Origin of the sequence: Variovorax sp. 38R (assembly GCF_014843395.1) — a bacterium.
Classification (GTDB): Bacteria; Pseudomonadota; Gammaproteobacteria; order Burkholderiales; family Burkholderiaceae_C; genus Variovorax; species Variovorax paradoxus_H.
Genome location: NZ_CP062121.1, coordinates 3566753 through 3622705, shown reverse-complemented (window position 1 = coordinate 3622705; position 55953 = coordinate 3566753). Strand labels below are relative to the sequence as shown.

Annotated in this window: 51 protein-coding genes, 2 tRNA genes and 1 other RNA gene (2 of these 54 only partly in view); 27 read left to right on the top strand and 27 right to left on the bottom strand. The window is 67.2% G+C overall.

Annotation, left to right across the window (positions count from 1 at the left end):
* On the top strand, positions 1 to 318 hold the 3' portion of the coding sequence (locus tag IG196_RS16675) for a DUF4238 domain-containing protein (RefSeq protein WP_192191999.1). It extends 540 nt beyond the left edge of the window; the window shows 318 of its 858 coding nt (coding positions 541–858); the start codon falls outside the window, past its left edge; the stop codon is at positions 316 to 318.
* 152 nt (positions 319 to 470) lie between these two features.
* Here IG196_RS16675 and IG196_RS16670 read toward each other — a convergent pair whose 3' ends face one another.
* The 10 genes from IG196_RS16670 to IG196_RS16625 all read right to left on the bottom strand — a co-directional run bounded on the left by IG196_RS16670 (position 471) and on the right by IG196_RS16625 (position 8352).
* Positions 471 to 1352: a DUF3037 domain-containing protein gene (locus IG196_RS16670; RefSeq protein ID WP_192191998.1), complete on the bottom strand. Its 882-nt coding sequence runs from the start codon at positions 1350 to 1352 to the stop codon at positions 471 to 473.
* The gene (locus IG196_RS16665) at positions 1349 to 2077 is read right to left on the bottom strand and encodes a hypothetical protein (RefSeq protein WP_192191997.1); all 729 of its coding nucleotides are present in this window, start codon (positions 2075 to 2077) and stop codon (positions 1349 to 1351) included. Before IG196_RS16665 ends, IG196_RS16670 begins: the two co-directional genes overlap by 4 nt.
* Positions 2078 to 2116: 39 nt before the next feature.
* On the bottom strand, positions 2117 to 2599 hold the full coding sequence (locus IG196_RS16660; RefSeq protein ID WP_192191996.1) for a hypothetical protein: 483 nt from the start codon (positions 2597 to 2599) through the stop codon (positions 2117 to 2119).
* A gap of 303 nt (positions 2600 to 2902) precedes the next feature.
* Entirely contained in the window at positions 2903 to 4141 is a 1239-nt protein-coding gene (locus tag IG196_RS16655) for a tyrosine-type recombinase/integrase (RefSeq protein WP_192191995.1), read from the bottom strand.
* A 174-nt stretch (positions 4142 to 4315) separates the two neighbouring features.
* Positions 4316 to 4392, bottom strand: a tRNA-Arg gene (locus IG196_RS16650).
* A gap of 560 nt (positions 4393 to 4952) precedes the next feature.
* Positions 4953 to 5138, bottom strand: a complete 186-nt coding sequence (locus tag IG196_RS16645; protein WP_143605924.1) for a hypothetical protein — start codon at positions 5136 to 5138, stop codon at positions 4953 to 4955.
* Positions 5139 to 5467: 329 nt separating this feature from the next.
* Positions 5468 to 5544 (bottom strand) — tRNA-Pro (locus IG196_RS16640).
* Positions 5545 to 5579: 35 nt separating this feature from the next.
* Positions 5580 to 6284 (bottom strand): glutathione binding-like protein, encoded by a 705-nt coding sequence (locus IG196_RS16635; protein WP_192191994.1) that lies wholly within the window; start codon positions 6282 to 6284, stop codon positions 5580 to 5582.
* Between the two features lie 107 nt (positions 6285 to 6391).
* Positions 6392 to 6655: a UBP-type zinc finger domain-containing protein gene (locus tag IG196_RS16630; RefSeq protein ID WP_192191993.1), complete on the bottom strand. Its 264-nt coding sequence runs from the start codon at positions 6653 to 6655 to the stop codon at positions 6392 to 6394.
* A gap of 20 nt (positions 6656 to 6675) precedes the next feature.
* Positions 6676 to 8352, bottom strand: coding sequence for an FAD-dependent oxidoreductase (locus IG196_RS16625; protein WP_192191992.1), 1677 nt, complete (start codon positions 8350 to 8352; stop codon positions 6676 to 6678).
* Between the two features lie 158 nt (positions 8353 to 8510).
* Here IG196_RS16625 and IG196_RS16620 point away from each other — a divergent pair, with 158 nt between their 5' ends.
* From IG196_RS16620 to IG196_RS16605, 4 genes are all read left to right on the top strand, one after another.
* The gene (locus IG196_RS16620; RefSeq protein ID WP_192191991.1) at positions 8511 to 9422 is read left to right on the top strand and encodes a GNAT family N-acetyltransferase; all 912 of its coding nucleotides are present in this window, start codon (positions 8511 to 8513) and stop codon (positions 9420 to 9422) included.
* Positions 9419 to 11746, top strand: a complete 2328-nt coding sequence (gene ppk1 / locus IG196_RS16615; RefSeq protein ID WP_192191990.1) for a polyphosphate kinase 1 — start codon at positions 9419 to 9421, stop codon at positions 11744 to 11746. Before IG196_RS16620 ends, ppk1 begins: the two co-directional genes overlap by 4 nt.
* Before the next feature lie 31 nt (positions 11747 to 11777).
* Positions 11778 to 12239, top strand: a complete 462-nt coding sequence (locus tag IG196_RS16610; RefSeq protein ID WP_180838933.1) for a SixA phosphatase family protein — start codon at positions 11778 to 11780, stop codon at positions 12237 to 12239.
* A gap of 232 nt (positions 12240 to 12471) precedes the next feature.
* Positions 12472 to 13323 carry a hypothetical protein gene (locus tag IG196_RS16605; RefSeq protein WP_192191989.1) on the top strand — a complete coding sequence of 284 codons (852 nt, stop codon included), beginning with the start codon at positions 12472 to 12474 and terminating at the stop codon, positions 13321 to 13323.
* Positions 13324 to 13329: 6 nt separating this feature from the next.
* Here the strand turns inward: IG196_RS16605 and IG196_RS16600 are convergent, their stop codons facing one another.
* Positions 13330 to 14850, bottom strand: coding sequence for a Ppx/GppA phosphatase family protein (locus tag IG196_RS16600; RefSeq protein ID WP_192191988.1), 1521 nt, complete (start codon positions 14848 to 14850; stop codon positions 13330 to 13332).
* A gap of 251 nt (positions 14851 to 15101) precedes the next feature.
* Between IG196_RS16600 and pstS the strand changes: the two genes are divergently transcribed.
* The 7 genes from pstS to phoR are packed head-to-tail and all read left to right on the top strand — an operon-like array spanning position 15102 to position 21773.
* The gene (gene pstS / locus IG196_RS16595; RefSeq protein ID WP_192191987.1) at positions 15102 to 16136 is read left to right on the top strand and encodes a phosphate ABC transporter substrate-binding protein PstS; all 1035 of its coding nucleotides are present in this window, start codon (positions 15102 to 15104) and stop codon (positions 16134 to 16136) included.
* A gap of 38 nt (positions 16137 to 16174) precedes the next feature.
* The gene (gene pstC / locus IG196_RS16590; RefSeq protein WP_192191986.1) at positions 16175 to 17257 is read left to right on the top strand and encodes a phosphate ABC transporter permease subunit PstC; all 1083 of its coding nucleotides are present in this window, start codon (positions 16175 to 16177) and stop codon (positions 17255 to 17257) included.
* The gene (gene pstA, locus IG196_RS16585; RefSeq protein WP_101490130.1) at positions 17254 to 18141 is read left to right on the top strand and encodes a phosphate ABC transporter permease PstA; all 888 of its coding nucleotides are present in this window, start codon (positions 17254 to 17256) and stop codon (positions 18139 to 18141) included. The genes pstC and pstA overlap by 4 nt, the downstream gene beginning before the upstream one ends.
* 17 nt (positions 18142 to 18158) lie before the next feature.
* A complete protein-coding gene (pstB, locus tag IG196_RS16580; protein ID WP_101490131.1) occupies positions 18159 to 18944 on the top strand; it encodes a phosphate ABC transporter ATP-binding protein PstB in 786 nt (261 codons plus the stop codon).
* Positions 18945 to 18965: 21 nt separating this feature from the next.
* Positions 18966 to 19667: a phosphate signaling complex protein PhoU gene (phoU, locus tag IG196_RS16575; RefSeq protein WP_099797075.1), complete on the top strand. Its 702-nt coding sequence runs from the start codon at positions 18966 to 18968 to the stop codon at positions 19665 to 19667.
* 31 nt (positions 19668 to 19698) lie between these two features.
* Positions 19699 to 20391 carry a phosphate regulon transcriptional regulator PhoB gene (gene phoB, locus IG196_RS16570; protein ID WP_007836652.1) on the top strand — a complete coding sequence of 231 codons (693 nt, stop codon included), beginning with the start codon at positions 19699 to 19701 and terminating at the stop codon, positions 20389 to 20391.
* 44 nt (positions 20392 to 20435) lie between these two features.
* Entirely contained in the window at positions 20436 to 21773 is a 1338-nt protein-coding gene (gene phoR / locus IG196_RS16565; RefSeq protein ID WP_192191985.1) for a phosphate regulon sensor histidine kinase PhoR, read from the top strand.
* A gap of 19 nt (positions 21774 to 21792) precedes the next feature.
* Here the strand turns inward: phoR and IG196_RS16560 are convergent, their stop codons facing one another.
* The 3 genes from IG196_RS16560 to IG196_RS16550 all read right to left on the bottom strand — a co-directional run bounded on the left by IG196_RS16560 (position 21793) and on the right by IG196_RS16550 (position 25230).
* Positions 21793 to 23148: an MATE family efflux transporter gene (locus IG196_RS16560; RefSeq protein WP_225616682.1), complete on the bottom strand. Its 1356-nt coding sequence runs from the start codon at positions 23146 to 23148 to the stop codon at positions 21793 to 21795.
* Positions 23149 to 23151: 3 nt separating this feature from the next.
* Complete coding sequence (locus tag IG196_RS16555) at positions 23152 to 24879, bottom strand: hypothetical protein (RefSeq protein ID WP_192191984.1); 1728 nt, start codon at positions 24877 to 24879, stop codon at positions 23152 to 23154.
* A gap of 90 nt (positions 24880 to 24969) precedes the next feature.
* The gene (locus IG196_RS16550) at positions 24970 to 25230 is read right to left on the bottom strand and encodes a type B 50S ribosomal protein L31 (protein ID WP_099789946.1); all 261 of its coding nucleotides are present in this window, start codon (positions 25228 to 25230) and stop codon (positions 24970 to 24972) included.
* A 200-nt stretch (positions 25231 to 25430) separates the two neighbouring features.
* Here IG196_RS16550 and IG196_RS16545 point away from each other — a divergent pair, with 200 nt between their 5' ends.
* Positions 25431 to 26498: an oxidoreductase gene (locus IG196_RS16545; RefSeq protein ID WP_192191983.1), complete on the top strand. Its 1068-nt coding sequence runs from the start codon at positions 25431 to 25433 to the stop codon at positions 26496 to 26498.
* Positions 26499 to 26552: 54 nt separating this feature from the next.
* Here IG196_RS16545 and rho read toward each other — a convergent pair whose 3' ends face one another.
* Together rho and trxA are read right to left on the bottom strand one after the other, a co-directional pair.
* On the bottom strand, positions 26553 to 27818 hold the full coding sequence (gene rho, locus IG196_RS16540) for a transcription termination factor Rho (RefSeq protein WP_056580151.1): 1266 nt from the start codon (positions 27816 to 27818) through the stop codon (positions 26553 to 26555).
* A gap of 182 nt (positions 27819 to 28000) precedes the next feature.
* Positions 28001 to 28333 (bottom strand): thioredoxin TrxA, encoded by a 333-nt coding sequence (trxA, locus tag IG196_RS16535; protein ID WP_042578306.1) that lies wholly within the window; start codon positions 28331 to 28333, stop codon positions 28001 to 28003.
* Between the two features lie 160 nt (positions 28334 to 28493).
* Here trxA and IG196_RS16530 point away from each other — a divergent pair, with 160 nt between their 5' ends.
* Genes IG196_RS16530 through IG196_RS16520 form a run of 3 tightly spaced genes read left to right on the top strand, consistent with a single transcriptional unit; the run spans position 28494 to position 35553 of the window.
* Positions 28494 to 31049: a PD-(D/E)XK nuclease family protein gene (locus IG196_RS16530; RefSeq protein ID WP_192191982.1), complete on the top strand. Its 2556-nt coding sequence runs from the start codon at positions 28494 to 28496 to the stop codon at positions 31047 to 31049.
* Positions 31046 to 34318, top strand: a complete 3273-nt coding sequence (locus IG196_RS16525; RefSeq protein ID WP_192191981.1) for a UvrD-helicase domain-containing protein — start codon at positions 31046 to 31048, stop codon at positions 34316 to 34318. Before IG196_RS16530 ends, IG196_RS16525 begins: the two co-directional genes overlap by 4 nt.
* Positions 34315 to 35553 carry a TIGR03862 family flavoprotein gene (locus tag IG196_RS16520; RefSeq protein WP_192191980.1) on the top strand — a complete coding sequence of 413 codons (1239 nt, stop codon included), beginning with the start codon at positions 34315 to 34317 and terminating at the stop codon, positions 35551 to 35553. Before IG196_RS16525 ends, IG196_RS16520 begins: the two co-directional genes overlap by 4 nt.
* Before the next feature lie 13 nt (positions 35554 to 35566).
* On the opposite strand, the gene IG196_RS16515 is transcribed toward IG196_RS16520, so the two are convergent.
* Together IG196_RS16515 and ffs are read right to left on the bottom strand one after the other, a co-directional pair.
* The gene (locus tag IG196_RS16515) at positions 35567 to 35995 is read right to left on the bottom strand and encodes a GNAT family N-acetyltransferase (protein ID WP_225616681.1); all 429 of its coding nucleotides are present in this window, start codon (positions 35993 to 35995) and stop codon (positions 35567 to 35569) included.
* 105 nt (positions 35996 to 36100) lie between these two features.
* Positions 36101 to 36197, bottom strand: an RNA gene (gene ffs / locus IG196_RS16510) — signal recognition particle sRNA small type.
* A 113-nt stretch (positions 36198 to 36310) separates the two neighbouring features.
* Between ffs and dnaX the strand changes: the two genes are divergently transcribed.
* The 7 genes from dnaX (at position 36311) to IG196_RS16475 (ending at position 42499) form a co-directional block, all read left to right on the top strand.
* Positions 36311 to 38176 carry a DNA polymerase III subunit gamma/tau gene (dnaX, locus tag IG196_RS16505; RefSeq protein WP_192191979.1) on the top strand — a complete coding sequence of 622 codons (1866 nt, stop codon included), beginning with the start codon at positions 36311 to 36313 and terminating at the stop codon, positions 38174 to 38176.
* Between the two features lie 73 nt (positions 38177 to 38249).
* Positions 38250 to 38582 carry a YbaB/EbfC family nucleoid-associated protein gene (locus IG196_RS16500; RefSeq protein ID WP_007836669.1) on the top strand — a complete coding sequence of 111 codons (333 nt, stop codon included), beginning with the start codon at positions 38250 to 38252 and terminating at the stop codon, positions 38580 to 38582.
* Positions 38583 to 38589: 7 nt separating this feature from the next.
* Positions 38590 to 39180 (top strand): recombination mediator RecR, encoded by a 591-nt coding sequence (gene recR, locus IG196_RS16495; RefSeq protein ID WP_101491888.1) that lies wholly within the window; start codon positions 38590 to 38592, stop codon positions 39178 to 39180.
* Between the two features lie 51 nt (positions 39181 to 39231).
* A complete protein-coding gene (locus IG196_RS16490) occupies positions 39232 to 39624 on the top strand; it encodes an MAPEG family protein (protein ID WP_192191978.1) in 393 nt (130 codons plus the stop codon).
* Between the two features lie 139 nt (positions 39625 to 39763).
* Entirely contained in the window at positions 39764 to 40801 is a 1038-nt protein-coding gene (locus IG196_RS16485) for an ABC transporter substrate-binding protein (RefSeq protein ID WP_192191977.1), read from the top strand.
* A gap of 52 nt (positions 40802 to 40853) precedes the next feature.
* Complete coding sequence (locus IG196_RS16480; protein WP_192191976.1) at positions 40854 to 41669, top strand: ABC transporter ATP-binding protein; 816 nt, start codon at positions 40854 to 40856, stop codon at positions 41667 to 41669.
* The gene (locus tag IG196_RS16475; RefSeq protein WP_056580161.1) at positions 41666 to 42499 is read left to right on the top strand and encodes an ABC transporter permease; all 834 of its coding nucleotides are present in this window, start codon (positions 41666 to 41668) and stop codon (positions 42497 to 42499) included. The genes IG196_RS16480 and IG196_RS16475 overlap by 4 nt, the downstream gene beginning before the upstream one ends.
* A gap of 13 nt (positions 42500 to 42512) precedes the next feature.
* Here IG196_RS16475 and IG196_RS16470 read toward each other — a convergent pair whose 3' ends face one another.
* From IG196_RS16470 to gloB, 3 genes are all read right to left on the bottom strand, one after another.
* Positions 42513 to 44273, bottom strand: coding sequence for a monovalent cation:proton antiporter-2 (CPA2) family protein (locus IG196_RS16470; RefSeq protein ID WP_192191975.1), 1761 nt, complete (start codon positions 44271 to 44273; stop codon positions 42513 to 42515).
* A gap of 65 nt (positions 44274 to 44338) precedes the next feature.
* Positions 44339 to 45931, bottom strand: coding sequence for a transglycosylase SLT domain-containing protein (locus IG196_RS16465; RefSeq protein WP_192191974.1), 1593 nt, complete (start codon positions 45929 to 45931; stop codon positions 44339 to 44341).
* Positions 45928 to 46707: a hydroxyacylglutathione hydrolase gene (gene gloB / locus IG196_RS16460; RefSeq protein WP_101491882.1), complete on the bottom strand. Its 780-nt coding sequence runs from the start codon at positions 46705 to 46707 to the stop codon at positions 45928 to 45930. Before gloB ends, IG196_RS16465 begins: the two co-directional genes overlap by 4 nt.
* Here gloB and IG196_RS16455 point away from each other — a divergent pair.
* Positions 46706 to 47476 (top strand): class I SAM-dependent methyltransferase, encoded by a 771-nt coding sequence (locus tag IG196_RS16455; RefSeq protein ID WP_225616680.1) that lies wholly within the window; start codon positions 46706 to 46708, stop codon positions 47474 to 47476. The two genes, gloB and IG196_RS16455, sit on opposite strands and share 2 nt — an antisense overlap.
* Before the next feature lie 73 nt (positions 47477 to 47549).
* Positions 47550 to 47999: a ribonuclease HI gene (rnhA, locus tag IG196_RS16450; protein WP_101491881.1), complete on the top strand. Its 450-nt coding sequence runs from the start codon at positions 47550 to 47552 to the stop codon at positions 47997 to 47999.
* 25 nt (positions 48000 to 48024) lie between these two features.
* Here rnhA and glp read toward each other — a convergent pair whose 3' ends face one another.
* The 4 genes from glp to IG196_RS16430 are packed head-to-tail and all read right to left on the bottom strand — an operon-like array spanning position 48025 to position 52466.
* Complete coding sequence (gene glp, locus IG196_RS16445; RefSeq protein WP_192191973.1) at positions 48025 to 49335, bottom strand: gephyrin-like molybdotransferase Glp; 1311 nt, start codon at positions 49333 to 49335, stop codon at positions 48025 to 48027.
* Positions 49332 to 49976, bottom strand: a complete 645-nt coding sequence (mobA, locus tag IG196_RS16440) for a molybdenum cofactor guanylyltransferase MobA (RefSeq protein WP_192191972.1) — start codon at positions 49974 to 49976, stop codon at positions 49332 to 49334. The genes glp and mobA overlap by 4 nt, the downstream gene beginning before the upstream one ends.
* An 11-nt stretch (positions 49977 to 49987) precedes the next feature.
* Positions 49988 to 51127 (bottom strand): GTP 3',8-cyclase MoaA, encoded by a 1140-nt coding sequence (moaA, locus tag IG196_RS16435; protein WP_101491878.1) that lies wholly within the window; start codon positions 51125 to 51127, stop codon positions 49988 to 49990.
* 49 nt (positions 51128 to 51176) lie between these two features.
* Entirely contained in the window at positions 51177 to 52466 is a 1290-nt protein-coding gene (locus tag IG196_RS16430) for a serine hydrolase domain-containing protein (protein ID WP_192191971.1), read from the bottom strand.
* A 239-nt stretch (positions 52467 to 52705) separates the two neighbouring features.
* Here IG196_RS16430 and IG196_RS16425 point away from each other — a divergent pair, with 239 nt between their 5' ends.
* Both IG196_RS16425 and IG196_RS16420 read left to right on the top strand, forming a co-directional pair.
* Complete coding sequence (locus IG196_RS16425) at positions 52706 to 53341, top strand: superoxide dismutase (RefSeq protein WP_192191970.1); 636 nt, start codon at positions 52706 to 52708, stop codon at positions 53339 to 53341.
* A gap of 46 nt (positions 53342 to 53387) precedes the next feature.
* Positions 53388 to 54287 carry a ZIP family metal transporter gene (locus IG196_RS16420; RefSeq protein ID WP_192197038.1) on the top strand — a complete coding sequence of 300 codons (900 nt, stop codon included), beginning with the start codon at positions 53388 to 53390 and terminating at the stop codon, positions 54285 to 54287.
* 24 nt (positions 54288 to 54311) lie between these two features.
* On the opposite strand, the gene IG196_RS16415 is transcribed toward IG196_RS16420, so the two are convergent.
* Complete coding sequence (locus IG196_RS16415; protein ID WP_192191969.1) at positions 54312 to 55745, bottom strand: aldehyde dehydrogenase family protein; 1434 nt, start codon at positions 55743 to 55745, stop codon at positions 54312 to 54314.
* 55 nt (positions 55746 to 55800) lie between these two features.
* A protein-coding gene (locus IG196_RS16410) for a peroxiredoxin (protein WP_192191968.1) crosses the window boundary here: on the bottom strand, positions 55801 to 55953 show its 3' end. It continues 405 nt past the right edge of the window; the window shows 153 of its 558 coding nt (coding positions 406–558); its start codon lies beyond the right edge, outside the window; it ends in the stop codon at positions 55801 to 55803.

Sequence of the window (55953 nt, the reverse complement as noted above, 5' to 3'; positions counted from 1 at the left end):
TTGCCGGAGCAGGAGGCATTGAAGGCCCAGCCTATGGTCCAGACTCAGCTTGAAGCGTTGTCGATGGTTGTCCTAGATGCGCCAGCTGGGAACTCGTTTGTGATTGGGGATACACCGATTCCACAAGACAGGCTCGGTGCGGGGTTCTCAGTGCCCTTGTCGAACTCGGTGGCCGTTCAGCTACTGCCAGCGAGCGCGCCTCAGGTAACCAGGCGCAATGCCTCAAATTCTGAGGTCGATGCAGTCAATCAAGAACAATGGGATCGGTCGCTGCATACGATCGTGGGATCAAACCAAGCACAGCTCCAGGCATTTTGAGTTTGACAGTGTGTCGGATGCGTTCGATGCATTCGGCAGCCTTTGCAGGAACATGACTTCGGAGTTTGCTTCGACGAGATGGAGGTGGTTGTCAGGTGATCACGGGCATGAAAAAGCCCGCATGAAGCGGGCTGGTCTCAAAGGTTGTTCTGCTACTTTGCCGCTTGAGGTCGAGTGAGTACAAAGTCAGGTAGCGCGTCGTTGTGAAGGGCTCGGTGCATAAAATCAACGAAGGCCTGCTTGTCCTTGGGGCTCTCCATCACATACAAGTTGGTCGCGTTCCGCTCAATCATTTTAATTGCGGGCCGCGCTACGTCGTAGTTTGATGCGCTTACAACGGCAATTCGATCACCATCGACTGCGGTCTTAGCTTCATCAAGTGTGAAGCCCTTCACAGCTGCGTCACCCCGAATAGATGGCGTGAGGTGGTCAATGCCTCGTAGGTCCAGTGTTTCTAAGACATGTAGGCGACCATTCTTCACTGCGAAGTCTGCGTATAGATCATCGCGCGCATCGACCGGGAAATTTGCAATTACACGGCCCTTGCTGAGATCTTCCGGATTGGTGCTGAAGACCTTTGCCGAGCGAAACCACGCGCGCATCTGCGACGTAAGTTTCGATTGTCTCTTGGTGCTATCCCGTTTGGCACGAACTGTTGCTGGGCGCGCTAGGACCTGCCATGTCATCAGTGCATCAAGAGTCTGTTGAGGGTCGTCAGCGTTCAAAAGGGTCGTGCCTGGTTCGGTGTCTGCAACGAACGGCTGACAGAGGAGGGGCAGCATCGCAATCTGTTGTGCGATCTCCGGCAGGGTCTTTGCGAACTTGTTGAGTGATTCTTGAAGTCGCTCAGCCCATGTTGCCGTCGAGACGACACCGAAGTCCGGGTGCAGTGCCTTTATGCGCGATGAGTCTGGTGCAGCGCCCACAAGGGCGCCATTCGGGGTGAACAAAACGACGCCCGCGTTGAGGCTCTCCCCGCGTACCTGATCAACAGCGCGAAGGAGAACGAAAGGGGTAAAAGTGTCCGCTTTCATGGCTGGCAATACTGCACGCATTTTGACACGCGCGCATGGAAATCCTCGCCTCCCCACCACGTAACAAAGGCTTCACTCTTGGCTGTTTCGAGCCACGATGGAGGCATATCAAGTAGCCACTGAGCAACGCTCTCTTTCTTAATCTGCGAGAGCGTGCCCAGGGCCATGAGTGCTTGTGGCGAACGCCACAACCCCATTCCACGGATGATCGTCATGTGGAGTGTGGTGGGATTGTTCTTGCCAATGATGTCCCGCAGAGGCCAGCCTCCAACAAGGAGTGCATGCGAGTAGTCGATCGGCATCGCAGTGCGCTGGTTTAGGCTGTTGATGCCAAAGAGGAAATTGCCAAAGTGCCTGTCAATGTTGGCAATGAAGACATCGAGTGCGTAGGCTACGCTCAAGCGATCTGCGCAGTCAGCTAGGAAGACTTCAGGTGAGATTCCATTTCGGACCACCTCTTCCATGCGCGTCAAGCCCGGTTGAATGCGACTGCCGAAGGCTCGTGCACCATCGGGCATGACCAAAGTGGCGCAGGCTGGGCAACTCAGTGCCACTGACTGGGCGAATTGATAACTCAGCCACTCTGAGCATGGCAACATCGGATGGTCAGTGATCGCTTTGACGGCATAGTCAAAGCCATCCTCGGCGATCGCATTGGTTTTCAGCGTTTTCCCGTTTCCAAGCGCAGGGACTAGCGAGGTCACGCGGAGTTCGAAGAGACTCATTTCTTTGTGTCGGCTGGTGGCATTACGAGGGGGCGTGCGCTACTTCCTCGGCCAGTCCAACGGCTGCGGAGTGCTGAACTCAAGCACTGGTGAGCCGTTCTGATACGCATTGAACTGAACCAGGATCTTTTTCGCCTTCTTGGCAGAGGCGATGAACTTCGCTGCGCCTTGAATGAAGATGGTCTGGCTGCTGTGGTCGGCGGGGCCGTTGCCACTGAACTTGACTGGAGCCGCATCGTCAAACTTGATGGAGACCCTGCAGTCGTAGCTGCTGCAAAGCATCTGTCCTTTGTCGATCGAGATCAGAATATCCAGTCCATATTGAGGATGTTGGCGAACGGTTAGATAGCCTCTGTTCGTCCCTTTGTACGGGAAGTCGAAACTGAGAGAGTTGTCCGAGACCGTCTGGGCCTCCGCCGACTTCTTTCCCGTCATCTTGTCGGTGGACGCTTCATAGTTCCAGCCCACGGCGTGCGCAATCGAGCACGCGGTTGCCAACAGGGCAATGCCGAGTCTTTTCATTCCCTCGCTCCTTTGGTTCGAGCCACCATCCTAACCTTTGGTTACCAAGATTTCATGGGCGAGAACCCTGCGAACTTGGGCCTTCTGAGGGAAGGTCTCGACCTGGTGCGCTCCTTTCCCTGAGGACTCGATTGCTCACCTCTGTCGAGGCGCGCGAGATGCTCTACCTGTGGTGGACCGGATCGACGCTGAGCCAGTGTCCGATGGCAGAGGGGCGAGCAGGAAGTCGCGGAGGCTTGAACTACCGCCCTGGCCGGCGGCAACTCCTGCGTCGGATGTATCGTGGCACGGCCAATGCGTGCGTTAAGCAGCCCTGAATGCCAAGACTTTCGCCCCTTGGCGCAGTTCGTCGAGATGGTCGGCCCACAGCTGCATCATCTTGCGGCGCTTGACCACGAACTCCGCGCGATCGTAGGCGGCGCCAAGCGGGCCGCTCTTTCCGTGCGCGAGCTGCGCCTCGATGACCTCGGGCTCGACGTCCATCTGCTCGACCATGATCGTGCGCGCCATCGCTCGGAAGCCGTGTGCCGTCATCTCGGTGTTGTCGAAACCCATGCGGCGCAGCGCTGTGTTCACGGTGTTGTCGCTCATCGGCCGTTCGCCGGTCAGCAGGCTCGGGAAAACGTATTGGCCGTGGCCCGTGAGTGGCTTGAGGTCGACAAGGACCTCGACGGCCTGCATTGGCAGCGGCACCAGGTGCGGGCGCCCGTTGATCTTTGCGGTCTTCGTACGCTTCATGTCCGCTGCCGGGATGGTCCATAGCGCCTTCTCGAGGTCGAGGTCCGACCAGCGCATTTGCCGGATGTTGCCGGGCCGCTGAAAGAGCAGGGCAGAGAGGTGCAGCGCTGCGCGCGTCGCAGGCTGGCCAGCGTATGCGGCGATAGCGCGCATGAGCTCGCCCGCCTTCACTGGCTCCAGCACCGCGGCCATGTGCTTGACCTGCACCGGCACCAGCGCGCCTTGCAGGTCGGGCGCTGGGTTGCTGGTGCACCGGCCGGTGGCGATGCCGTGGCGGAACACCTGGCCGGACCATTGGCGCAAGGTGTGCGCAGTTTCGTGCGCGCCGCGGGCCTCGATGCGACGGAGGACCTGCAACAGCATCGGCGCCGTGATGCTGGATAGGGGCAGGCTGCCGAGCCAGGGGAACGCATCCTTCTCCATGATGGAGAGCCAGCGCTCCGCGTACCGCGGGCTCCACGCCGAACTCTTGGTCTTGTGATACTCGCGCGCCACTGCCTCGAAGCTGGCGTCGGTGTCGACCTTGCGCTCGAGCTTCTCGAGTTGCCTGCGCTGCGCGGGGTCGATGCCTTGCTGTTGAATCTTGCGGGCGTCGTCGCGGCCGGTGCGCGCGGCCTTGAGCGTCACCTCGGGATAGCTGCCCAGGGCCAGGCGCTTTTCCTTGCCGTCGAAGCGGTACTTCCAGAACCACCGCCTTGAGCCGCTGGGCTCGATCTGCAGATAAAGGCCGCCGGAGTCGGCGAGGCGCAGCCGCAGCTTGTCGGCAGGGCAGAGGGTCTTCTTGCAGGCGGTGTCGGTGAGCATGGGGGAACAATTTCGGCTGCTGGGGCTAAAACTGTACCCGTTCCCCCGTTTGTTCCCCCAAATTGGAGGAATCTCAGCGGTTTCTCGTGATTGCTCGTGGAGCGAAATCACCCGCTTCTACAGAGGAAAAATGGCTGTTCGCGGCTCTTTGTGGGGGAAGATGGCGCCACTAAATGGCCTGCCCGGAGGGGATCGAACCCCCGACAACCTGCTTAGAAGGCAGGTGCTCTATCCAACTGAGCTACGGGCAGATTCCGGTTGAGAAGCGAGGGCCTGAGCCTTCGGCCCTCGGGCCGCACGCAGTGCGACTACAGACCCGAAAAATCAACGGTCTGGACGCTTCTGCCTCTGACCGGGGAAGCGCGGATTCTACCTACATCCCTCCATGCACGACGCCTTCGCGGGCGCTCGTTGAGAGGGCGAATGGGCGTGGCTGGCGCGAGACGACACCCTGGCGGTCTCGGCGGCCTGCTTCGACACGAGCTGCTTCTGGCCGCAGGTGCTGCACCGGTAGAACCTGAGGGCCGGCAGCATCCTCATCCAGGCTCGCCGCTCGAGGCGACGAAGGCCGGCCAGGCCGCAGGAACATCGGAGAAACAGATTCAGCAGCATCACAGAAGAGTTCAAACCGGGAAGGTGTCGACACTCTTTCCCCGACGCTGCTTCGCGGTCTATGCAACCGTGAAGCACCCGTGTTCGATTCTGTGGGTGCGCAGGGCATGCAGCGAAAGGGCTGCACGCGCAACAGATTGCTAAGGGCGGGCGTTTCGACCGTCCGATGCCTCCCTGGATCGCTGTGGCCGAGGGGGTGTCAGACGTTCTCCGAGCGGTACTTGAAGACCGCTTCGTTCACCGCGCGTTCGGACGCCAGTTGCTTTTTTCCGCAGGCGCTGCATTGGTAGAAGCGTTGGCTCGAGAAGAGCCGCATCCATGGCCGGCGCTCGATGCGTGCGAGATGCCTGAGGCCGCAAGAACAGCGGGAAAAGTAATTCAGCATCGGAAAAGGGTCCAGGGGTGAGGGTCTGCTTCAATTTCCATCCCTGACTCAGCTCTTTGGCTTTGTAAACGCGATTCAGCTTACTTTGTAAACATGATCACGATTGACTCGATTCTGCGTGAGCGCCGAGTGCCACACGGGTAGTCCCGTAAGAAAAAGGTTGCCATTGCGGTGTAACAACAATGCAGTGACGTTGCCTGATGTACGGAAACCGGTGGGTCGTGCTACGAAACGTCTAAAGGGGCGCGAGATTCGCGGTGATCGCGAGCGGCCCGGAAAAGAAAAAAGCCTGCAACGACTTTCATCGTTGCAGGCTTTCACTTTTCTTTTGGTCGGGGCGAAAGGATTCGAACCTTCGACCCTCTGGTCCCAAACCAGATGCGCTACCAGGCTGCGCTACGCCCCGCCAAGCCTTCGATTCTAGCCCGAATAAAGGCCCGCTCAGCGCTTCTCGTACTGCGTCTTGCCAAAAAGGATCTCGCGCGCCTTGTCATCGGTGATCGGGCGGCGCAGATCGGCCAGCACTTTCACGCCGCGCTGCACGGCCGGACGCGCGGCGATGCCGTCGAACCAGGCCTTCAGGTGCGGGTAGTCGGTGAGGGTGATGCCCTGGTTTTCCCAGCTGCGCAGCCACGGGAAGATGGCGATGTCGGCAATCGAATAGCTGTTGCCGGCGATGAACTTGTGCTTCGCCAGCTGCCGGTCGATCACGCCGTACAGGCGCTTGGCTTCGTTGGTGTAGCGGTCGACGGCATAGGCGATCTTCTCGGGCGCGTAGATGCGGAAGTGATGTGCCTGGCCGAGCATCGGGCCGACGCCGCCCATCTGGAACATGAGCCACTGCAATACGTCGTAGCGCTCGCGGTCGCCCGTGGGCAGGAACTTGCCGGTCTTGCCCGCGAGGTACACGAGGATCGCGCCCGATTCGAACAGCGAGATCGGCTGGCCATCCGGTCCGTCGGGGTCGGTGATGGCGGGGATCTTGTTGTTCGGGCTGATCTTCAGGAACTCGGGCGCGAACTGGTCGCCGGTGCCGATGTTCACCGGGTGCGCGTGGTACGGCAGGCCGCACTCCTCGAGCATGATGTGAATCTTGTGGCCGTTCGGCGTGGGCCAGGAATAGACCTCGATGGGCGATGCGGGCATGTCGCGGAGCTCCAGATTGAGAGGGTTGTGACGGGAGAACGGCAGCATATACACGCGCATCCGGACGCGTGCGGGTGCGGGCATTTGCCTGCAGTGCCGTGGACCGGTCACCCCACCTGTCGTTCGTGCGCGTTGCACCACATCCAGTGTTCGCCGGGCTCGATCGACTGGATCACGGGATGTTCTTCGGCCCGCGCGTGCTTCGTGGCGTGGCGGTTCTTCGACGAATCGCAGCAGCCCACATGGCCGCAGTGCACGCACAGGCGCAGATGCACCCAGGTGTCGCCGGTCTTCAGGCAGTCTTCGCAGCCATGGGGCGTGTGCGGTTGCGCGAGGTCGGCGGGAACGTGTTCGCAGGCTTGGATGGGCATGGGGTATCTCTGGAAAAAACTCAGGCCACGGCCGAGGTCGACGACAGGTGCTGGTGAATCAGCGCCACCACCGCGGCGCCTTCGCCGATCGCGCCGCCCACGCGCTTGACCGAACCCGAGCGCACGTCGCCCACCGCGAACACGCCGGACACGCTCGACTCGAGCGCCGCAGCGGGGCGCGCCGGAAAGCCGCTGCTCGCGGCCGGGCCGGTCAGCACGAAGCCGTGGCGGTCGACCGACACGCCGCAGCCGTCGAGCCACGACGTCTCGGGCTCCGCGCCGACGAACAGGAAGATGTTGCGTGCCGGGCAGTCGTGCTCCTGGCCCGAGGTGTGGCAGCGCCACGTGGCGCCGGTGAGGCCTTCCTCGGGCGCGCCGTGCAGCCGCACGAGCTCGGTGTGCGGTTGCAGCGAGATGTTGGGCGTGGCCTCGATGCGGTCGATGAGGTAGCGCGACATGCTGGCCGCCAGCGACGGCCCACGCACCAGCACGTTGACCTTGGCCGCGTGGCGCGACAGGAACACCGCCGCCTGGCCGGCCGAGTTGCCGCCGCCCACCAGCGCGACCTCTTGCTGCGCGCAGATCTTGGCCTCGATGGCCGAGGCCCAGTACCAGATGCCGCGGCCTTCGAATTCGGCCAGACGCGGCACGCCGGGTCGGCGGTAGCGCGCGCCGCTCGCAATGACCACCGTGCGCGCGCTGATCGTGCGGCCGTCGGTGAGCTTCAGTGCGAGGCTGCCCAGCGCGTTCTCGCGCGAACAGTCGAGCGCTTCCACCTGCGCCGGAATCAGCATCTCGACACCGAACTTCTGCGCCTGCACGAACGCGCGGCCTGCCAGCGCCTGCCCCGAGATGCCCGTCGGAAAACCCAGGTAGTTCTCGATGCGTGCGCTGGCGCCGGCCTGTCCGCCGAAGGCGCGGCAATCGAGCACGATCACGCGCAGCCCTTCGGAGGCGGCGTACACCGCGGTCGCAAGGCCGGCCGGCCCGGCGCCGACCACGGCCACGTCGTACAGCTCGTCGCGTGCCGCGGTGTCGACCATGCCGAGGCAGCGCGCCAGGCCTTCGTCGCTCGGGTTGACCAGTACCGAACCGTCGGGGCAGACAGCCAGCAATTTGTCGGGGCCGTACTGGGCGAGCAGTGCGGCGGCATCGGCGTCGGCGGCTGCATCGACCAGGTGATAAGGATGGCCGTTGCGACGCAGGAAGTTCTCCAGCCGCGCCATCTCGGGCGAGTCGGGCCGTCCTATCAGCACCGGCCCCGCCGCGCCCGATTCGATGAGCGCCACGCGCCGCAGGATCAGCGCGCGCGTGATGCGCTCGCCCAGGTCGGCCTCGGCCACCAGCAGCGCGCGCAGGCGGTCCGGCGGCACGACCAGCGCCTCGACCTCTTCATCGGCATGCCCGTCGACCAGGGCAGGGCGCCCGCTCAGCTGGCCGACCTCGGCGAGGAATTCGCCCGGTCCCTGGCGCGCGATCGGCACCACATGGCCCAGGCCGTCGCGCTGCGTGACGGCGACCACGCCCTTGAGCAGCACGAACATGCCGGCGCCGGTCTCGCCGGCGGTGAACAGTCGCTCGCCGCGCGCAAAGCGCTGCACGCTGCCGAAGCTGGCGATGCGTGCCATCTCGGCGTCACTGAGGACAGGGAAAGTCTGGTGCAGGCGGCTGTTGGCGCCTGGTGCATCGGTGGCCATGGGGTCGAACTCCGTGTCGCGAATGCCCCGCATTAGACGCCGAAGCGGCGCCAAAGCGACGCTGACGCGCGTTGTAACAACGTCATGTGTCTGCCACGCCGCTGACATGCCGCTTTCATTGCGCGTGTCCAGACTCGGTCAGCAGAAAGGGATTCCCCATGAAAGAACTGCCGAACCCGACGTTTCCGCTCTCGCAGCTCGGACTGCGCGCAGCCCTGTGGCCTGCACCCGCAGCTGGAACCCCCGTTGCCGTTGTCGCCGCTGCGGCCGCACTGGCCACCCGCACGTCGGTCCCCGCCGCGCCGCTGGCCGTCATCGTGCCGCCGGCCGCCGAGGCCAGCAAGCCAGGCATCACGGTGAGCTGGGCGCGCCATCTGGACGACGTGCGCGCCGCGCAACGCCTGCGTCACGATGTGTTCGTCGGCGAGATGGGTGCACGCCTGACCACGCCGCTGGCCGGCCACGACATCGACCTGTTCGACGACTTCTGCGAACACCTGCTGGTGCGGGACGAACTCACCGGCCAGGTCATCGGCACCTACCGCGTGCTGACCCCCGCACAGGCCCGCCGCGTCGGCAGCACCTACAGCGACACCGAATTCGACCTGACCCGTCTGCGCGACCTGCGCGAGCGCATGGTCGAGCTGGGCCGCAGCTGCGTGCACGCCGAGCACCGCCAGGGCGGCGTGATCCTCGCGCTGTGGGGTGCGCTGGCCGGCTTCATGCACCGCAACAAGCTCGACACCATGATCGGCTGCGCGAGCATTCCGATGTCGCACAACGGCGTGACCAGCGGCGACGCGGCGGCCAGCATCTGGCGCCAGCTCTCGGCCAGCCATCTCGCGCCCATTCAGTACCAGGTGCAACCGCGCCTGCCGCTGCCGGTCGAACGGCTCGACAGCGCGCTCGACGTGGAACCGCCCGCGCTCATCAAGGGTTACCTGCGACTGGGCGCCAAGGTGCTCGGCGCGCCGGCCTGGGACCCTGACTTCAACACCGCCGACCTGCCGATGCTCATGCGCATCGACGACCTGCCGGCGCGCTACCGCAAGCACTTTCTCGGCGCATGAAGCCGGCGGCCATCCGGCCCGACGCCGGGCCGCACGCTGCTTCGCTGTCGCCGAATATGACAGGGCCGCTCCTCGCAGAGCGGGGTGCGTCACGCGGATGTCATGGAACTGTCACGGACGACGTTGACACTGTCATATTTCAGCCGTCGTGTTCTCCCGTGCCGCTTGCTCCAGAATCAGTGCCCATGCCCTCCCTCTCCGCTGACCCTTCGCGCGTCGGTGAAGCGCCTCCCTTCGCGTTGCTGGACCGCGACCACAGCATCCTCTCGTTCAACGAGCGTGTGCTCGACTGGGCCCACCGGCCCGAAGTGCCGCTGATCGAACGGCTGCGCTATCTGTGCATCGTGTCGTCGAACCTCGACGAGTTCTTTGAAGTCCGTGCCGCGCCGCACCTGATCGCCGGCAGCGCCGGTGACAGCAAGGGCACCTACACCGTCGAATCTTTCGAGCGGCTGGCCGAGGCCGCCCATGCGCTCGTGGCGCGCCAGTACGCGCTGTACAACGACGAGCTGATGCCGGCGTTTGCGACGCACGGCATCCACATCGTGTCGCACGGCGACCGCAACCCGGCGCAGCGCAAGTGGGTCAGCGAGTATTTCGAGCGCGAGGTGCGCCCGCTGCTGATCCCCGTGGGGCTCGATCCGGCGCACCCGTTCCCGCAGGTGGCGAACAAGTCGCTGAACTTCATCGTGCGCCTGGGTGGCAAGGACGCCTTCGGCCGCGAGAACCCTATCCAGATCGTCAAGCTGCCGCGCGTGCTGCCGCGCCTCATCAAGATGCCGGCCAAGGTGTCGGACGGCAAGACGCTGTTCGTGGCGCTGTCGAGCGTGGTGCGCGCCCATTTGTCGAGCATGTTCCCGGGACGCGAGGTGGGCGACTTCTCGCAGTTCCGCGTCACGCGCCACTCCGACCTCGCCGTCGACGAGGAAGACGTCAAGAACCTGCGCACCGCGCTGCGCCAGGGCCTGCAGCACCGTCACTATGGGCAGGCTGTGCGGCTCGAGGTGTCGGCGAGTTGCGCCGAATCGCTCGCAAGCTTCCTGCTCGCCCAGTTCAACCTGCCGCCGCAGGCGCTGTACCGCGTGCACGGCCCGGTGAACCTGGCGCGGCTCACGCAGTTCATCGACCTGATCGGCGAGCCGCAGCTGCGCTTTCCGCCCTACGTGGCGTCGTTCCCCGTCACGCTGTCGCCTGCGCAGTCGTTCTTCGACCGGCTGCAGCGCGGCGACGTGCTGATCCACCAGCCCTTCGAGAGTTTCGACGGCGTGCTGGCCTTCCTGCGTGACGCGGTGCTCGACCCGCAGGTGCTCGCCATCAAGCAGACCATCTACCGCACCGGCCCCGACTCGGAGCTCATGGACCTGCTGCGCGAGGCCGTGCGTCGTGGTAAAGAGGTCACGGTGGTGGTCGAGCTGAAGGCGCGTTTCGACGAAGAGGCCAACATCAACTGGGCCGAGATGCTCGAGTCGATCGGTGCGCAGGTGGTGTACGGCGTGGTGGGCTTGAAGACCCACGCCAAGATGCTGCTGGTCACGCGCCGCGAGGGCAAGCAGCTGCGCCGCTACGGCCACTTGTCGACCGGCAACTACAACCCGCGCACGGCGCGGCTGTATACCGACATCAGCCACCTCACGGCCGACCCGGCGCTCACGGCCGACATGGAGGCCGTGTTCGTCCACCTGGCCAGCCAGAGCCGCCTGCCCAAGCTCAACCGCATGTGGCTGGCGCCCTTCGACCTGCACAAGAACCTGGTCGCGCGCATCGATGCGCTGGGGCAGGCCGCCGCCAGCGGCGAGCCGACGCGCATCGTCGCCAAGATGAATGCGCTGACCGACGAGGCCATCATCGGCGCGCTCATTCGCGCGGGGCAGAAGGGCGTGAAGATCGACCTCATCGTGCGCGGCGCCTGCACGCTGCCGGCGCAGGTGCCGGGGCTCACCGACAACATCCGCGTGCGCTCGGTGATCGGGCGCTTCCTCGAGCATTCGCGGGTGTTCTATTTCCGCCACGGCGAGGACGAGTCGCTCTACCTGTCGAGCGCTGACTGGATGAACCGCAACATGATGCGGCGCATCGAACTGGCCTGGCCCGTGACCGACCCCAACCTGCGCCAGCGCCTCATCGACGAGTGCCTGGTGGCTTACCTGCACGACGGCCGCGACGCCTGGGACCTGGGCGGCGACGGCGTCTACCGGCGTGTCGACCACGACACGCACCCCGGCGAGGCGGGCGCGTCCCCCGCGATCGAAGCGCATGGCGCCCAGGCCGCCTTGATGGGCCGCTATGCATCACGAGGAAACCACCGTGATGCGTCCTCCAATTGAAGTTGAAGAAGAAGTTCGAAAGACGATGAGCATGGACTTGATCTTCTGGCGTCACGCCGAAGCCGAGGACTGGACCGAAGGGTGTGACGACATGCAGCGCTCGCTCACGCCGCGCGGCGAAAAACAGGCCAAGCGCATGGCCTCCTGGCTCGACCGGCAACTGCCCGACGGCACGCGCATCGTGTGCAGCCCGGCGCGCCGCTGCGAGCAGACCGCGCTGGCACTGGGCCGCAAGTACAAGCTGCGTTCCGAGCTGTCGCCCGACACCACGCCCGACGAACTGCTGGCTGCCACCGGTTGGCCCAACGGCAAGTCGGTGGTGCTGGTGATTGGCCACCAGCCTTCGCTGGGGCAGGCGATCTCGCTGCTGCTCGGGCTGAAGCAGGACAGCTGCCCGGTGCGCAAGGGCTCGGTGTGGTGGATCCGCACCCGCGAGCGCGACGGCGATGTGCAGACCGTCGTGGTGACGGTGCAGGCGCCCGAGCTTCTCTAGCTGCTACAGCCAGCGGTCCTTCGCCGCGGACACCCCTGCCTGACGCTTCCGGACGGGCGCTTTGTCACGGTCGCGGGCAGAGGTGGCAGGGCGCTTGTCTCCCGGAAAAAGGGGCGGACGACTCATGCGCGCGTGCGGCGCAATTTCTACAGTGTGACTCCACGGCCACGTGCTTTTGACGCCGATGCGGGAAAGAAGCGGTGCCGGTCGACCACATCACTGGGGAAGACGCATGAAACCGCTCAACACACTGCCAGGAAGCTTCATGAACATGCTGCGTGCAGACGCGGACATGCGGTTGAAGGCGCTGGTTTTTCTGCTTGTTGCCGCAGCCCTGCTGTCGGGGTGCGCGACGAACACCGCCGCGCCTGTGCCGCCGACCCGTCACGATGTCGCCCGTTCGATCGAGAAGATCGAGCTCATCTACAACGCGCAAGACCAACTGATCGTCACGGATGGCGGCGGGTCGGGGCTGACGGGCTTCGCAGGGTTTCTGGGACCTATCGCTGCGCTGTTGGCAATCTCCGTCGATACCAACAGCCGACTGACGATGGCCGCCCGAACCGACCAGCGCAGCAAGGAGTTCACGGCCGCAGTGAAGAACAGCGGAGCGCCCATGGCGCTCAACAGGCAGTTCGCAGAGCGACTGGCGGCGCGCCTGCGGGACAGTGGCCGCGAGGTGAAGCTGACGCCTTTCATGCGCGCGACCGGAGAGCACGCGCAGATGCAGGTGCAGGAACTCCAGCCGATGCCCGGCTACAGCACATTGATCTTGCGGATCACGACGTCCTATGGCGCGGCCGATGCGACATCGAGCTTCAAGCCGTACGTCTGGGTGGAACAGTTGCTGAGGGACGAGAAGCAGTCCGTCGTGGGCCAGACGTTGCAGGTCGCCGACGTGAGCGAGCCGACCTATCTCCTGTACGACGGCCTGCTCAAGGACACCGCAGGCGCTCGCGAAGGGTTGAAGCGCGGGCTTGACCAGATCGTGCAGCCGGCCTATGTCAGCCTGTTCGGGGAAGACGAGCCGCGCAAGGCCAGCGCTGCGGCAGTCACGCAGACGGCCGGCATCGACACGAAGTGAAACGGCTCAGGCGCCGCTGAGTTCCACGCGCCAGTTGCTGGTCTTCTGCCAGGCCAACACTTCCTCGCGCAGCAGGTGTGCCGACTGCGGATAGGCGTCGGCCCAATCGGGCGCGCAGGCGATCGTGAAGGCCCTGGCACCGAGTGCCGCGAGGTTCAACGCCTTCGGGTCGGGGTCGCGGCGCGCATGGCACAGGATCACGGCCAATCGCAGCGCCAGCAGCTGCATCACGAAGGTCTCGTCGTCCAGCGCAGCTTCGAGCTTGCGCAGCTTGCCGCGCTGGCCCAGCACCAGCTGGCCGAGCGCGTGCAGTTCGTTCACTGCAAAGCCCGGCGCGTCGGCGTTGTCGAGGATGTAGGCGCCGTGCTTGTGATAGTCGCTGTGCGAGATCAGCGCGCCGATCTCGTGCAGCTGCGCGGCCCAGCCGAGCTTGCGCAGCGCGCGGCCGGCACGGCTCGATGTGCTGCCGCCGCGCGCGGCGGGAGCCAACTGCACGAACAGCGCGGCGGCGGTGTCGCTCACGCGCTTGGCCTGGGCCGTATCGACCGCGAAGCGCGTGGCGAGCCGGGCCACCGTGGCGCTGCGCATGTCGGCCACGCTGTCGTCGCGTTCGAGCAACTCGTACAGCACGCCGTGGCGCAGGGCGCCCTGGGCGACCTTCATCTCCTGGATGTCGAGCAGATCGAACACCGCGCGCAGCACGCTCAGGCCGCCGCCGATCACGGCCTTGCGGTCTTCGCGCATGCCGTCGATGCGCAGCTTGTCGATGCTGCCGGCCTTGAGCAGGCGGTCGAGCAGCCAGTCGAGGCCGTCGCGCGTAACGAGGCCGGCTTCGCCGCCGGCTGCCGCGAGCACGTCGCCCACCGCGCCGATGGTGCCGGAGGCGCCATAGGCCACGTCCCACTGGTCGCGGGTGTAGCTCGAGAGCGCGTCGTCCAGCACGGCCTTGGCCGCCACTTCGGCGGCGCGAAAGGCGGGGGCGGTGAACTGGCCTTCGCCGAAATGCTTCATCGACCAGGCGACGCTGCCCACGCGGTACGACTCCATGCGCTCGGCCTCGAGCGCGTGGCCGATGATCATTTCGGTGGAGCGCCCGCCGATGTCGATGACGAGCCGGCGTTCCTGGTCGGACGCGTCGGTGTGCGGCAGGTGGTGTGCCACGCCCTGGTAGATCAGGCGGGCTTCTTCCCGGCCCGGGATCACGTCGATGCCGAAGCCGAGGATGGTGCGCGCACGCAACAGAAATTCTTCGCGGTTGCGCGCTTCGCGCAAGGTCTGCGTGGCCACGGCGCGCACCTGCGAGCGCTTGAAGCCGGCCAGCCGTTCGCCGAAGCGGGCGAGGGCGTCCCAGCCGCGCTGCATGGCTTCGGTCGTGAGATTGCGTGCGCTGTCCAGGCCGTTGCCCTGGCGCACGGTTTCCTTGAGGTACTCGGTGCGGTGGATCTGTCCGTGGTCGACCTGGCCGATTTCCAGCCTGAAGCTGTTGGAGCCGAGGTCGACTGCTGCGAGGCGGGTGCCGTTTTGCATTGTTCTAGTGAAGAGGGCGGTTCTCTGATCGTAGCGCCGTGACAGCAGGCGCCGCCTCCCCGAATCGCGTCACGGCGAGGGCTGGAGGTTAGGCGGGGCGAATGACGGTTATGTGACAGCGTCACACACAACCCGGCCGGCGCAGCGGCATTTTCCCTCGACAGAGGGGGTGTCACAGCGATGTCACAAAAGCTTTTTAGAGTCCGTTCGAGCCCCAAAAGGGACTACTTCTTACTTCTCAAGGAAGCTTTATGAAAACGACGTTCAAATTTGCAACCGCCGGCCTCGTGACCGCGCTGTTCTCCCTTCCCGCCCTTGCCCAAGACGTGACCGGCGCCGGCGCCAGCTTCCCCGCACCGCTGTACGCCAAGTGGGCGTCCGATTTCAACAAGGCCACCGGCGTCAAGATCAACTACCAGTCGGTCGGCTCGGGTGCCGGCCTCAAGCAGATCGAAGCCAAGACCGTCGATTTCGGCGCCTCCGACGCACCCCTGAAGGACGACGAACTGCAAGCCAAGGGCCTGATGCAGTTCCCCACCGTCATCGGCGGCGTGATCCCCGTGGTCAACATCACCGGCATCAAGCCGGGCGAGCTGAAGCTCAACGGCCAGGTGCTGGGCGACATCTACCTGGGCAAGATCACCAAGTGGAACGATCCCGCCATCAAGGCACTGAACGGTTCGCTGGCCCTGCCTGACGCCGCCATCGCCCCGGTTCGCCGCGCCGACGGTTCGGGCACCAGCTTCCTGTTCACCAACTACCTGAGCAAGGTCAACGCCGAGTGGAAGTCGAAGGTCGGCGAAGGCACGGCCGTGAACTGGCCCACCGGCGCGGGTGGCAAGGGCAACGAAGGCGTCGCCGCTTTCGTGAACCGCCTGCCCAACTCGATCGGCTACGTCGAATACGCCTACGTCAAGCAGAACAAGATGACCTACGCGCAGCTGCAGAACGCAGCCGGCTCGTTCGTGTCGCCTGACGACAGCGCCTTCAAGGCCGCCGCCGCCGGTGCCGACTGGAACAAGAGCTTCTACCAGGTGCTGACCAACCAGGCTGGCAAGGATTCGTGGCCCATCACCGGCGCCACCTTCATCCTGATGCACAAGGTGCAGGACAAGCCCGCCAGCGCCACCACCGTGCTGAAGTTCTTCGACTGGGCCTACAAGGGTGGCGACAAGACCGCCGACGACCTCGACTACGTGCCGATGCCTGACGCCGTGAAGGCCACCATCGCCAAGGCATGGGGTGAAGTGAAGGACGCATCGGGCAAGCCGGTCGCGTTCAAGTAAGAAGCAACCCTTCATCCACCCTCCAGGACGGCGCGCCCATGAGCAACTCTTCGCTCCAGGACGCGCCGCTTTCGTCTTTGCCGGAGCGACCCGTGTCATCCACCCTCCCTGCTGCCGCCTCCCTCGACCTTGCGGCCGAGCGCGCGCGCACCTCTGCCGCTCCTCCTCCGCCCGTGAAGGCGCCCCGTTCCGGCCCCATGGCCGACCGCATCTTCGGCTGGGCCGCCAAGGGCGCCGCGCTGCTGACGCTCGCGATGCTCATCGGCATCCTGTTGTCGCTGGTCGTCGGCGCCTGGCCCGCCATTGCGAAGTACGGCCTCGGCTTCCTCACGAGCAGCGTGTGGGACCCGGTGAAGGACGAGTACGGCGGCCTCGTGATGATCTACGGCACGCTGGCCACGTCGTTCATCGCACTGCTGATTGCCGTGCCGGTGAGCTTCGGCATCGCGCTGTTCCTGACCGAACTTTCGCCCAACTGGCTCAAGCGCCCGTTGGGCACCGCCATTGAACTGCTGGCTGCCGTGCCGTCCATCGTGTACGGCATGTGGGGCCTGCTGGTCTTCGGCCCCATTCTTTCGACCTGGGTGCAGCAGCCGCTGCAGAAGCTGCTGGCCGGCGTGCCGTACCTCGGCGCCCTGGTGTCGGGCCCGCCCGTGGGCATCGGCATTCTGTCGGCCGGCATCATCCTGGCGATCATGATCATTCCGTTCATCGCCTCGGTGATGCGCGACGTGTTCGAAGTGACGCCCGCGCTGCTCAAGGAGTCGGCCTACGGCCTGGGCTCCACCACCTGGGAAGTCGTCTCCAAGGTTGTGCTGCCCTACACCAAGGCCGGCGTGATCGGCGGCATCATGCTCGGCCTCGGCCGCGCACTGGGCGAAACCATGGCCGTCACGTTCGTGATCGGCAACATGAACCAGCTCAACTCCCTGTCGGTGTTCGAGGCTGCCAACAGCATCACCTCGGCACTGGCCAATGAATTCGCCGAAGCCGGCGCGGGCCTGCACCAGGCCGCGCTGATGTACCTCGGCCTCGTGCTGTTCTTCATCACCTTCGTCGTGCTGTCGCTCTCGAAGATGCTGCTGGCGCAAATGAAGAAGAGCGAAGGAACAAAGACGTGAGCACCACTGCGCAAAACCTGATCAACGCCAAGACTTTGGCCGAGACGCGCCAGGCGAGGTTCGCCGCGCGCAACCGCGTCAACAAGATCGCACTCACGCTGTCGCTCGCCGCGATGGCGTTCGGCGTGTTCTGGCTGGTGTGGATCCTGTGGGAAACGCTGCGCCAGGGCATCGGCGGCCTGGCGCTCGCCACCTTCACCGAAATGACGCCGCCGCCGAACGAGGCGGGCGGCATCGCCAACGCCATCTTCGGCTCGTTCGTGATGGTGTCGCTGGCTACCTTCGTGGGCACGCCGATCGGCATCATGGCCGGCATCTACCTGGCCGAATACAACCCCAAAGGCCTGCTGGCTTCGATCACGCGCTTCGTCAACGACATCCTGCTGTCGGCGCCGTCGATCGTGATCGGCCTGTTCGTCTACGCGGTGGTGGTGGCCTACTTCAAGACCTTCTCGGGCCTGGCCGGCGCACTGTCGCTGGCGCTCATCGTGATTCCGGTGGTGATCCGCACCACCGAGAACATGCTGCAGCTGGTGCCGCCGGGCCTGCGTGAAGCGGCCTACGCACTGGGCACGCCGAAGTGGAAGGTCATTCTGAGCATCACGCTGCGCGCCGCGCGCGCCGGTGTGGTCACAGGCGTGCTGCTGGCCGTTGCCCGCATCGCCGGCGAGACCGCACCGCTGCTCTTCACCGCGCTGAACAACCAGTTCTGGACCGCCGACGTGAGCCAGCCGATGGCCAGCCTGCCGGTCACGATCTTCAAGTTCGCCATGAGCCCGTACGAGAACTGGCAACAACTGGCCTGGGCCGGCGTGTTCCTGATCACCGTCGCCGTGCTTGCCCTCAACATCCTGGCGCGCGTGCTGACGCGCAACAAACACTAAATCAAGAAGGCGCCAACATGCCAAACACCGTCGCACAACAACAACCGTCGCGCTCGAAGATTTCGGTCAAGGACCTGAACTTCTACTACGGCAAGTTCCACGCGCTCAAGGGCATCAACCTCGAGATTCCCGAGAACAAGGTCACGGCCTTCATCGGCCCGTCGGGCTGCGGCAAGTCGACCCTGCTGCGCACCTTCAACCGCATGTTCGAGCTGTACCCCGAGCAGCGCGCCGAAGGCACCATTGCGCTGGACGGCGAGAACCTGCTCACGTCGAAGCAAGACGTGGCGCTCATTCGCGCCAAGATCGGCATGGTCTTTCAGAAGCCCACGCCGTTCCCGATGTCGATCTACGACAACATCGCCTTCGGCGTGAAGCTGTTCGAGAACCTCTCGGCCAGCGACATGGACGACCGCGTCGAATGGGCCCTGAAGAAGGCGGCCCTGTGGACCGAAGTGCGCGACAAGCTGCAGCAAAGCGGCTCGGGCCTGTCGGGCGGCCAGCAGCAACGCCTGTGCATTGCACGCGGCATTGCGATCAAGCCTGAAGTGCTGCTGCTCGACGAACCCTGCTCCGCACTCGACCCGATTTCGACCGCAAAAATCGAAGAGTTGATTGCCGAGCTGAAAAACGAGTACACCGTGGTCATCGTGACCCACAACATGCAGCAAGCTGCCCGCTGCAGCGACTACACCGCCTACATGTACCTCGGCGACCTGATCGAGTTCGGTGCCACCGAACAGATGTTCTTCAAGCCGCAGCGCAAGGAGACCGAGGACTACATCACCGGCCGCTTCGGTTGAGTTGAAGTCAAAGGAAACACCATGACCGAGAAACACCTTTCCAGCCAGTTCGACAGCGAACTCAACGGCGTCTCGTCGCGCGTGATGGAGCTCGGCGGCATGGTCGAGTCGCAGATCCACCAGGCCGTGTACGCCCTGCTGCAGTTCGACCCCGAAGCCGCCGACCGCGTGATGGAGACCGAGCACCGCGTCAACGCGATGGAGATCGAGATCGACCGCGAGCTGTCGTCGATCATCGCCCGTCGCCAGCCCACGGCGCGCGACCTGCGCCTGCTCATCGCCATCAGCAAGACCACCGCCAACCTGGAGCGCGTGGGCGACGAGGCCAACAAGATTGCGCGCATGGTCAAGTCGATCATCGAAAGCGGATCGGCCCGCCAGCTGCCCACCACCGAGCTGCGCATTGCCGCCGACCTGGCCTCGAACCTGCTGCGCACCGCCCTGGACGCCTTCGCGCGCCTGGACACGGCCGCCGCGCTGTCGATCCTGAAAGACGACGACCTCATCGACAAGGAGTTCGACGGCTTCGTGCGCAAGCTGGTCACCTACATGATGGAAGACCCGCGCACCATCTCCGCCAGCCTGGACCTGCTGTTCCTGGCCAAGGCCATCGAACGCATCGGCGACCACGCCAAGAACATCGCCGAGTTCATCATCTACATCGTCAAGGGCGCCGATGTACGGCACACTTCGATGGAGGAAATCGAGTCGGCATTGCAGTGACGACCGTCGCCGCAAAGACTCCCCAGAACGCATGAAGAAACCAAGAGTCCTGATCGTCGAAGACGAATCCTCGATCGCCGAGCTGATCGCCGTCAACCTGCGCCACAACGGCTTCGAGCCGATCTGGTCCGAAGACGGCGCCGCCGCCCAGCGCGAAATCGACGCCTTCCTGCCGGACCTGATCCTGCTCGACTGGATGCTGCCGGGCCAGAGCGGCCTGCAGCTCGCGCGCCAATGGCGCAAAGACCCGCGCACCAAGGCCATCCCGATCCTGATGCTCACGGCGCGCGGCGACGAGCCCGACAAGGTCGCCGGCCTCGACGCCGGTGCCGACGACTACATCACCAAGCCGTTCTCCACCCAGGAAATGCTGGCGCGCATCCGCGCCGTGCTGCGCCGCCGTGCGCCCGAGGTGGTGACCGAGCGCGTCGAGATCGGCGAGCTTGCCCTCGACACCTCCACCCACCGCGTCACGTGGCAGGGCGGGGCGCTGAAGGTCGGTCCGACCGAGTTCAAGCTGCTGGCCTACCTGATGCAGCATGCCGAGCGCGTGCACAGCCGCGCACAGCTGCTCGACAAGGTGTGGGGCGATCACGTCTACATCGAGGAACGCACGGTCGACGTGCACGTCAAGCGCCTGCGCGAGTCGCTGGGCGCGGCCGCGCCCATGGTGGAGACCGTGCGCGGCGCGGGTTACCGGCTGACGGCCCAAGTCACGGTGTGAGCAGCGCCGTGAGCCTCGGCGGCGGGCGCGGATAATCGCCCGCCATGCCTTTTCGCATTGCTACTTTTTTTATAGCGTCCCTCGCAATTGCGGCGGGCGCTGTCGGCCTTTTTGGCTGGAAATACGGCTGGCTGGGCGCCTGGTTGGGCGCGGTGCTCTGGCTGGGCTTCGATGCCTGGCGCGCTGAACGTCTGCTGCGCGTGCTGCGCAACGACGCGGCCGGGCTGCCGTCGCGCGGACCGGGCGTGTGGGGCGAACTGTCGGAGCGCATCCGCAAGCTGCTGCGCGAGCGTGAACAACAGACCCGGCAGGCCGAAGACCGGCTGCAGGAGTTCCTGGCCGCGATCCAGGCGTCTCCCAATGGCGTGGTGCTGCTCGACGAGCAGGGCCGCATCGAGTGGTGCAACCAGACAGCGGCGGGGCAGTTCGGCATCGATGCCGAGCGCGACCTGCTGCAGCACCTGGCGAACCTCGTGCGCGATCCGGCGTTCGTGGCCTACCTGGCCTCGTGGAACTACAGCCGCGACGTCGTCATCGACGCGCCCGGCCTCGTGCATGCGCAGCATCGCGGCCACCCGGTGCGGCTGTCGGTGCAGGTGCATCCCTACGCCGGCAACCGGCGCATGCTGCTCACGCGCGACATCACGGCGCTGGAGCAGGCCGAGGCGATGCGGCGCGACTTCGTGGCCAACGTGTCGCACGAAATCCGCACGCCGCTCACGGTGCTGGCAGGCTTTGTCGAGACGCTGCAGAACCTGCCGCTCGATGCCGACGAGCGCACGCGCTATCTGTCGCTGATGGGGCAGCAGTCGCACCGCATGGAAACGCTGGTGAACGACCTGCTGACGCTGTCGCGGCTGGAAGGCAGCGCGGCGCCCTCGGGCAACCAGTGGGTGCGCATGCGCGCGCTGCTGGCGCAGTGCGAAGACGAAGGGCGCGGCCTGTCGGGCCGGCTCACGCCGCAGGGGCATCGGCTCACGTTCACGTCGGAAGCCGAATCCGAGCTGTCGGGTGCGCCGACCGAACTGCAGAGCGCGATGTCGAACCTCGTGACCAATGCCATCCGCTACACGCCCGGCGGCGGCGAGGTGGCCGTGACGTGGCGGGTGCTGCCCGACGGGCGCGGTGAATATGCTGTGCGCGACACGGGCCCGGGCATTGCCGCCGAGCACATTCCGCGGCTCACCGAGCGCTTCTATCGCATCGACCGCAGCCGCTCGCGCGAGACCGGCGGCACCGGGCTCGGGCTGGCGATCGTGAAGCACATCGCGCAGCGCCACGGGACCGAGTTGCGCATCGAAAGCACGCTGGGCAAGGGCAGCCGCTTCACGCTGCTGTTCCCGGCAACGCGGGTGCGCGAAGCGCGCGTGATGGTCAAGTAGTAAGCAAGGCGCGCGGCCTTCAGCGGGCCCGCGCCTTCATCGTCCAGCGCAGCAGCGCGACGAACAGCAATGCGGTAAGCGCGAGCGCCGCGGCGCTCATGAGCCAGAAGGCCAGCGGCGATTGCATGGCTTCCCATGGCCCCAGGCCGCGGTAGGCCAGCAGGTAGCTGCCGCCCAGGCCCATGCCCCAGAGCATCGCGCAGTAGATGACCAGCGGCGCCAGCGTCACGCGGTAGCAGCGCAGCACGAAGACGCACAGCGTCTGGAACGCATCGGCGATGTGATACAGCGCCACCGTGACCAGCAGCGCCGAGGCCATCGCGATCACGGCGGGGTTGTCGGAATACACATTGGCAAGTTGCGTGCGGAACGCGGCCATCGCGCCGGCATAGAGCAGCGCGAACAGCGCCGTGAGCTCGAAGCCCAGTCGGCAGGCATGGCGCGCCCGGGCGGTGTCGCCGGCACCGAGCCAGAAGCTCACGCGCGCACTGGTCGCGATGGCGAGCGACAGCGGCGTCATGTAGGCCACGGCCAGCAGGTTCGACGCGATCTGGTGCGCGGCCGCCGCGGCGGTGCCCAGGCGCGCGATGAAGAGCGCCATCAGCGTGAACGACGTCACTTCGACCAGCACCGCGAGGCCACCGGGCACGCCGAGCCGCGCGAACAGGCGGATCTGGCGCCAGTCGGGCGCCTCGATGCGCTCCCACAGCTGGTAGCCGCGGTAGAACGCGCCGTGGCGCAGCAGCCAGACGGCGCAGCCCAGCATGGCCCAGTTCACGCACAGCGTGGCCCAGGCGCAGCCCACCAGCCCCATCGCCGGCAGGCCGGTACCACCGAAAGTGAACCAGACCGACAGCGGCAGCTTCACGAGCAGCGAGGCCAGCTGCAGCCAGGTCACGAGCTTGGGCTTGCCCAGGCTCTGGTTCAGCGTGCTGAAGAGGCGAAAGAGCAGGGCGGGCGCCAGCGCGAAGGCCAGCACCGCGAGGTAGGCCTCGACCTCGCCGCGCATGTCGGCGGGCACCTGGGTCCAGCGCAGCGCCGCGCCGGGCAGCAGCAGCACCGTCATGCCGACCACGACGGCGATGGCTGCAAGGTAGAGCGACTGGCGAACCGAGCGGCCGATTTCACTGCCCCGGTTGGCACCGTGCAGTTCGGCCCACACCGGCAGCAGCGCCTGCAGCACGCCCATCAGCGAGACATACACGCTGACGAAGATCGCAGCGCCCACCGACAGTGCGGCCAGTGCGCCTTCGGAATAGCGGCCCGCGATGATGGTGTCGGCCACGCCGAAGGCCATCACGGCCAGCTGGCCGATCAGCACCGTGCCGGCGTGCCGTGCGATGAGTCCGCGTTCGCTCCCGTGCGTACTGCTCACGGGTCAGCGCACGATCTTTTCGTAGAGCAGCAGATCGTCCGCGGGGCTGCTGGGGCGGCGCAGGGTGCCGCTGAAGCGCCATTGGTCCATCGGGATGATGGTGTGCAGTCGCTCGATGGTGTCGGGGCTCACGAGCAGCCACGGGCAGTCGTTGCCCAGCAGCATCGGCTGCAGGTTCAGGTTGCCGTGGTGGCGCAGCGCCGCGATGTGCGGCCGGCTCAGCGCCAGCTCGGCCACGCAGCGCGGATGGCCGATGCGCTCGGTCACGGCGCGCACTTGCGGGATGTAGCTGCGCGCGTAGTCGATGGGCGGCAGCCACAGCGTCATCAGCAGCATCCAGCACAGGGCGGTGCCGCCGGCCGGCAGCACCAGCGTCTTCCAGAGCGCGGCGCGATGGCGACCGGTGCGCCAGCGCACCAGCCAGCACCAGGCCAGCGTGGCGGCCAGCGCGAGCACGAAAGCGACCGGCGAGAACTCGGCCACGAAGCCCGGCACCAGCCGCGCGACGCTGGCGGCGGCCTTGCGCGGCGCGCCGGTCAGCATGGCAATCCAGTACATCCAGCCGAGCACGGCCAGGCCGCTGAAGAACAGCACGTTGAACCAGTCGATCAGCGCCGCCGCGCTGCGACGGAAGGTCGGCAACGCAAAGGCGGCCAGCGTGGCGAAAGCGGGCAGGGCGAGCAGCAGGGAGCGGTCGGAGAAGTCGGTGGTCCAGGTGGCGGCCAGCGGCACCAGCGCAAACCACAGCGGCAGCGCGACGTGGCGCTCGAGCCACTGGCGGCGCCAGCGCCAGAGCGTCCAGAGCGCGAGCGGCCAGACGGGCCAGGTGAACCACAGCAGCAGCTTGGCCTGGCTGCGCACGTCGGACAGCAGCGAATTGCCGAGCGTGATCTTCCATTGCGCCAGGCCCAGGCCGAAGACCAGTGCGGCGGCCAGCACGGTGATGCCGACCATCGTCAGCAGCGCGGGCAGGGTGAAGCCGGGGCTTTCGTCGTCGCTGCGGCCTTGTGCCACGCGGTTGGCGCGTTGGTGGCGTTCGTAGGCGATATACACGGCGCTGCCGATCGCCAGTGCGAGGCCGACCGTCGGGCCGCCGCTCAGCGTCATGCCGAGCGTGCCGACCACGAGCGCGATCACCGGGCCGACGCGGCGGTAGGGCAGTGCGGCCACGCCGTAGAAGAGGTGCGAGGCGAAGTACAGCTGCGCCAGCGCGGGCGTGGTTTCATGCCCCAGCTGAGCCAGGCCCAGCGAGGCGATCAGCGCCAGCAGGCCGCCGTCCGCAATGGCGCGGGCGTAGTCGGTGGGGCGTGCCTCGCCGCCGAAGGCAAAGGCCACGGGCTGGGCGCGAGGCGTGCGGGCCAAGTAGTAGACGGCGTACCAGGTCGCGGTGAAGGTGCCCCACAGCATCAGCGCGAACACGAAGCGCACGGCCAGGTCGGGGTTGACCCACGACGGGGCGAGCTGGATCGCCCAGGCGCCGATCCAGTAGGGGATCAGCGCGGGTGTCTCGGGGCGCATGCCCAGCAGCAGCGGGTCGAACCAGCGGGCGAGGCCCTCGGTGCTGCGGGCCAGTTCGGCCATGTAGCCGAAGGCCGTGATGTCGGCACTCTTCCAGGGGCCCCGGCCGAGCAGGCCCGGCAGCAGGTAGGCCGCGCACAGCAGCAGCAACGCGACGCGCGGCAGCCGGCGTACGGCATTCTGGGCAACGATCGCGGGGGTCGGCTGGTTCAAGGGCGAGGCGGAAGAGGCGGACGGGTGATTGGAAAGAAAAAGGGCAGCGCGGTAAACCGGGCTGCCCTCGACGCCAGAGCGCGTGCCTGATTACTTGGCAGCGGTCTTGCCGAAACGGTTGCGGAACTTCTCGACGCGACCGCCCATGTTGTCCACCGACTTTTGCGTGCCGGTGTAGAAGGGGTGCGATTCGCTCGTGGTGTCGAGCTTGTACAGGGGCAGCTCGCGGCCGTCGTCGGTCTTGCCCATTTCCTTGGTGCTTGCGCACGAACGGGTCACGAACTTGAAACCGTTCGACATGTCGACGAACAGGATTTCGCGGTAATTCGGGTGGATGCCTTCTTTTGCCATGGTGTTTCCTTTTGCGCTGTTGGAATCAATGCGCGGTCGATGCGAGAGCCACCAGCGTGCCAGCAAGCTGGCGCGCCGCCCTTAGGTCTTGACGTCTTGACGTGAAGGCCAAGGAAGCCGGGCGACGTGCCCAGCCGCACTTTTCGCGGAGCCCATGATTATCGCATACTGCCCCAATTGCGAGCAAACCGGGCCCTCCCATGACTTCTACACCCCTTCGCGCCGGCCTCGTCGGCTACGGTTTTGCCGGCCAGACCTTCCATGCACCGGTGCTTTCGGCCGTTCCGGGGCTCGAACTGGCCGCCGTGGCGAGTTCGCAGCCGCACAAGGTGCACGCCGACTGGCCGGGCGTGGCCGTGGTGCCCGATGTGGCGGCGCTGGTCGCCCGGGCGGACATCGACCTCGTGGTGGTCGCAACGCCTAACGCCCAGCACCATCCGGTCGCCAAGGCGGCGCTGGAGGCCGGCAAGCACGTGGTGGTCGACAAGCCATTCACGCTCGATGTGGCCGAGGCGCGGGAACTTGAGCTGTTGTCGAGGCGCAACAATCGCGTGCTCTCGGTCTATCAGAACCGGCGCTTCGACGCCGATTTCCTGACGCTCCAGCAGGTCTTGGCGTCCGGCGACCTAGGCCGCCCGGTGTACCTGGAGTCGCATTTCGACCGCTTCAGGCCCCAGGTGCGCGAGCGCTGGCGGGAGCAGCCCGTGCCGGGTTCGGGCCTGTGGGTGGACTTGGGCGCCCATCTGGTCGATCAGGCCATGCAACTCTTCGGCCGGCCCGACATGCTGCAGCTCGACACGGCCGCCTTGCGCGATGGCGCGCTGGTCGAAGACTATTTCCATGCCGTGCTGCGCTACGAGAACGGCCCCTGTGCGCCCCTGCGCGTGGTGCTGCACGCCACGACGCTCGCGGCCCATGCGGCGCCGCGCTACATCGTGCATGGCACGCGCGGCAGCTACGTGAAGCACGGTGTCGATCCGCAGGAAGACGCGTTGCGCGCCGGGCAGCGACCGCCGGCCGAAGGGTGGGGCGCCGATCCGCTCGATGGGGAACTCACGCTGATCGGCAACGACGGCGCGCCGTACTTTCGCGCGGTGCCGACGCAGGCTGGCAACTACGTCGACTATTACGCGGCGGTTCGCGATGCGATCCTCGGCAAGGGCCCGAATCCCGTGCCGCCCGAACAGGCCGTCGCGTTGATGAAACTACTCGACATCGGGCGCCAGAGCGCCGCCGAAGGCCGCGCCATCCGTATCGAGCGCCCATGAAAAAAGCGCGTCGGCCTGTTAGGGCCGACGCGCTTTTGCGGGAGAGCCTGAAGCTCAGCCGCCGCGACGCATCATGTCGAAGAACTCGACATTGGTCTTGGTCGCCTTCATGTTCTTGAGCATCAGCTCCATCGACTCGATCTCGTCCATGTTGTACATGAGCTGACGCAGGATGCGCGTCTTCTGCAGGATCTCGGGCGCCAGCAGCAGCTCTTCGCGGCGCGTGCCGCTGCGGCTGAGCTGGATCGACGGGAACACGCGCTTTTCGTACAGGCGGCGGTCGAGGTGGATTTCGGAGTTGCCGGTGCCCTTGAACTCTTCGAAGATCACTTCGTCCATGCGGCTGCCGGTGTCGATCAGCGCGGTGCCGATGATGGTCAGCGAGCCGCCTTCTTCCACGTTGCGCGCGGCGCCCAGGAAGCGCTTGGGGCGCTGCAGTGCGTTGGAGTCGACACCGCCGGTCAGCACCTTGCCCGACGAGGGCACGACGTTGTTGTAGGCGCGGGCCAGACGGGTGATCGAGTCGAGCAGGATCACCACGTCCTTCTTGAGTTCGACCAGGCGCTTGGCGCGCTCGATCACCATTTCGGCGACGTGCACGTGGCGCGCTGCGGGCTCGTCGAAGGTCGAAGCAATGACTTCGCCCTTCACCGTGCGCTGCATTTCGGTCACTTCTTCAGGGCGCTCGTCCACGAGCAGCACCATCATGTGCACGTCGGGGTAGTTGGCGCTGATCGCGTGGGCGATGTGCTGCATCATCACCGTCTTGCCGCTCTTGGGCGGCGCCACGAGCAGGGCGCGCTGGCCTTTGCCGATGGGGGCAATGATGTCGATGATGCGGCCGGTGAGGTTCTCTTCGCCCTTGACGCCTTCGCGCTCCAGCTTCATCTGTTCCTTGGGGAACAGCGGCGTCAGGTTCTCGAACATCACCTTGTGCTTGTTGGCTTCGGGTGCGCCGTCGTTGACCTTGTCGAGCTTGGTCAGTGCAAAGTAGCGCTCGCCATCCTTGGGCGTGCGCACTTCACCTTCGATCATGTCGCCGGTGTGCAGGTTGAAGCGCCGCACCTGGCTGGGCGAGATGTAGATGTCGTCGGTGCTGGCCGTGAAGCTGGTGTCGGGGCTGCGCAGAAAGCCGAAGCCGTCCGGCAGGATTTCGAGCACACCGTCGGCGAAGACCTGTTCGCCGGCCTTGGCGCGCTTCTTGATGATCGCGAACATCAGCTCTTGCTTGCGCATACGGCCGATGTTTTCGATTTCAAGCGCCTCAGCCTGCTTGAAGACTTCAGACACGTGGAGTGCCTTGAGTTCGTTTAAGTGCATGGAACGACCCCTGGAGGGGTAATCGAATCGGGAACGGGGGGAGGTTTGATGTGGGGCAAGAACTGCCTCACGAACCGGGGAACTCGAACCGGTTGCCTGATGAAAGGCCCGGTGAACTGAGGGCGATTATGACAGGAAAATCGCCCCGGCCAACGCATTGCGCGCTGGCCGGAAGAAATGCATCAGGCGAGTTGCTGGTCGATGAAGGCCGTGAGTTGCGCCTTGCTCATGGCGCCGACCTTGGTGGCGGCCAGCTGGCCGTCCTTGAAGAGCATCAGCGTGGGGATGCCGCGAATGCCGAACTTGGCGGGGATGTCGCGGTTCTCGTCGACGTTGAGCTTGGCGATCTGCAGCTTGCCTTCGTACGTGGCCGAGACCTCGTCCAGGATCGGGGCGATCATCTTGCAGGGACCGCACCATTCGGCCCAGTAGTCGACCAGAACCGGCTGGCTGGACTTGAGCACGTCGGCCTCGAAGGAAGAATCGGAGATGTGTTTGATCAGTTCGCTGGCCATGTGATGTGTCCTTGTGCGCAGAGAGAGTTTCGGTGCAGCTAAAGTGCTGGTCATTGTGACAGAAACCAAGGGGTGACGTGCCATGCGGCCCGGCTATGGCGGCGATAGCCAAAGCCCTTTACGGCCCTGCCGCCGACCCCCTCAACCCCCTCGATAGAACATGAACGAAGGCCACCCCGTCCAGGCCCTGTGGTGCGATCCCGCCGACGGCGTCGTCGCGCGGATCGTGCGCGCGCTCGGCGATCGGCAGCTGCACGCGGCGCGCACCGTGGTGCTGGTGCCGTATGCGCAGCTGATGGCGGTCGCGCGTGGCATGTGGGCGCGCTGCGGCAGCCCGGGCTTCGTGCCGCGCTTCGAAACCACGCACAACTGGGCGCGCAGCGCGGGCGGTTTCCTGCCGTCCGGCTACGACATCGCCTTCGACATGGCGCGCGACCTGGTCACGGCGCAGGGCCTGCTCGCGCAGTCGGGCTTCCAGTCCGAACGCTTTGCGCTCGCCGGGCGCGTGGTCGAGCTGGCCTATCAGCTGGCGCCGTTGGCCGCTGCCGTGACGCCAGAGCTGCGCAGCAGCGACTGGGCACAGAGTGCAGCCAAGGTGGCCGACGCAGGCAGCGAGTCGGAGTGGTTCCGCATCGAGAGCGCCTTGATCCGCGTCGCCGTGGCCTGGGCTGCGAACTCGGGCTACGCGACCGACGTGCTGCTGCGCGACACCGCACGCACCCAGGTCGACGCGCTGATCGTGCTCGAAGGCTTCCAGACCGATCCGCTGACGCAGGCGCTGTGCGCGCTGTGGGGCGACCGCGCGATCCGCATCCCGCTCGTGCCCGCCGACGCACCGCCGTCTGCGGCCCACGCCCACGTGGCGCTCGACCCCGAAGACGAGGCCCAGCTGGCCGCTGCTTGCGTGCTGCAGCACCTGGCCGAGGGGCGCGCGCCCGTCGCGCTCGTCGCCACCGACCGCGCGCTGACGCGTCGCATCAGCGCACAGCTGAGCACCCAAGGCATCGTCACGCACGACGAAACTGGCTGGAAGCTGTCCACCACGCGCGCCGCCGCCACGCTGATGAGCGCACTGCGCGCCTGCGCGCACGACACCGCCACCGACCAGGTGCTCGAATGGCTCAAGAGCGGCGCCGAGGTCGATGTGCACGCCGTCCAGTCGCTCGAAATGCGGTTGCGGCGCGAAGGCGTGCGCGACTGGCAGGCGTGGTGCGCGTTGGTCGCGCGCAGCGAAAAACCGCAAGACGAGGCACTGCGCGCCTTCACCCTCACCATCGAAGCCCGCCGCGCCCCGATGGCGCGCGCGCGCTCCCTGGCCGACTGGCACCGCGCGCTGCGCGAGCTGCTGACGGTCGGCGAACAGTGGGATGCGCTCACCGCCGACTTCGCAGGCGCCAAGGTCATCGGAGCCCTCTGGCTCGATGCCGACGCGCACGGTGAAGAAGACGAGTTCCCCGGCGGACGCCACAGCCTGGCCGAGTTCACGGCCTGGGCGCGCGACGTGCTCGAAGACGCCAGCTTCGTGCCGCCCGCCGGCGACGAGACCCCCAAGGTGTCCGTGCTGCCGATGAACCAGTTGCTGGGCCGCGTTTTCGGCGCGGTCGTCATTCCCGGCTGCGACGACCGCCGCATGCCCGCATCGCCCGAACCGCCGGGCAACTGGAGCGCGGCACAGCGCCTCGACCTGGGGCTGGCGTCGCGCGACGTGCTGGAGGTCGCGCAGCGCGCGGCTTGGGCCATGGCCACGCGCAACCCGTGCTGCGACCTGGTCTGGCGCCATTCCGACGCCAGCGGCGAACCCGTGCGGCCGAGCCCGCTCGTGCAGGCCCTGCAGCTCGCCCATGCACTGCAGCCGGGCATTGATCCGCGCACGCCACGCGATGTCGCCGTCACGCCGACCCTGCGCCCCACGCCCTCGGGCGCGCTGCTGCCGCTTACCAACGTGTCGACCAGCGTCTACGAAGACCTGCGGCGCTGTCCCTATCGCTTTTTCGCGCTGCGCCAGCTGGGCCTGCGCACTGCCGACGAGCTCGATGCGGAGGTCGACAAGCGCGACTTCGGCAACTGGCTGCACGCGGTGCTCGGCCAGTTCCACGAGACCTTGCGCGACGCGCCGACGAGCGATGCGCAAGCGCGCGCTGCGCTGCTCGCCGACACCGCACGCGATGTCACGCAGGCGCTTGGCTATTCCGACGCCGAGTTCCTGCCGTTCGCCGCCGCGTGGCCGGCGGTGCGCGACGGGTACCTCGAATGGCTCGTGAAGCATGAAGCGGGCGGGGCGGTCTTCGTCGAGGCCGAACCCTGGAAAGAGCAACCGCTGGGCACTCTGCGGCTGGTCGGCCGGCTTGACCGCGTCGATCGCACCGCGGACGGCCAGCCCTTCGTGATCGACTACAAGACCGAGACTGCCTCCGTCACCAAGGAGCGCGTGGAAAGTCCGACCGAGGACACGCAGCTTGCCTTCTACGCGGCGTTGATCGCCGACGACACGCTGCGCGCGGCCTACGTCAACGTCGGCGAGAAATCCTCGGGCACGCGGACCGTCGAGCAGCCGGCCGTGGTCGAGGCGCGCGATGCGCTGGTCGCCGGCATCATCGACGACTTCGCGCGCATCGCGCAGGGCGCGCCGTTGCCGCCGCTGGGCGAGGGCAGCGTCTGCGATTTCTGCGCCGCACGCGGCCTGTGCCGCAAGGATTTCTGGGAGGTCACGCCATGAACGGCGCTGCCTACGAACACAACGGCCGGCACGTCGCGCGCGAGGCCTTCTACACCGTCGCCTGCGATCCGCGGCGCTCCGTCGCGGTCGAGGCTTGCGCAGGCGCCGGCAAGACCTGGATGCTGGTGTCGCGCATCGTGCGTGCGCTGCTCGAAGAGGGCGAGTCGGCCTGTGAACCGCATGAGATCCTGGCCATTACCTTCACCAAGAAGGCCGCCGGCGAAATGCGCGAGCGGCTCGACCAGTGGCTCGCACTGTTCGCCGAGCTCGATCCTGCCGCTTCGCAGCGCGAGCTCGTGATGCGCGGCATGACGCCGGAGGCCGCGCAGGCGGCCGTGCCGCGCCTGCAGGGGCTCTACCGGCGCTTGCTCGAAGGCGGGCGGCCCGTGCAGTTCCGCACCTTCCACGCGTGGTTCGCGGGCCTGCTGCGCAACGCGCCGCTCGCCGTGCTGCGCGAGCTCGGCCTGCCGGCGAACTACGAACTCCTCGAAGACGATGCCGAGGCGCGCACCCACACGTGGCGCCCGTTCTTCGAGGCCGTGACGGGCGATGCGCGCGCGCTGACCGACTACTACGCCGTCGTCGCCACGCACGGGCGCTCGCAGACGGCGAAGGCGCTGGGCGAGGCGCTGTCGAAGCGCGTCGAGTTCACGCTGTCCGATGCTGAGAATGCGGTGACGCCTTTCGACGTGCTGTACCCGACCCTGCAGGGGCTGGAGGTGCCGACCGACGCGCTGCGCGGCGAGGCCGTGCGGCGTCGCTGGCTCGACCGCGCCGCTGCCCTCGGCCGCGAGGCCAACAAGACACCGCAGAAGGCGGCCGAAGCCATCATCGATGTGTTCGGCACCGGCGAGCCCGCGCCCGAGGCGCTGGCTGACGCGCTCGCCGTGCTGCGCAAGACCTTCTTCGTCGCCAGCGAAGACCGGCTTACCAAGAACCTGCAGAAATTCCCCGCCGCGCAAGAAGCCGAAACCGAACTGCAGCTGCTGTGCGCCGCGCAGGCCCAGCACGCGGCCTGGCTGTACCAGCAACGCATGACGCGGCTCACGCGCCTGCTCATCACCGCCTTCGGCGAGGTCAAGCGTGCCCACGGCTGGGTCGACATGAACGACGTCGAGCAGGCTGCGCAACTGCTGTTGGGCCAGTCCGCGCTGTCGGGCTGGGTGCAGGAGCGGCTCGATGCCCGCGTCGCGCACCTGCTGATCGACGAGTTCCAGGACACCAACCCGCTGCAGTGGCAGGCGCTCTACGGCTGGCTCAGCGCCTACACGGGCGCCGGCGGCAGTGCGCCGCGCGTGTTCATCGTGGGCGACCCCAAACAGAGCATCTACCGCTTCCGCCGCGCCGAGCCGCAGGTGTTCATCGCCGCCAAGAAGTTCGTGCGCGAAGGGCTGGGCGGCGAATTGCTCAACTGCGACCACACGCACCGCAACGCGCGCGCCGTGGTCGGCCTTGTCAACAGCGCGATGCTGGCTGCGCAGGCCGCCGGCGAGTTCGACGGCTATCGCGCCCACACGACCGAGCGCGGAGACGACGGCGAACTGCTGAAGCTGCCCGCCATCGATCGCGACGCAGTCGACACCGTCGCAGCCGCCGCGCCGGCCGACGACGGCATGCTGCACTGGCGCGACAGCCTCGTCACACCGCGCGTGCTGCCCGAAGAACAGCTGCTGCAGAAAGAGTGCGAGCAGGCCGCGCGCTGGGTCGCGCAACGCATCGCCGACGGCACGCCGCCGCGCCAGATCATGGTGCTGGCGCGCCGCCGCAGCCGGTTGTCGGCCATGCAGGACGCGCTGCGCCGCCGCCACATTCCCGTGCAGCAGCCAGAGAAGAACGACCTGAACGACGCGCCCGAGGTGCAGGACGTGGTCGCACTGCTCGACGCGCTGGTGTCGCCCGCGCACGACCTGTCGCTGGCGCGCGCACTCAAGTCGCCGCTGTTCGGCATCGACGACGACACGCTGGTGCAACTGGCCCGCTGCCAGCGCGAGACGCCGGTGGCCAGCTGGTTCTCGCTGATCCTGAAAGGCGAGGGCCTGCCGCCCGTGCTGATCGAGGCGGGCGTGCAACTGCGCCGCTGGCAGCGCTGGCTGATGGCGATGCCGCCGCACGATGCGCTGGACGCGATCTTTCACGACGGCGACGTGCTCGCGAAGTTCGGTGCCGCGGTGCCGGCGGCCTTGCGCCAGAGCGCGCTGGCCAACCTGCGTGGGCTGGTTGCCGCCTCGCTCGACATCGACGGTGCGCGCTTCGCGACGCCTTATGCCTTGGTGCGTGCCTTGCGTGCGGGCGGCGTGCGCGCGCCCACCGTGGCCGCGCCCGAGGCCGTGCAACTGCTGACCGTGCACGGCGCCAAGGGCCTCGAAGCCGATACCGTGCTGATGCTCGACTGCGACGCCCCGCCGCCGCGCGCGCAGACCATGGGCGTGCTGGTCGAATGGAAGGGCAGCGACAGCGCGCCGACGCGCTTCGTGTTCCTGGCCAGCGAGAAGGCGCCGCCGGCCTGCGCCGCCGCGCTGCTCGAAGAAGAGCAGCACGCGCGCCACCGCGAAGAACTCAACGGCCTCTACGTGGCGACCACGCGGGCGCGCGAGCGGCTGGTGCTGTCGTCGGTGAAGCCGTCGCGTGCCAACGAAGGCAGCTGGTGGACGCGGCTGGAGCCGCTGTGCGAACCGACCGAGGCCGACGAGCCGCTGGTCGAGGCGTCCGCTGCCACGGAGGCCGCATCGGCCACCTTCGCGATGAAGCGCCTGCCCGCGCCGCTCGTGGCTGCAACCAGTGCGGTGCCAGAAAAGAAAAAGGCGCAAGACGCCACGGTCGACGCGCGCGCCGCTGCGTTCGGCCAGGCCATGCACCGGCTGCTCGAATGGGCGGTGCCCGGCGAGGCCTTGCCGCCGGCCCATGTGCGGGCGGCCGCGCGCGAGTTCATGCTCGATCCGCAGCAAGCGCGCGGCGCCGCGGCGCTGGCCCAGCGCATCCGCGCGGGCGCCGGAGCCTGGGTGTGGGACGATCGCAGCATCGACTGGCATGGCAACGAAGTCACGCTGGTCCACGAGGGCGATACCTTGCGCATCGACCGGCTGGTGCGCGAACGCGCCACCGGCGCATGGTGGATCCTCGACTACAAATCGGCCGCGCGCCCCGAACGGGACGCGGCCCTGATCGCACAGATGCAGCGCTACCGCGCTGCCGTGCAATATGCCTACCCCGGTGCCACGGTGCGCGCCGCGTTCCTGACCGGGCAGGGCGAACTGGTGAATCTCGAATGACTGTTTCTTTTACCGTCGCCGTCATCGGCGGCGGACCTGCCGGCCTGATGGCGGCCGAAGTGCTGAGCGCGTCCGGCGCGCAGGTGCACGTGTACGACGCGATGCCCTCGGTGGGCCGCAAGTTTCTGCTGGCCGGCCGCGGCGGCCTCAACCTCACGCACTCCGAACCCTTCGACGTGTTCGTGACGCGCTTCGGCGAACGCCGTGCGCAGCTCGAGCCGCTGCTCGCGGCCTTCGGTCCGCAGCAGGCGCGCGAATGGGCGGCCGGGCTGGGCATCGAGACCTTCGTCGGCACCTCGGGCCGCGTGTTTCCGACCGACATGAAGGCCGCGCCTCTGCTGCGCGCATGGTTGCATCGCTTGCGCGCCGCGGGCGTGCAGTTCCACATGCGGCATCGCTGGGTGGGTGACGGCGCATTCGATGCGAACGCACTGCGCTTTGCGACGCCGACAGGCGAGGTCACGGCCAAGGCCGATGCCGTGGTGCTGGCGCTGGGCGGTGCGAGCTGGGCGCGCCTGGGCTCCGACGGCGCGTGGGCACCGTGGCTGCAAGCACAAGGTGTGGCGGTCGCGCCGCTGCTGCCCGCCAATTGCGGCTTCGACGGCGCAGGCTGGAGCGAACATTTTTCGAGCCGCTTCGCGGGGCAGCCCTTCAAGTCGGTCGCGATCGCTTTCACGGACAGCCAGGGGCGCCACTTTGCGCGCAAGGGCGAGTTTGTCGCGACGGCCACGGGCATCGAAGGCAGCCTGGTCTATGCGGCGTCGGCGCTGCTGCGCGACGAGATCGCTGCCCACGGCAGCGCGACGCTGCTGCTCGACTTGCTGCCCGACCGCAGCGCCGAGCAGGTGCTCGCCGCGGTGAAGCATCCGCGTGGCGCGCGCTCGTTGAGCAGCCACCTCAAGAGCCGGCTCGGCATCGAAGGCATCAAGGCCGGTGTGCTGCACGAAGCACTGAGCAAGGAAGCGATGCAGGACCCGGCGCAGCTCGCGGCCACCATCAAGGCCGTGCCACTGAAACTGGTCGCGACGCGACCGGTCGACGAGGCGATCAGCACGGCGGGTGGTGTGCGCTTCGATGCGCTCGATCCGGCGCTGATGGCGACGGCGCTGCCCGGTGTGTTCGCGGCAGGGGAAATGCTCGATTGGGAGGCGCCGACCGGCGGCTACCTGCTCACCGCGGCGATGGCCAGCGGGGCGGCTGCGGCGCGCGGCGCGATCCAGCGGCTGGGGTTGTAGCGGCAGGCGCTGCTCAGCGCGCGCACGGCCAGAAGAACACCTGCTCGGGGTCGCCCACATCGAGGTTGTCGATCTGGCCGCTCTCCCTGAAGCCGGCTTCTTTCAGCAGCGATTGCATCACCTCGTTGGAGCGGTTCGTGGAAGTGAAAAGCTTGGGGCGTTCGCAGATCGACTGGAAGTGATTGACGAGCTTCAGGCCGAGTCGCCTGCGGCGAAACTTCTCGCCGACCATCAGCATCTCGATGAAGCCGCTGTCGAAGAAGTGGTGATGCAGGACGCCGTAGGCGGCGATGTCGCCATCGACCTCGATCACGTGGCAGAAGCCGTCCTCGATCCAGCCTTGGATCTGCACGGCGCGGCGCGCATCGTGCGCGGCCACGGTGTCGAGGCGCACCAATGCGTCGAGGTCGCTGATGCGGGCGGGCCGGATGTCCATGTTCATGGCGGGCTGCGCGAAATTCTGGGAGGTTGGTGTGTCCGGGGTTGGTAACCCCTGGACACAGCGCGTGAGTTCTCTGGAAAGGAACTCACGGCTTCTGGATGTTAGGTTGACGAGCCTTACCCCTGGCACTGACTACGCAGTTAGGGCTGCTTGGTTCCCCACCTGACCCGGTTGGCCACTTCACCATGCAGGGAGGCCCGTCAGCCTGTATTCTAACCGCGTGAATTTGCCCCCTTTGCCGGGGCGTGAATCATTTCGAGGGAGACGGGAAACAAGCGTGAAGTGACCCCCGCCGCGCCTTTTAGAATGCCCGCAATGTCTTATCTCGTGCTCGCTCGCAAGTTCCGTCCGAAAACCTTCGGTGAGATGGTCGGTCAGGGGCATGTGGTCCAGGCGCTGGAAAACGCGCTGACGACGCAGCGTCTGCACCACGCCTATCTGTTCACCGGCACGCGAGGCGTGGGCAAGACCACGGTGTCGCGCATCCTGGCCAAGTCGCTCAACTGCCAGGGCCCGGACGGGCAGGGCGGCATCACGGCCACGCCCTGCGGTGTGTGCCAGGCCTGTCGCGACATCGATTCGGGCCGCTTCGTCGACTACACCGAACTCGACGCGGCCTCCAACCGCGGCGTTGACGAAGTGCAGTCGCTGCTCGAACAGGCCGTCTACAAGCCGGTGCAGGGGCGCTTCAAGGTCTTCATGATCGACGAAGTGCACATGCTCACGAACACCGCGTTCAACGCGATGCTCAAGACGCTCGAGGAGCCGCCCGAGTACCTCAAGTTCGTGCTGGCCACGACCGACCCGCAGAAGGTGCCGGTCACGGTGCTGTCGCGCTGCCTGCAGTTCAATCTGCGGCCGATGGCGCCCGAGACGATCCTCGAACACCTGACCGGCGTGCTGCAGACCGAGCAGGTGCCGGCCGAGCCGCAGGCCCTGCGCCTGCTGGCGCGCGCCGCACGCGGCTCCATGCGCGACGCGCTCTCGCTCACCGACCAGGCCATCGCGTTCGGCAACGGCGAGCTGCTCGAAACCGGCGTGCGCCAGATGCTCGGCAGCGTCGATCGCGGCCATGTGTTCCGCCTGATCGAGGCCCTTGCACAAGGCGACGGCAAGACCGTGGTCGACACCTCCGAGGCGCTGCGCCGCGACGGCATGTCCGCCGCCTCGACGCTCGAAGAAATGACGTCGGTGCTGCAGGCCATGGCGGTGCTGCAGGCCATGCCCTCGCGCGCAGAATCGGCCGATGCGGCCACTGACCCCGACGCGGCCGACACGGCGCGCCTGGCGTCGCTGATGCCGGCCGACGAGACCCAACTGCTCTACAGCCTGTGCCTGCACGGGCGCGGCGAGCTGGGCCTGGCGCCCGACGAGTACGCGGCGCTGACCATGGTGCTGTTGCGGCTGCTGGCCTTCAAGCCCTCCAATGCGGCCGCTTCGACGGCCACCACGGAAAAAAAAACTCTGAATGACGCCGGTGGCGCCGCGCCGCGGGCTCCCGCGCGCGAAGCCGCCCCGGTTTCCCGGCCTTCGGCGCCCGATTCGGCACCCGCTGCCGCGCCTTCCACGCCCGCCTTTTCGCAGCAACCGCCCGCGCAATCGATGCCGGCCGGCCAGCGGCTGACGGTGGTCGATGCGCCGCAGCGCCAGCCCATGCCCCGGCCTGCCGCGCAAGAGGCGTCCGACGCGCCCGCGGCCTATGTGGTCGGCGTGCCGATCCGCGTGCAGCCGCCGCCCGGACAGCGCGACGTGCCGCGCGAAGAAGAACAGCGCAGCACCTACACCCCGATCCCTCCGAGCGAAGAGGGCGACTTCTGGCACACCACGGTCATGCAGCTCGTCGCCGCCGAAAGCGTCGCGGCGCTGGCGCGCGAGCTGGCGCTGCAGTCGCAGCTCGTGGCGCGCGACACCGACCAGTGGATGCTGCGCATCGAGCGCGAAACCCTCAACCAGCCCTCCAGCCGCGAGAAGCTCACGGCGGCGCTGCAGGGCCTCGGCCACAATGTGAGGCTGGCCATCGAGATCGGCGGCGTGGTCGACAGCCCGGCGCGCCGCAACAAGCAGGCGGCCGACGAGCGTCAGCGGGTGGCCGAAGAAGCCATCCGCAGCGACCCCGAGGTGCAGATGCTGATGCGCGACTTCGATGCGAAGATCGTGCCCGGATCGCTGAAGCCCCTCTGAAACCGGCGCCGCAGTCGCTGCATTTTTCGACCGTATTCTTTCCATCACCAACCCATCACAGACAGGACCAACGATGTTCAACAAAGGACAACTGGCCGGCCTCATGAAGCAGGCGCAGGCAATGCAGGACAACCTCAAGAAGGCCCAGGAAGAACTGGCGCACATCGAGGTCGAAGGCGAGTCGGGCGCCGGTCTTGTCAAGGTCGTCATGACCTGCAAGCACGACGTCAAGCGCATCACCATCGACCCCAGCCTGCTGGCCGACGACAAGGACATGCTCGAAGACCTCGTGGCTGCCGCCTTCAACGCCGCCGTGCGCAAGGCCGAAGAAACCAGCGAACAGAAGATGGGCAAGCTGACCGCCGGCATGCCCGGTCTGCCCCCTGGCATGAAGCTCCCGTTCTAAGCGAGGCATGGCAGACGCCAGTTCGCTTGATGCGCTGGTCGATGCGCTGCGCCGGCTGCCCGGTGTCGGCGTCAAGTCGGCCTCGCGCATGGCGTTTCACTTGCTGCAGCACGACCGCGAGGGCGCGCAGCTGCTCGCACGCGCGTTGCAGCAGGCGGCAGGCCAGGTGCGGCATTGCGAGCTGTGCAACACCTTCACCGAAGCGCCGATCTGCCATGTCTGCATGGACTCGCGGCGCGACGGTACCAAGCTCTGCGTGGTCGAGACACCGGCCGACCAGGCCGCGCTCGAACGCACGAACGCCTTTCGCGGCTACTACTTCGTGCTCATGGGCAAGCTCAGTCCGCTCGACGGCATCGGGCCGAAGGACATCGGCCTGCAGAAGCTGTTCGATCGCGCACGCGACGGCACGGTGAGCGAGGTCATCCTCGCGACCAACTTCACCGCCGAAGGCGAGGCCACCGCGCACGTGATCGGCGAAGCGCTCAAGCAGCACGGGCTCACCGTGACGCGTCTCGCGCGGGGCGTGCCCGCCGGCAGCGAGCTCGAGTACGTCGACCTCGGCACCATCGCGCACGCACTGGTCGATCGCCGCTGACGCGCGGCCTGTTCAAGGCCGCGTTCGTTCTTCCTCCTTGTTGTCGTCACCATGACCTTCTCCCTGCTCACCGTCGCCTACTGGTGCGTGTTCATCGCCTGCGGCCTGCCGTACCTCGCGGCATGGATCGCGAAGGCGGGCAACTTCGGTCCGCGCGACAACGTGCAGCCGCGCGACTGGGCCGCCAAGCAAAGCGGCTGGCGCGCACGCGCCAACAGTGCACAGGCCAACAGCTTCGAAGGCCTGCCGTTCTTCATCGGCGCGGTGCTCATAGCGCACCAGCTCGGCGTGGCGCAGGCGCGGCTCGACATGCTCGCGGTGGCCTACGTGGTGCTGCGCGTGATCTACCTTGGCATGTACATCCGCGGTGCGGCGAGTGCGCGCAGCGCGGTCTGGGCACTCGCGTTTCTGGTCAATATCGCGATACTTTTTCTGGCCCGATAACGCGTTGGCGAAGGCTTCTCTGAGAGGCCTTCGTGCTTACGTGAAAACCCGCACGGGATGACCCCGATGCAGGCCGGCGGCGCGCACGCCTAAGCTCGATTCACCTTACAAAGAATCACAGAGCCCGCAGGACCGCGCCATGCTTCATCGCAGAACCCTCATTTCCGCCTCCGCCGTCGCTGCCGCAGCGATTGCATTGCCGCGGGTCTTTGCGCAGCAGGCCAAGCTGGAGAAGACCAAGATCTCCATCGCGGTGGGCGGCAAGGCGGCGTTCTACTACCTCCCGCTCACCATCTCCGAGCAGCTGGGCTACTTCAAGGCCGAAGGTCTCGAGGTCGAGATCTCCGACTTCGCCGGCGGCGCACGCGCATTGCAGGCCGTGGTCGGTGGCTCGGCCGATGTCTGCTCGGGTGCGTACGAACACACGATCAACCTGCAGGCCAAGAACCAGTTCTTCCAGGCCTTCGTGCTGCAGGGACGCGCACCGCAGATCGCGGTAGGCGTGTCGACGAAGAACATGGCGGGCTACACCGGCATCCAGGACCTCAGGGGCAAGAAGATCGGTGTCTCGGCACCGGGCTCCTCGACCAACATGGTGGCCAACCTCGTGCTCTCGCGCGGCGGCCTCAAGGCCAGCGACGTGAGCTTCATCGGCGTGGGCGTGGCGGCCGGTGCACTCACCGCGCTGCGCTCGGGCCAGATCGACGCCATCAGCAACACCGACCCGGTGATGACGATGCTCGAGCAGAAGGGCGACGTGAAGATCATCAGCGACACGCGCACGCTCAAGGGCACCGAGCAGGTGTTCGGCGGACCGATGCCCGCGGCCTGCCTCTACGCGCCGACCGACTTCGTGCAGAAGCATCCCAACACCTGCCAGGCGCTGGCCAATGCCATCGTGCGCGGCCTCAAGTGGCTGCAGACCGCAGGGCCGGGCGACATCATCAAGACCGTGCCCGAGACCTACCTGCTCGGCGACCGCGCGCTGTACCTCGCGTCGTTCGACAAGGTGCGCGAGTCCATCGCCACCGACGGCCTCGTGCCGGCCGAGGGGCCGAGGACGGCGCTCAACGCCATCGCGAGCTTCGACACCGCGGTGAAGGCCGACAAGATCGACCTTGCCAAGACCTACACCAACGATTTTGCAAAGCGTGCGAAAGACAGGTTCAAAGCCTGACTGCGAACGTCTCCGCGACCCGGCCTCGGCCGGGTTTTTTATTCCTGATGCCATGTCCGACTACGCACTCGAACTCCTTTCCATTCGCTGCACCTTCCATTCGAAGGACGACCCGGGCCAGCGCTACACGGCGGTGGACGACACCACGCTGCGCATCGGCGCGGGCGAGTTCGTCTCGGTGGTCGGGCCGACGGGTTGCGGGAAATCGACGCTGCTGAACGTGGGCGCAGGGTTGCTCGAGCCGTCGTCGGGCGGGGTGAAGGTCTTCGGCCAGGCGCTCACGGGCGTCAACAAGCGCGCGGGCTACATGTTCCAGACCGAGGCGCTGATGCCGTGGCGCAGCGCCATCGACAACGTGAAGGTGGGGCTGCAATACCGCGGCGTGCCCGACGCCGAGGCGCATGCGCAGGCCGAGGCCTGGCTCTCGCGTGTGGGCCTCACGGGCTTTGGCGATCGCTACCCACACCAGCTCTCGGGCGGCATGCGCAAGCGCGTGGCGCTGGCGCAGACGCTGGTGCTCGACCCCGACATCATCCTCATGGACGAGCCCTTCAGCGCACTCGACGTGCAGACGCGGCAGCTGATGGAAAACGAAGTGCTCGAACTCTGGAGCGCAAAGAGGAAGGCCGTGCTCTTCATCACGCACGACCTCGACGAGGCCATCGCGATGAGCGACCGCGTGGTGGTGCTGTCAGCCGGCCCGGCGACACGGCCGATCGGCGAGTTCGTGATCGACCTGCCGCGTCCGCGCGACGTGGCCGAGGTGCGCACGCAGCCGCGCTTCGTGGAGCTGCACCGCCAGATCTGGGAGGTGCTGCGCGACGAGGTGCTCAAGGGCTACGCGCAGCAACTGAGGAAGGCCGCATGATGCCGCGCCTCGACGCGCGCCATGCGCGCTTCTGGCAGCTGATGCTGCTGGCCGTGATCCTCGTGGCCTGGCACGTGGCTTCGCGCAACGACCAGATCGCGTTCTTCCTCGGCCAGCCGATCGTGGTGGCGGGGCGCATCTGGAGCTGGTTCCTGCCCTTCGAGGTGCCGCCGAACCTGCTGTTTCCCGAAGGCCTGAAGGGCAACGCCGACATCTACCGCCACCTGGGCACCACGCTGCTCGAAACGGTGCTGGCCTTCGGCATCGGCACGGCGCTCGGGCTGGGCTGCGGCCTGTGGCTCGCGCTGGCGCCCACGGCGAGCCTGATCCTCGACCCGTACATCAAGGCCGCGAACTCGATGCCGCGCGTGATCCTCGCGCCGATCTTCGCGCTGTGGTTCGGCCTGGGCATCTGGAGCAAGGTGGCGCTGGCGGTCACGCTGGTGTTCTTCATCGTGTTCTTCAACGTCTACCAGGGCGTGCGCGAAGTGAGCCCGGTGGTGCTGGCCAACGCGAAGATGCTGGGCGCCAACCAGCGGCAACTGCTGCGCACGGTGTACCTGCCGAGCGCCACGAGCTGGGTGTTCTCCAGCCTGCACACATCGGTGGGCCTGGCCTTCGTTGGCGCGGTGGTGGGGGAGTACCTGGGCTCGGCGCGCGGTGTGGGCTACCTGATCCTGCAGGCCGAGGGCACCTTCGACGTGAACACGGTCTTTGCCGGCATCGTGGTGCTCACGGCTTTTGCGCTGGCGCTCGACGGGCTCGTGGGGCTGATCGAGAAGCGGCTCATGAAGTGGCAGCCGCGCAGCGGCGAAACCGAGAAGCTCTGAGTCGCGTGCGCGGTCAATGCGTCTGGCGCGTCTCGGTGTTGACCTGCACCAGCGCGCGTCCCGCGAAGAGGCCGCCTGACATCTCGAGCACCAGCCGCTCCTTGTCGCGCCGGCGCAGGTCGTCGATGACCTCGTCGGCTTCCTCGGGCGTGGCACCCAACGCGACCACGCCCTGCCGGCCGAAGACCATCGCCGATTCGAAGGTCTCGCGGATCTGGTAGTCGACGTCGAGCTTCACGAGCGCGACCGCATGCTCGCGGTCGAAGGCGCGCACCATCAGGTGCGCATGCGGGAACTCGGCCTTCACAAGTTCCGCGATGCGCGTGGCCACGGCGCGGTTGTCGATGCACACCATGATCGCGCGCGCGTTGTGCGCGCCGGCCGCGTGCAGCACGTCGGCGCGTGCGCCGTCGCCGTAGTACACCTTGAAGCCGAAGTCGGCGGCGTCGCGGATCACCTGCGTGTCGTTGTCGATGATCGAGATCGAGGCACCGCGCGCCAGCGCGCCCTGGATGGCGATCTGCCCGAAGCGGCCGAAGCCGATCACGAGCACGTTGCCGGCCAGCGCCTCGGCTTTCTCCACGCCTTCCATCGATGCCTGCACGGTGGGCGCGAAGCGGCGATGCACCAGCACCACGAGCGGCGTGAGCGCCATCGACAGCACCACCACCGCCGTCATGTTGGCGTTGACCGTGGGGCTGATGACCTTGGCGGCGAGCGCCGATGAGAACAGCACGAAGGCGAATTCGCCACCTTGCGCCATGAGCACGGCGCGGTCGATCGCGTCGGCGGGCGAACTCTTGGCGAGCCGCGCCACGCCGTAGATGCACAGCGCCTTGACCGCCATCATCGACACCACGCCCGCCACGATGAGCTGCCAGTTCTGCGCCACCACCGCGAGGTCGAGCGACATGCCCACGCCGATGAAGAACAGCCCGAGCAGCAGCCCGCGGAAGGGTTCGATGTCGGCTTCGAGTTGGTGGCGGAAGGTCGATTCCGACAGCAGCACGCCGGCCAGGAAGGCGCCCATGGCCATCGACAGGCCGCCGACCTGCATCAGCAGCGCCGCACCCAGCACCACGAGCAGCGCGGCGGCCGTCATGACTTCGCGTGCCTTGGAATTGGCGAGCACGCGGAACAGCGGGTTGAGCAGCCAGATGCCGGCCGCCACCAGCGCCGCGAGCGCACCCACGGCGATGCCGACGCCGACCCAGCGCGAGGGCGCCACGGCCTGCTGCGCCACATCGACCGGTGCGATGAAGGCGACGATGGCCAGCAGCGGCACGATGAGCAGGTCTTCGAAGAGCAGCACGGCAACGATCTTCTGGCCGCGCGGCGCGGCGATGTCGCCGCGCTCGCCGAGCAGTTGCATCACGATGGCGGTCGAGGTGAGCACGAAGCCCATCGCGCACACGAACGAGACGGCGAGCGGAAAGCCGAAGGCCATGCCCACGCCGGTCAGCAGGATGCCGCACACCACCACCTGCAGGCTGCCCAGGCCGAAGATGTCGCGCCGCATGCTCCACAGATGCGAAGGGCGCATCTCGAGCCCGATCACGAAGAGGAACATCACGACGCCGAGTTCGGCCGTGTGAAGGATGGTCTGCGGGTCGGTGAAGAGACCGAAGCCGAAGGGCCCGATGGCCAGGCCCGCGGCCAGGTAGCCGAGCACCGAGCCCAGCCCGAGCCGCTTGAACAACGGCACGGCCACGACGGCCGCTCCCAACAACGTGACGACCTTGATGAGATCGCCCGCGCTTCCTTCGACTGCCATGGCCTGTCCTCCTGATATCGCTTCTTATCGTCGAGGCCCGGCACCGCCCGCCGGCAGGGCAACGATCAGCGCTTGCGCTTGGACGGCGTGCCGCCGCGCGGCTGGCGCGCCACCACCTGCTTGGCGCTGCTGCTGCGTGCGACGGTCTTGCTGGGCGTGCCGCCGCGCTTGGAGGTGGCGACGGCGGCGCGTCCATGCGCTGCGCCCGTGCCGACACGCGCCGATGCCGAGGCGCGCACCGGCAGGTACACAACCACGCTGTAGCCGCGCTTGAAGGCGTGGCTCGTGTTCACGTCGTTCCAGTCGGCCACGGCCGCGGGCTTGAGGTTGTAGCGGCGCGCGATGCTCGCCACGTTGTCCGAGCGGCCCGCCTTGACGGTGGTGCGGCGCGTGATGATCTCGGGCTGGAAGCTCAGGTGGCCGCCGTCGGCCACCACGGCTGCCACGTCTTCCTTGACGCGCGCGCCGCGCGGCACGATGAGCGTGGAACCGGCCTTGATGAGCATGCGCGGCGGCACGTTGTTGAGCGCGCGCAGGTCCGATTCGCTCATGCCCGAGCGCTGGGCAGCGTCGGCCACCGTCATGGTGCTGGGCACGACCCAGGCGGTCCAGCTGGCGTACTGGCCTTGCGTGTAGGCGTCGAAGTTGCGCTTGAAGACCGCCGCGTTGTCCCAGGGCAGCAGGATGTCGGAGGTGCCGGCCGCGATCAGTACGGGCTTGTGGGCGGCGGGGTTGAGTGCGCGGAAGTCTTCGATGCGCACGTCGGCCAGCTTGGCCGCCAGTTCCACGTCGAGGTCGCGCGTGAGCGGCACGGTCTGGAAGTAGGGGTGGTTGGCAATCAGCGGCAGCTCGGCGTTGAAGGCCTGCGGATTCGCCACGATGTTCTTCACGGCCTGCAGCTTGGGCACGTAGAGCCGCGTTTCGGCCGGCATCGACAGGTCGCTGTAGGTGGTGGGCAGGCCCAGGCGCTGGTTCTTGGCGATGGCGCGTCCCACGCTGCCTTCGCCCCAGTTGTAGGCGGCGAGCGCGAGCTGCCAGTCGCCGAACATGCCGTAGAGCTTCTGCAGGTAGTCGAGCGCGGCGCGGGTGGAGGCCACCACGTCGCGGCGGTCGTCGCGGAAGATGTTCTGCTTGAGGTCGAAGTCGGTGCCGGTGGCTGGCATGAACTGCCACATGCCGGCGGCGCGCGCGCTCGACACGGCCTGCGGGTTGAACGCGCTCTCGATGTACGGCAGCAGCGCCAGCTCGGTCGGCATGTTGCGGCGCTCAAGCTCCTCGACGATGTGGAAGATGTACTTGTTCGAGCGCTCGGTCATGCGCTGGATGTAGTCGGGCCGGCTGGCGTACCACTGCTCGCGGTCGCGCACCAGGTCGCTCTCGAGGTTGGGCATCTTGAAGCCGCGGCGGATGCGGTCCCACATGTCGGCGGGCGGGGCCAGCGTGACCACGCTTTGCGAACGGGCCTGGCCGCTGGTCAGCGGGCTGAGGTTGGGGTCGCGCGGGTAGACCGGCGTGGCGCTGCCCGACGGGCGGGCGCCCGTGCCGCCGGCGGCGGTGCCGGCCTTGGCCGTGGTGGAAGAAGAAGCGCTGTTGTCCGTGCTCGCGCAGCCCGCGAGTACCAGTGAACCTGCGAGGCAGGTGGCAACAATAAATTTCATCGGAAGTCGTTTTTCCATTGGCGCAGCGCGGCGAACACCTCGGCTTCGGCGGCATCCGCGGAAAGCTCGGCATGGGCCCGCACTGCTCGAAAGACGGTGGCTTCGCGGCTGCGAAGAAAGGGGTTGATCCGGCGTTCGATCGCCAGTTGCGACGGCAGCGTGGGCTGCCCTTGTGCGCGCAGGCTTTCGCAATGCGCGTTGTAGTGAGTGAGTTCGTCGTTGCCGGGTTCCACGGCGCGGGCGAACTTCAGGTTAGCAAGTGTGTATTCGTGGGCGCAGCACACACGTGTGTCGCCGGGCAGCGCGGCCAGCGCGTCGAGCGAGGCGAGCATCTGCGCGGGCGTGCCCTCGAACAGGCGACCGCAGCCGCCCGAGAAGAGGGTGTCGCCGCAGAACAGCACGGGAGCCTGCGCGGCCGAGGCCGGCAGGAAGTAGGCAATGTGCCCGGCCGTGTGGCCCGGCACGTCGATGACCTCGAAGCGCAGGCCCAAGGCCTGTGCAACGTCGCCCTGCACCAGCGGCGTGTAGGGCTCGGGGATGCGCTCGCGCGCGGGGCCCCACACCTTCGCACCCGTGGCCGCATGCAGCGCGGCCACGCCGCCCGTGTGATCGGCGTGGTGGTGCGTGACTAGAATCGCGGCCAGCTGCAGCTTGTGGTGCGCCAACGCATCGAACACCGGTTGAGCATCGCCCGGGTCCACCACGATGGCGTGGTGCCCGTCGTGCAGCATCCAGAGGTAGTTGTCAGCAAAAGCGGGCAGCGGAACAAGGGTCATGAGCGGTCAAATTATAGGTTTGCAGGATTGGTTCGCGACCCCCCCGGGCCGTTACCTCCTGGCCTGGGAACAGGCCCAGTTCGATGAAGCGGTGGCCGATGTTTTCGGTTACCACGCCTTGCAGCTCGGTGCCGCCGAGGTCGATGGGCTGCGCGCCAACCGCATGCCGCACCGCTGGCTGGCCCTGACCGATCCGATGCGGGCCGGCAAAGCCACGCTGGTGACCGACTTCACCGCCTTGCCGTTCGCGGCCAACAGCCTCGATCTCGTGGTGCTGCCGCACGCTTTGGAACTCAGTCCCGATCCGCACGCCACGCTGCGCGAGGTGGAGCGGGTGCTGGTGCCCGAGGGCCGCGTGGTGATCTGCGGCCTGAACCCGACCAGCCTGTGGGGCCTGCGGCAGCGCCGCGGGCACCTTTACCGGCGGCTGGGCCTGGGCGAGACCTTCCTGCCCGAGGCCGGCGAGTTCATCGGCTACTGGCGCATGCGCGACTGGCTGCGCCTGTTGAGCTTCGAGGTGGAGTCGGGCCGCTTCGGCATCTACCGGCCGGCGGTGCGCAGTGACGCCTGGCTGGAGCGCTCGCGGTGGATGGACGCCGCCGGCGAGCGCTGGTGGCCGATCTTCGGCGCGGCCTACTTCCTGGTGGCGGTGAAGCGCGTGCGCGGCATGCGCCTGCTGAGCGCCGACTGGCGCCGGGCGGCTGCGCGGGCGACGGCGCCCGTGCCCATCGCGGGCAAGGTGCACCGCAGCAAAGCGGGCAAGAATTGAATGAATTGAACAGAACACAGAAGCGGGCGGCATCGCCCGCATCGGGCAGCCACAGAAACAAGGAACAGTCAGTTTGAACGAAGTCGTGATCTACACCGATGGCGCGTGCAAGGGCAACCCGGGACCGGGCGGCTGGGGCGCGTGGCTCAAGTCGGGCCCCACCGAGAAGGAACTGTTCGGCGGTGAACTCAACACCACCAACAACCGCATGGAGCTCACGGCCGTCATCGAAGGCCTGGCCGCGCTCAAGCGGCCGTGCAAGGTGCTGCTGTACCTCGACAGCCAGTACGTGCGCAAGGGCATCACCGAGTGGATTCGCGGCTGGAAGGCCAAGGGTTGGATGACCGCCAGCAAGCAACCCGTGAAGAACGTCGAGCTCTGGCAGAAGCTCGACAAGCTGGTGGCCGAAGGTGGCCATCAGATCGAGTGGCGCTGGGTCAAGGGCCACTCGGGCGACCCGGGCAACGAACGGGCCGACATGCTGGCCAACAAGGGCGTGGACAAGGCATTGGGTCGGATCTGACGGATCTGACTGCCGGTCTTCTCGGCTAGATCAGCCCTTCGAAGATCATCACGTCGACTTCCTGGCCGGCGTCGACATGGCCCAGGTCGTGGTGCAGCACCACGAGCCCGTTGGCCTCGAGCATCGAACTCAGCACGCCCGAGCCCTGGTGCGCCGCCACCTGCACCTCGGGCAGCGACCCCGGCACCTGCCGGACAAAGCCGCGCTGGTACTCGGTGCGGCCCGGCTTCTTGCGGATGGGCCCCGCGCTGCGCGCGCGCAGCAGCGGCGGCGGGGCGGCGGCCGCGTCATGGCAGCCCATGAGCCGCAGCAACGCCGGTCGCACGAAGGCCAAAAAGGCGACCATCGCCGCCACCGGATTGCCCGGCAGGCCGAACAGCACGACGGGCGTGGCTGCGGTCTCGCGCGGAATCAGCCCCACCGCCAGCGGCCGTCCGGGCCGCATCGCGACCCGCCAGAAGGCCATGTCGCCCAGCTGCTGCATCACGTCGCGCGTGTGATCGGCTGCGCCCACACTCACGCCGCCGCTGGTGACGATGGCGTCGGCCTCGCGCGCCGCGCGTTGCAGCGTGGCCGCGAGCGTGGCGGGGTCGTCGTGCACCAGGCCGAGGTCGACCACCTCGCAGCCCAGCCGCGTGAGCAGGCCGAACAGCGTGTAGCGGTTGCTGTCGTACACGGCGCCTTCGCGCGGCGTGTCGCCCAGGCAGAGGATTTCGTCGCCGGTCGAGAAGTACGCCACGCGCAGCCGGCGTCGCACGGTCACGCGCGCCATGCCGAGGCTGGCGACCATGCCGAGCGCGGCCGGCAACAGGCGCTCGCCGCGCCGCAGCGCCGGCTGGCCCTGCATCAGGTCTTCGCCGGCGAGGCGACGGTTGTCGCCGCGGCCCAGCACGCGGGCCGGAAAGCAGACCTGGTCGCCGTCGACCTTGCAGAACTCCTGCGGGATCACGGTGTCGAGGCCGGCCGGCATCATTGCGCCGGTCATGATGCGCACCGCATCGCGCGGCCCCAGCGCGCCGCGCCAGGCCGAGCCGGCCAGCGCCGTGCCTGCCACATGCAGCGTGAGCGAATGGTCGATGGGCGCGTTGGCCGGCAGCAGCGCGCCGTCGAAGGCGTAGCCGTCCATCGCGGAGTTGTCATGCGGCGGCACGCTCACGGGCGAGACGAGGTCTGCGGCCAGCACGCGGCCGAGGGCGTCGCGCAGCGCGAGGTCTTCGATGTCGGCCACGGCCAGCGGCGTGACGAGGCGCGCGAGAAAGGCGGTGACGGTGTCGACGTCGAGATCGCCCGCGTCGTAGTCCGCGAGGTCGGCGGCAATGGCGGCGATGCGGCTCATGGCTGTTCGAGCGTCTGCAGTTCGGCCAGCGTGTTCGCGTTGAAGAAAGCGTCGGGGGCGTCGCCGGGGCGATCGAAGGGAACGGTCACGGCGCCGTGTTGCGCGGTCCAGGCGCCGACCTTGCGGCCACCGTCTTCGACAAAGCGCCGCAGGCTGTCGCGCAGCTCGATGTGCACGAGGCAGAACACCGGCTGCGGGCGCAGCACCGTGCGGCCGTCGGGGCCGGTTTCGGGCGCGCTGGCCATGGCGATGCGCGCGCGGTGGCCGTCGGCGGCGAGGGCCTCGGCCAGCCGCGCCGCCAGGTCGGGCGGAAAGCGCGGCGTGTCGCAGGGCACGGTGAGCAGCCAGGGCGTGGGGCAGTGTTCGAGCCCGCTCAGCATGCCGGCCAGCGGCCCGGGGTGGTCGGGCACGCTGTCGGCGAACACGGGCACGCCCAGCGCTTCGTAGGCGGCGAAGTTCCGGTTGGCGTTGATGAGCACGCCGCCGACCTGCGGACGCAGCCGTTGCACCGCGTGCGCGGCGAGCGTCTCGCCCTGGAGCAGCTGAAGGCCCTTGTCGACGCCGCCCATGCGCGTGCCGCGTCCGCCGGCGAGCACGAGGCCCGTGATGTCGGCCGGGGTGATGGCCGGTGCGGTACCCATGGCTGGCGGCCTCATCCGCCGATGTAGCTCATTTCGACGCGCCGGGGCGCCGCCGCATCGGGCGCGCTGTCGTCGGGGCCGCGCAGTGCGCGCAGCTCGGAATAACGGTCGGCGCGGCCCTGCCAGATGTGGCCGATGGCGGAGGCGATGTCGTCGTCGCTCGCCGGGCCGCGCAGGAGCGGACGCAGGTCGTGGCCGGCGTTCGCGAACAGGCACAGGTAGAGCTTGCCCTCGGTCGACAGGCGCGCGCGGCTGCAGTCGTGGCAGAAGGCCTGGGTCACGCTGCTGATCACGCCGATTTCGCCGCCGCCGTCGGCGTAGGCCCAGCGTTGGGCGGTTTCGCCAGGCGTCGTGGCTTCGAGCGGCACCAGCGGAAACTCCGCTGCGATACGCGCGATGACCTCGGCCGAGGGCAGCACCTCGTCCATGCGCCAGCCGTTGGTGGCGCCCACGTCCATGTACTCGATGAAGCGCAACACGACCTTGCCGCCGTGGTGCTCGCGGAAGTAACGCGCCATCGGCAGGATTTCTTGCTCGTTGGTGCCGCGCTTGACCACCATGTTGACCTTGATCGGGCCCAGGCCCGCCGCAATGGCTGCGTCGATGCCGGCCAGCACGTCGGCCACAGGAAAGTCGACGTCGTTCATGTGGCGGAACACGGCGTCGTCGAGGCTGTCCAGGCTCACCGTCACGCGCTGCAGGCCGGCGGCTTTCAGCGCGGCGGCCTTGCGTTTCAGCAGCGAGCCGTTGGTGGTCAGCGTGAGTTCGAGCGGGTCGCCGTCGGGCGTGCGCAGCTCGGCCAGCTGCCCGATGAGCCCTTCGATGTGCTTGCGCAGCAGAGGTTCGCCACCGGTGAGGCGGATCTTGCGCACGCCGTGCGAGGCGAACAGGCGCGCCAGGCGCGTGATTTCCTCGAAGCTCAGCAGGGCGCTGTGCGGCAGGTACTGGTAGTCCTTGTCGAACACGTCCTTCGGCATGCAGTAGCTGCAGCGGAAGTTGCAGCGATCGGTCACGCTGATGCGCAGGTCGGTCAGCGGGCGGCCGAGCCGGTCGGCCAGCAGGCCGGTGGCGGGCACGGCGACATCGGGCGCGGCCACGACGGCGTGGCCCGCGGGGGCGATCGGAATGACGGTGCTGCTGCTGTTCTTCATGGGGCGATGCCGATTTTGCGCCATGGCTCGCGGGCGCGCGCCATGCGGGCTACTTCAGCACGGCCGCATAGACCATGTTGCGCGCGAGGCTTCGGTAGTGGGTGCGGTACTTGGGCGATTGCAGCATCAGCACGACGAACATCTCGTTCTTCGGATCGACCCACATGTAGGTGCCGCCCGCGCCGCCCCAGTTGTACTCGCCGCCGCCGGACGGGTAGGGCGCCTCGCCGTCGTTGCGGCGCACCGCGAAGCCCAGGCCGAAGCCGTAGCCCGGGCCCGGCAGGTACAGCGGGCCGGGCGCGATGCCGGCACCGGCGTTCGAATGGTCGGTCGTCATCAGCGCCAGCGTGCGCGGGCCGAGGTAGCGCGTGCCGTCGAGCGTGCCGCCGTTGAGCAGCATCTGCAGGAAGCGCGCGTAGTCGGACGCGGTCGATACCAGCCCGCCGCCGCCCGATTCGAATTTGCGCACGGTGCGCGGGTCGTTCAGGTCGGCACCCACGCCGAAGCTGCGGTCGTTCGGCAGCGGCTCGGCAATGCGCGGCTGGCGCGCCGGCTCGGGCACGTAGTACGTGGTGTCTTTCATGCCCAGAGGGTCGAAGAGGCGCGTCTTTTCGAACTGGTAGAGCGACTGGCCCGACACCACCTCGACCACGCGGCCCAGGATGTCGGTCGAATAGCTGTAATCCCACGTCGTGCCGGGCTGGTAAGCCAGCGGCAGCTTGGCCAGGCGCTGCGAGAACTCGGCGCTGGTCGGGTCGCCGGCCGCGAGGTCGGCGGTGTTGTAGGCCTGCTTGACGAGGCCCGGGCCGAAGAAGCCGTAGGTCAGGCCCGAGGTGTGGCGCATGAGGTCCTGCACGGTGATCGGGCGGCGCGCGGGCACCGTTTCGAGCACCGGCTTGCCGTCGGCGCCGGGTTTCTCGACGCCCACCGTCATGCGGGCGTACTCGGGCAGGTACATCGCCACGGGGTCGTCGAGCTTCATGCGGCCGTCTTCGACCAGCATCATCGCGGCGACCGTGGTGACGGGCTTGCTCATTGAGTAGATGCGGAAGATGCCGTCGCGCGGCATCGGCGTGCCGGCGGCCGCGTCGAGCTTGCCGACCGGTTCGAACCACGCGACCTTGCCCTGGCGCGCGACCAGCAGCACCGCGCCGGGAATCTTGCCGGCCGCCACGTCGGCCTTGAGCACGTCGGTGAGCTTCTGCAGGCGTTCGCTGGAGAGGCCCACGGACTCGGGCCGGGCGGTGGGCAGCGACTGGGCGGTGGCGAGCAGCGGCAGGGCGAGGCTCAGGCCGAGCAGGGCCGTGCGCACCAGGGCGCGGCGCTTCAGGAAGGTCATGCGTGTTGTCTCCGTCGGTGGTGGAAGGATGGAACCGGCAGGACGGTCTTGACGCCGTCCGTTCGAACCGGTCGCGGGGCAGTGTATCGGTGGAACGGTCTTGACGAACTGGCCGATTGGCGGCATCGATGGCACCGATATCTTGACGCAGACAATGAGAATTACTATCATTTGAACGCCTGAGTACGCAGCACAAGCACCACGCAAAGGGCTCTCTTCAACCAAGGAGCTTCCGAACCGTGCCGTACACCCTGCCAGCCTTGCCCTATGCCTTCGATGCGCTCGAACCCCACATCGACGCGCAGACGATGGAAATCCACCACGGCAAGCACCATCAAACCTACGTGAACAACCTCAATGCGGCGTTGAAAGACACGCCGCTTGCGGACACGCCGGTCGAAGCGTTCATTGCCGGTGTCGACGAACTGCCCGAGGCGCTGCGCGCGCCCGTGCGCAACAACGGCGGCGGCCACGCCAATCACAGCCTGTTCTGGACCGTCATGGCCCCGGTGGGTGAGGGCGGCGGTGGGGCGCCCTCGGGCGCGCTCGCGAACGCCATCGACACCGACCTGGGCGGTTTCGACGCCTTCAAGGACGCCTTCACCAAGGCCGCGCTCACGCGCTTCGGCAGCGGCTGGGCCTGGCTGGTCGTCGGTGCCGACGGCAAGCTGGCCGTGGAAAGCAGCGGCAACCAGGACAGCCCGCTGATGCGCGACATCGGCTCGGGCAAGACCCCGATCCTGGGGCTGGACGTGTGGGAGCACGCCTACTACCTGAAGTACCAGAACCGCCGCCCCGAGTACATCGCGGCCTTCTACAACGTGGTGAACTGGGCCGAAGTGGCCCGCCGCCATGCCGCCGCGACCGGCGGCTGATGACTCGAAGAGGAGCCCGCCCATGAACGACTCGCAGCAGGGCACGATGGCCACACAGCCGCCGCACAGGTCGCCGCGCACGGTGCGCGAATGGATCGGCTTTGCCATCGTCGTGGCCGGTGCGCTGGCACTGGCGTCGCAGTTCTGGTCTTTCGTGCGCGCCGACCCGATGGTGTGGAACGCGCTGCGCGGCGGTTCGGTGGCGGCATTGGCGACCGCGCTGGGCACGCTGCCGGTGCTGTTCTCGCAGAGGCTGCCCGACAAGCTGCAGGACACGCTGTTCGGCTTCGGTGCCGGCGTGATGCTCGCGGCCTGTGCCTTCTCGCTGATCATTCCCGGGCTGGACGCGGCCAAGTCGACCGGCGTCTTCGGCGGTGGCGACTGGGCGGCCGGCGGCGTGATCGGTGCGGCCATCCTGCTCGGCGGGCTGGTGCTCATGACCATGGACCGCGTGCTGCCGCACGAGCACTTCATCAAGGGCCGCGAAGGGCAGACGGGGCGACAGCTGCGCCGCACCTGGCTCTTCGTGTTCGCGATCGCGCTGCACAACGTGCCCGAGGGCCTGGCCATCGGTGTCGGCTATGCGGCCAACAACGGCGTGCGCGCAGATGCGCTCGCCACCGGCATCGCGATCCAGGACGTGCCCGAGGGTCTGGTGGTGGCCGTGGCGTTGCAGGCCGCCGGCTACAGCCGCTTGTTCGCGGTGCTGATCGGCATGGCGTCAGGCTTGGTCGAACCGCTCGGTGCCGTGCTCGGCGCAGCGGTGGTCGGTCATTCGGCGATGCTGCTGCCCTGGGGGCTGGGCTTTGCGGCGGGTGCGATGCTGTTCGTGATCAGCCACGAGATCATTCCCGAATCGCACCGCAAGGGGCACGAAACCTATGCGACCAGCGGGCTGATGATCGGCTTCGTGCTGATGATGTTGCTGGACACCGCACTGGGCTGACGCCCGGGCGCGGCGTCGTCAGCCTCAGCCGTGCTTGATGGCGACGGTCTTCAAGGTCGTGAAACCGTACAGCGCCTCGAAGCCCTTTTCGCGCCCGTAGCCCGACGACTTCACGCCGCCGAACGGCAGCTCGACGCCACCGCCCGCGCCGTAGTTGTTGATGAACACCTGGCCGCTCTTCACGCGCTTGGCCATGCGGAACTGGCGCGCGCCGTCGGCGGTCCAGACGCCGGCCACGAGGCCGAACTGGGTGGCGTTGGCGAGCGCCACGGCTTCGTCTTCATCGGCGAACTGCATCGCGGCGAGCACAGGGCCGAACACTTCTTCTTGCGCCAGGCGGTGGCCCACGGGCACGTCGCGCAGCAGGGTCGGGGCTTGATAGAAGCCGGTCTCGGGCGCTTCCTCGACCACCACGCCTTGCGCCACCATCGGAATGCCGGCGTGTTGGGCGTCGCTCAGGAAGTCCCATACGCGCTGCTGCTGTGTCTGGCGGATCAGCGGGCCGACGTCGAGGTCCATCGCGGCGGGGCCGACGCGCAGGGCTTCGAAGGCGTGGCCCAGGCGCTCGAGCAGGGGCTCGTAGATGTCGCGCTGGATCAGCACGCGCGAGCCTGCCGAGCAGGTCTGGCCGGCGTTCTGCACGATGGCGTTGATGATCACGGGAACGGCCGCGTCGAGGTCGGCATCCGCAAAGATGATCTGCGGGCTCTTGCCGCCCAGCTCGAGCGTGACCGGGCAGTGCCGCTCGGCTGCCACCTGCTGGATCAGCGTGCCGATCTTCGGGCTGCCCGTGAAGCTGATGTGGTCGATGCCTTCGTGCCGTGCGAGCGCGTCGCCCACTTCATGGCCGTAGCCCGTCACGATGTTGAGCGCGCCGGCCGGAAAGCCGACCTCGGCCGCCAGCTGCGCCACGCGGATCAGCGACAGGCACGCGTCTTCGGCCGGCTTCACCACGCACACGTTGCCGGCCGCCAGGGCGCCGCCCACGCTGCGCCCGAAGATCTGCATCGGGTAGTTCCACGGAATGACGTGGCCCGTGACGCCGTGCGGCTCGCGCCAGGTGAAGACGCTGTAGCCGTCCTGGTAGGGAATGGTCTCGCCGTGCAGCTTGTCGCAGGCGCCGGCATAGAACTCGAAGTAGCGCACCAGCGCAACGGCGTCGGCGCGGGCCTGCTTCACGGGCTTGCCGCAGTCGCGCTGCTCGATGAGTGCGAGTTCGTCGACGTGCTCGGCGATCTTCTGCGAGAGCTTGAAGAGCAGGCGGCCGCGGTCGGCGGCGCTGACCTTGTGCCACACGCCCTCGAAGCAGTCGCGCGCGGCGCGCACGGCGGCGTCGATGTCGGCGGCGTTGCTGCGCTGGATCTCGTCGAAGGGCTGGCCGTCCGACGGGTCGATGACGGGGAGGGTGCGGCCGGAGGCGGAGGGAACGTCCGCGTTGGCGATGTAGTTGAGCTGCATGGGGCGAGATTTTGCGCGAAGCACGCCCCGCGCGTGGTGCCCCGGCCGGCCCGCCTTACTTCGCCGCGGTGGCTTTGGGCAGCGCGCGCACGGCGTTCAGCATGCGCTCGACGTGCTTGTCGGGGTTGAGGTTCTGGTAGTAGTAGGCGACCTTGCCGTCGGTCGCGATCACGTACGACAGGCGGTTGGCGAAGTCGGGCCGGGTCTG

Excerpts from the sequence above, each read along its gene's own strand:
- mobA (WP_192191972.1), bottom strand. The coding sequence starts at position 49,976 with ATGGGTACCGCACCGGCCATCACCCCGGCCGACATCACGGGCCTCGTG.
- IG196_RS16630 (WP_192191993.1), bottom strand. The coding sequence starts at position 6,655 with ATGCCCATCCAAGCCTGCGAACACGTTCCCGCCGACCTCGCGCAACCG.
- IG196_RS16475 (WP_056580161.1), top strand. The coding sequence starts at position 41,666 with ATGATGCCGCGCCTCGACGCGCGCCATGCGCGCTTCTGGCAGCTGATG.
- IG196_RS16485 (WP_192191977.1), top strand. The coding sequence starts at position 39,764 with ATGCTTCATCGCAGAACCCTCATTTCCGCCTCCGCCGTCGCTGCCGCA.
- IG196_RS16455 (WP_225616680.1), top strand. The coding sequence starts at position 46,706 with ATGAGCGGTCAAATTATAGGTTTGCAGGATTGGTTCGCGACCCCCCCG.
- IG196_RS16645 (WP_143605924.1), bottom strand. The coding sequence starts at position 5,138 with ATGCTGAATTACTTTTCCCGCTGTTCTTGCGGCCTCAGGCATCTCGCA.
- IG196_RS16490 (WP_192191978.1), top strand. The coding sequence starts at position 39,232 with ATGACCTTCTCCCTGCTCACCGTCGCCTACTGGTGCGTGTTCATCGCC.
- IG196_RS16525 (WP_192191981.1), top strand. The coding sequence starts at position 31,046 with ATGAACGGCGCTGCCTACGAACACAACGGCCGGCACGTCGCGCGCGAG.
- IG196_RS16550 (WP_099789946.1), bottom strand. The coding sequence starts at position 25,230 with ATGGCAAAAGAAGGCATCCACCCGAATTACCGCGAAATCCTGTTCGTC.
- IG196_RS16545 (WP_192191983.1), top strand. The coding sequence starts at position 25,431 with ATGACTTCTACACCCCTTCGCGCCGGCCTCGTCGGCTACGGTTTTGCC.
- IG196_RS16600 (WP_192191988.1), bottom strand. The coding sequence starts at position 14,850 with ATGCAAAACGGCACCCGCCTCGCAGCAGTCGACCTCGGCTCCAACAGC.
- phoB (WP_007836652.1), top strand. The coding sequence starts at position 19,699 with ATGAAGAAACCAAGAGTCCTGATCGTCGAAGACGAATCCTCGATCGCC.
- rho (WP_056580151.1), bottom strand. The coding sequence starts at position 27,818 with ATGCACTTAAACGAACTCAAGGCACTCCACGTGTCTGAAGTCTTCAAG.
- IG196_RS16605 (WP_192191989.1), top strand. The coding sequence starts at position 12,472 with ATGAAACCGCTCAACACACTGCCAGGAAGCTTCATGAACATGCTGCGT.
- glp (WP_192191973.1), bottom strand. The coding sequence starts at position 49,335 with ATGAGCCGCATCGCCGCCATTGCCGCCGACCTCGCGGACTACGACGCG.
- IG196_RS16520 (WP_192191980.1), top strand. The coding sequence starts at position 34,315 with ATGACTGTTTCTTTTACCGTCGCCGTCATCGGCGGCGGACCTGCCGGC.
- IG196_RS16625 (WP_192191992.1), bottom strand. The coding sequence starts at position 8,352 with ATGGCCACCGATGCACCAGGCGCCAACAGCCGCCTGCACCAGACTTTC.
- phoU (WP_099797075.1), top strand. The coding sequence starts at position 18,966 with ATGACCGAGAAACACCTTTCCAGCCAGTTCGACAGCGAACTCAACGGC.
- IG196_RS16670 (WP_192191998.1), bottom strand. The coding sequence starts at position 1,352 with ATGAAAGCGGACACTTTTACCCCTTTCGTTCTCCTTCGCGCTGTTGAT.
- pstS (WP_192191987.1), top strand. The coding sequence starts at position 15,102 with ATGAAAACGACGTTCAAATTTGCAACCGCCGGCCTCGTGACCGCGCTG.
- gloB (WP_101491882.1), bottom strand. The coding sequence starts at position 46,707 with ATGACCCTTGTTCCGCTGCCCGCTTTTGCTGACAACTACCTCTGGATG.
- IG196_RS16480 (WP_192191976.1), top strand. The coding sequence starts at position 40,854 with ATGTCCGACTACGCACTCGAACTCCTTTCCATTCGCTGCACCTTCCAT.
- IG196_RS16465 (WP_192191974.1), bottom strand. The coding sequence starts at position 45,931 with ATGAAATTTATTGTTGCCACCTGCCTCGCAGGTTCACTGGTACTCGCG.
- trxA (WP_042578306.1), bottom strand. The coding sequence starts at position 28,333 with ATGGCCAGCGAACTGATCAAACACATCTCCGATTCTTCCTTCGAGGCC.
- IG196_RS16620 (WP_192191991.1), top strand. The coding sequence starts at position 8,511 with ATGAAAGAACTGCCGAACCCGACGTTTCCGCTCTCGCAGCTCGGACTG.
- recR (WP_101491888.1), top strand. The coding sequence starts at position 38,590 with ATGGCAGACGCCAGTTCGCTTGATGCGCTGGTCGATGCGCTGCGCCGG.
- IG196_RS16665 (WP_192191997.1), bottom strand. The coding sequence starts at position 2,077 with ATGAGTCTCTTCGAACTCCGCGTGACCTCGCTAGTCCCTGCGCTTGGA.
- IG196_RS16515 (WP_225616681.1), bottom strand. The coding sequence starts at position 35,995 with ATGAACATGGACATCCGGCCCGCCCGCATCAGCGACCTCGACGCATTG.
- dnaX (WP_192191979.1), top strand. The coding sequence starts at position 36,311 with ATGTCTTATCTCGTGCTCGCTCGCAAGTTCCGTCCGAAAACCTTCGGT.
- IG196_RS16420 (WP_192197038.1), top strand. The coding sequence starts at position 53,388 with ATGGCCACACAGCCGCCGCACAGGTCGCCGCGCACGGTGCGCGAATGG.
- IG196_RS16660 (WP_192191996.1), bottom strand. The coding sequence starts at position 2,599 with ATGAAAAGACTCGGCATTGCCCTGTTGGCAACCGCGTGCTCGATTGCG.
- moaA (WP_101491878.1), bottom strand. The coding sequence starts at position 51,127 with ATGAAGAACAGCAGCAGCACCGTCATTCCGATCGCCCCCGCGGGCCAC.
- pstB (WP_101490131.1), top strand. The coding sequence starts at position 18,159 with ATGCCAAACACCGTCGCACAACAACAACCGTCGCGCTCGAAGATTTCG.
- IG196_RS16635 (WP_192191994.1), bottom strand. The coding sequence starts at position 6,284 with ATGCCCGCATCGCCCATCGAGGTCTATTCCTGGCCCACGCCGAACGGC.
- IG196_RS16415 (WP_192191969.1), bottom strand. The coding sequence starts at position 55,745 with ATGCAGCTCAACTACATCGCCAACGCGGACGTTCCCTCCGCCTCCGGC.
- IG196_RS16470 (WP_192191975.1), bottom strand. The coding sequence starts at position 44,273 with ATGGCAGTCGAAGGAAGCGCGGGCGATCTCATCAAGGTCGTCACGTTG.
- pstC (WP_192191986.1), top strand. The coding sequence starts at position 16,175 with ATGAGCAACTCTTCGCTCCAGGACGCGCCGCTTTCGTCTTTGCCGGAG.
- IG196_RS16610 (WP_180838933.1), top strand. The coding sequence starts at position 11,778 with ATGGACTTGATCTTCTGGCGTCACGCCGAAGCCGAGGACTGGACCGAA.
- ppk1 (WP_192191990.1), top strand. The coding sequence starts at position 9,419 with ATGAAGCCGGCGGCCATCCGGCCCGACGCCGGGCCGCACGCTGCTTCG.
- IG196_RS16530 (WP_192191982.1), top strand. The coding sequence starts at position 28,494 with ATGAACGAAGGCCACCCCGTCCAGGCCCTGTGGTGCGATCCCGCCGAC.
- phoR (WP_192191985.1), top strand. The coding sequence starts at position 20,436 with ATGCCTTTTCGCATTGCTACTTTTTTTATAGCGTCCCTCGCAATTGCG.
- IG196_RS16500 (WP_007836669.1), top strand. The coding sequence starts at position 38,250 with ATGTTCAACAAAGGACAACTGGCCGGCCTCATGAAGCAGGCGCAGGCA.
- IG196_RS16430 (WP_192191971.1), bottom strand. The coding sequence starts at position 52,466 with ATGACCTTCCTGAAGCGCCGCGCCCTGGTGCGCACGGCCCTGCTCGGC.
- IG196_RS16655 (WP_192191995.1), bottom strand. The coding sequence starts at position 4,141 with ATGCTCACCGACACCGCCTGCAAGAAGACCCTCTGCCCTGCCGACAAG.